Below are 57,671 nucleotides of genomic sequence, written 5' to 3'. Positions count from 1 at the left end.
ATGGCCGTTCGAAACAACGGGGGAGGATTTTACAACCACTGCCTTTTTTGGGAAGTAATGTCTCCTGACGGAGGAGGAAAGCCTTCCGGAGAACTCGCTGATGCGATCAATGCAGCATTTGGTTCTTTCGACGGATTCAAAGAGAAATTCTCGGCCGCTGCTGCTTCCCAGTTCGGATCAGGATGGGCTTGGCTTTGCGTACACAAAGGTGGTAAAGTGGATATTTGCGGAACCCCTAACCAGGACAACCCCCTGATGCCAGGTGTGGGTTGTGGCGGACATCCGATCCTGGGGATCGATGTTTGGGAGCACGCATATTACCTGAACTACCAGAACCGTCGTCCCGATTATATCGAACACTTCTTTAATGTGATCAACTGGGATAAAGTTGCTGAGTACTACGCAGCGAACAAATAATTTTTCTTTTAAAAGTATATAAAAAGCGGCCACCGGGCCGCTTTTTATATTTTGAGGGTTGACGGATTTGGCTTCCGGATAACGTCAGGAATAAATTCATCCCCTCCGGCGGATGCTGGCAGCCCGAATACCAGGATGAAGTGGTCTTAAATGTTCAGGGGGGCAAACGGAAACAGGCGGTTGCCAAAATACGCAGCAGGAAACTTAACAAAGCACACGGCCTTGTAGGTGAAGGCGTTTGTTAGTCTTTGATCGAGTAGAGCACACAGGATTCCAGTTCCGGATGATCCTTTAGCTTAGGATGTTTAAACGTCCTTTCCCTGGTCATCCCGATCTTTTCCATCACCCTTATGGAAGGTTGATTGATGGCCGGGGCGATCGCGAAGATCGTATCGAGGTGTAATGTCGAGAAGCCGTATTCAAGGCATCGCGTGGCACCTTCGGTGGCATATCCTTTTCCCCAGTGTTCGGGGGCCAGTCTCCAGCCAATATCTGTTAACGGGGTAAAGGGGGCTTCAAAATCCTGCAGGCTGAGTCCTGTAAATCCAATAAAGGTGGCATCGTCCTTTAGCTCGACCGGAAAAAAACAATAGCGGTACTCCTCGTACATTTCCTGCATTTTTGAAATGAAGGCGGAAGTCTCTTTTCGGGTGAGCACTTTAGGGAAATATTTCATGACCTCCTTATCGCTGGTCAGGCGATGCATGGAGTCCAGGTCCCTGGCTTCCCAGGTTCTGAATCCTAGTCTTTCGGAGGTAAAGAGATACCGAGCAGGCATGGATCAGGCTTCCTTAAGATCCAGAAGAAATTCGATGACCAAATCGTCCTGCACCTTGATCATTCCCATCACCTTTTCAGGGGCTTCCAGGTTAAAATCCGGCAGGCTGATTTCCAGTACGCCCTTGATCTTAAGGTCGTCTTCCGGGGTGATCTTTAAAAAGAGGTCGTAATTCCGGGTAACCCCGGCAATGGTAATGTTTACCCCGGCAATATAATTGTCTTTGATCCTGGGGTGAGGGACTACCTTCTGCAGGTTCAGTACCACCTCCGGGTATTTCGGGGTATTGAGTAACTGGTGAAAATCCTTATTAATTCCCCGGCCTCCGCAATCGAAGTTTTCATTTCTGAGCCGAAGAACCGCACTGTTGAATTCAATGGCGTTCCCATCAGTCACATAATTCACATCCAAAGGGTCTCGGAGTTCTGTAATGTCATACCTGCACTTAAAGGTATTGACATTCGTTTTACCGACAATACTAAGTGAGCTGCTGTCTTTGATCAATACCTCAGTGTCTGCAATGGTGGGAGCAGAAGCATTAAAGGATAAAAGACTACCCAAAACTACTATGGCTGCTACACGTCTCATGGTTAACAGTATTTGGAAAAATTAAGTAATAAAAGAGAAAAAGGCAAGCCTCATTTTGTTAAATGGGAGGCTTGCCTTGTTAAAAGTGATTGCTAATCAAATTATGGTTAGAAGCTGATAGCGGCCTCCAACATCAGTCCGTTGAATTTACCGTCGTTAAAGATACTTGTGGCATCGTAACCATCGTAAGTCTGGTTCACATACTCCAGTTTGGCTACAATATTCTTGGTTAGGAAGTATCCGGCTCCAAATTGAAATCTGTTAATATCCACATCATCTCCTGATGCAAGCTCAGCACTTACCGCATTATATCTCGCTCCTACGAAAAGGTCGTCATTGCCACCGAAACGGTAGATCACCTCTCCGGCATACTGGCTCGCATTTCTCTTGCTGGCCTCAGCATTGGCTTTTCCACTTGAGAATTCCAGGGTTCCAAAGAACTCCAGTCCTCCGTATTTCAGGAATGGGTTGATCATGAACGCGGTGAGCTCATTTCTGAAGCCGGGGTCAAATCGACCTGATCTGAAGTTACCACTGGTGGTTGCTTCTTCATCCTCCATCACCAGGTAATATCTGGATCCGGCACGGTCGGCACTGTAAAGGTAGGTTCTTGCAGCTTCTCCTGTACTGTATACAGAACCTGTTAAACGGAATCTCAGGTTGTCATAACTCGCAAAGTTGTCGTAACCAAGTTTCGCGATAAAAGAAGCTTTGGTATCAGTGTCTCCGCTTACATCAACAGATTGGTTGAGCTTTCCGTTGGTCAATCCTATCATCCCGATAAATCCGCTTCTTCTGTAGTACAGCTCAGCTCCGACTTCTGTGGTGAAGGCATCCATGATCAGGTTTCCAACGAATGGGTTCTGAAGGGTGTGGGCGTTGTCAGATCTTCTGAAGTGCGCATCCCCGTAGTTGTTCTCCATGTGCCCGATCTTAAGGGTTACATTGTCCATCAGTCCGCCCAGGAAACCTTCATTGATGAAGTCGAGTCGATCGATAAGGATGTACCCGCCTTTTACATAGGGTTCCGGGTGGTGTCTTGAAGACAGGTAGGTTCTCAGGTGCATTCTCACCCCGGTATACAGCTGAACGTCGAGGTCCAGGTTGGCTGTGGCCAGGTTAAAATTGTTCCCGATTTCCTTCAGAGCTACAGCTCCGGAGTTCTCGTGATCCAGGGCCTGGAATTGTATGGTGGAGGCACCGCCGACCCTGACCTTTACTCCGTCAAACTCCTGAACGGAATCTTTGGGATCTTCAAATATATGGAGTCCGCGTTGGTCCGGTGGACGGAAATTTTCAAGGTCGCGTTGTTGTGCAAACATGCTCATGCCTGTGAAGAGCACTGCAACTACCAGAATTTGTGATAAAAGTGTTCTCATGGTTGTTGTATTTAATAGGTGTGAACTTTATTTAAGGGTTTAATTTATTTTGTAAGAATAGTTTTGAATTTCAGGGTAACATCCTTACCGGTGGTAATGGTGCCCATGAGGGCAGTCGGTGGCTCGATATTATAGGTGGTCATATCCAGCGTCTTTTCCCCTTCAAGTTCCACAGTGGAACCGTTGTTTTTTAACGTAAAGATGAGATCTGTGGCCTTGGTTACCCCGGAGATGGTCAGCTCGCCTTTAGCCGTTGCCTTGTAGTTCCCGTTTCCGGCTGCCTCAAGAGTTGCCGGACTGGTAAGTTTGAAGGTTACGTTTTGATATTCGTCGGCATTCATGGCCTTGTACGTGTTTTTGTCCATTCCCGACTTTCCGCTCTTCAGGCCTTTTACCGGGATAGTGATCTCCATGGCTTTTAATACAGGAGTTTCTCCCTCTTCAAGAGTCATACTTCCCTGTTGTTGCTCTACGGTGATTTCCCAGTCGTGAATATTGGAGGTTCCAAAGATGGTTACTTCAGATTGATCGTTATTCAGGCTATAGGTTTGTGCAAAAACTGCAGGTGCTACAACCATCATCAGTACGAACATCATCCCGGAAAAAACTTTTCGTGTTGTGAACATTTTTTTCATAATTCAAATCAGTTATGGTTTAAATCTGTAACAAAGGTTACCAAATAAAGCTATGGAAAACATGACTTTTATCATGCCGGGATAGGTGTCAGGAGGGAAAATAGCGTTAAAACACACTATTTCAATAGGATTAACGTGTTTTTAAGTCCTGAAGAATCTTGTAATGATTCCTGTAATAATTTTGTGTTAATGCACGAACAGGGCGTTTTTGCATTCCCGGTTTCAGGACTGATACAGGATGTAAGGGGGGACTTCTCCGGAGGTCGGAGGAGTATTTAAAGTAAATAAAAGATTAAAGTAAGGAAGGTTGTCGGGCTTAGAAGCCTTCGGACAGACGTTCCATCTGCATCGTATCGAGAATTTTGATACGCTTTCCTTTGGTTTCGATCAGTCCTTTTTTGCTGTAATCTGAGAGCATACGAATAAGCGACTCGGTAGCAGTTCCAACCATTCCGGCGATCTCTTCCCTGGAGAGCTGTACCGCAAGGAAGCCCTCTTCGTCCACCCCGAAATCTTCAAGTAAGTGCAATAAATAATAAGCAAGCCGTTCCTTGACCGGTTTTTGAGCCATACTTACAATAGTGTTGTCAGCCTCGCGAAGGTCATTACATAATACCTTGATTACTTCCCCGGAAAAACGCTGATTGTTCTGGAAAGCATCCTGGATCTCGTTCTTTGGGATAAAGCAAACCTCCATATCCTGTATGGCTATGGCCGAAAGATTTACCGTGTCATTGGAAATTACGGTGCGTTGACCAAGGAGATCTCCACTTTTAACGAACTTAATGATCTGCTGTCTTCCATTGTCGCTCAGCTTGGTGAGTTTGCAGATTCCGGAGCGAATGCAATAGATTCCATCCAGGTGTTGTCCCTCTTCAAAGATAACTTCACCTTTCTTGATGATCACAGACTCCTTGCACTCCGATATCCGGATGAGTTCTGATTTGTTGAGGGCGTTAAGTGAGCTGAACTGTCGTACGATACAGTGTTCACATTTACTCATAATATACCTAAGGATGGTTTGTACTTATCTAAAGTACAAATATCATGACAAAAATCATATTAATTGCAACATAAGGTTGTCAAATTTGCTACGGTAATTGAGCAAATATGGATCATTCATGCTACCATTGTGGTATAGAATGCGATACTAATCGCATTGAATTCGACGGTAAACCGTTTTGTTGCAACGGTTGTAAAACCGTTTTTGAGATCCTTTCCGGTAGCGGACTCTCGGGATACTACGAGCTGGAAAAGACCCCCGGAATAAGTCCGGAGGTTAAAGCCGGAAAATACGATTTTCTGGAGAATGAAGAATTGCAGCACCGCCTTCTGGATTTTTATGATGGCGAAATGGCTATTGTAAACCTGTATATCCCTTCCATGCATTGCAGCTCCTGTATCTGGGTGCTGGAAAATTTACAGAAACTGGACTCCCGGATTCGTAGCTCCCAGGTCAATTTTCCTAAAAAAACAGCCAGGATCACCTTTCGGTCCGCATTGAGCTTAAAGGCCCTCGTAATGTTATTGACCTCCATTGGCTATGAGCCCCATATCAGTCTTGACGATTATGAAAAAAAGAAGCACAGTACCAACCGCAGCCTGATCTACAAGCTGGGAGTAGCAGGCTTTGCCTTTGGCAATGTCATGCTGTTGTCTTTTCCTGAATATTTTGAAATCGATGAATTCTGGCTGAACCAATACAAACCCTTCTTCCGGCTTATCATGTTTGCCATGTCGCTTCCTGTGGTGTTTTATGCAGCATCTGATTATTTTACCTCGGCATGGAAGGGGCTCAGAAGCGGAATCCTGAATATAGACGTGCCCATAGCCCTGGGAATCGCTGTACTTTTTTTACGAAGCAGCTGGGAGATCTTTAGCGGGACAGGACAGGGGTTCTTTGACAGTCTTACAGGGTTGTTGTTCTTCCTGCTGTTGGGTAGATACTTTCAGCAGCGCACCTATGACTTCCTGTCCTTTGAACGCGACTATAAAAGCTATTTCCCTATAGGCATCACCAGGATCAATACGAAAGGACAGGAAGAACCGGTGGATATATATAAGGTAAGGGAAGGCGATCGTCTTTTGATCAGGAATGAAGAGATCATTCCTGCTGATGCCATTCTCATCAGGGGACGGGCCCGGGTAGATTACAGTTTTGTGACAGGAGAATCGGATCCTGCAACCCGGGTTTCCGGGGATACCCTTTTTGCAGGGGGAAAACAAATCGGGGAGGCCATAGAGGTAGAGGCCATAAAAGACGTCTCCCAGAGCTACCTTACCCAATTGTGGAGCAATGAAATATTTCAGACGGATAAAAACACCCGCTTTCGGGATCTGACTAACAGCATCAGCAGGTACTTTACCATAGTGATCCTGTGTATTGCCCTGGTTGCGGGAGCAATCTGGTTCTATCTCGATGCCTCCAAGGCCGTTCCGGTGATCACCGCCATCCTTATCGTGGCCTGCCCCTGCGCCCTGGCCCTTTCGGCTCCTTTTACCCTGGGCAATATGCTCCGCATTTTTGGTCGCAGGAAGTTTTATCTGAAAGACGCCCAGGTGATAGAGCGTATGGCCGCAGTAGGCACGGTGGTTTTTGATAAAACCGGGACCATAACTTCCGGGAAGGGCAATGAGATCACCTACCACGGGGACACCCTGGCCAGGAATGAGGCCAGTCTGTTGCGATCTACCCTGAGAAACTCCAATCATCCATTGAGCAGGCAGCTGTACGAACTTCTGGATTCGTATGATATTCTCACCCTGGACCACTTTAATGAAAGCAGCGGTAAAGGCGTGGAAGGCGTTTCCGGATCGGCTAAGGTCAGGGCAGGTTCTCCCGAATTTGTGGGGGTATCCACAGATGGGGCCCCGCTCAAGACTACGGTTCATATTGGCATAAATGAAAAATACAAGGGAACCTATACCTTCTACAATAAATACCGGCATGGGATGGCCGGACTGTTTAAACGTCTTAAAAAACATTACGACCTGGCAATCCTGTCGGGGGATAATGACAGCGAAAGGGAAAACCTGGAGAAGCTCTTGCCGGCCGGAACCCGGATGTTTTTCGAACAAAAGCCGGATGATAAGCTGGAATACATCCGTTTTCACCAGCAGGAAGGTTCCGGGATTATGATGGTAGGGGATGGTCTAAACGATGCCGGGGCCCTGCAGCAAAGCGATGTAGGCGTGGCTATTGCCGAAAATGTGAATGTGTTTTCTCCGGCCTGCGATGCCATTCTGGATGCCGAAAAGCTGGATGCCCTGGACGGTTACCTCAGCGCGTCCCGGAAGGCTGTGAAAATCATAAAATACAGCTTTGTACTCTCCTTTTTATACAATGCGGTAGGATTATTTTTTGCTGTTACCGGGCAACTCTCTCCCGTGGTGGCAGCCATTCTTATGCCGTTGAGCTCGTTAACCGTGGTGGCGTTCACCACCCTGGCGACTTCCTGGGTGGGGAAAGCGTTAAAATAAGGGTTGCATGACAAATGTCATGTTTTTCAAGAGCCCTCTAGAATAAATTTGTTAAAGCATTCTTAAAAGGTATGAGTGTAATCTATATCCTGATCACGGTTAGCCTGATCGTGGCGGTCATTTTTTTTGTCGCCTTTGTGATGGCAGTTCGAAGCGGGCAGTTTGACGACGGCTATACGCCCAGTGTGCGTATGCTCTTTGAAGACGAGCTGGTGGAGGATGCTGATAAAAATGAAAATTCTGAACCAAGCAAATAACAACTGATAATTACTATGGAAGTACAGCAATTTTATTACGATAACAAGATCGTTAAAAAGTTTCTCTACGCGACCATGCTCTGGGGAGCGGTGGGGATGTTGGTAGGCCTGTTACTGGCCTTTATGTTTGTATTCCCCAATCTCACAGACGGGATCTCATGGCTTAGTTTTGGGCGGTTGCGCCCGCTGCATACCAATGCGGTGATCTTCGCCTTCGTGGGGAATGCCCTCTATGCCGGGGTGTATTATTCGCTGCAGCGCCTGTTAAAGGCGAGAATGTACAGCGACTTCCTGTCCAACTTTAATTTCTGGGGCTGGCAGCTCATTATTGTGGCCGCCGCCATTACCCTGCCCCTGGGGTACACCACCTCCAAGGAGTACGCCGAGTTGGAATGGCCTATTGATATTGCCATCGCATTGGTGTGGGTAGCCTTCGGGGTCAATATGATAGGAACCATCATTAAAAGAAGGCAGCGCCATTTGTACGTTGCGGTTTGGTTCTATATTGCCACATTTGTTACCGTTGCGGTACTTCACATTTTTAATTCCCTCGAACTTCCGGTGTCGGCATTAAAGAGTTACTCTGTTTACGCGGGCGTTCAGGATGCGCTGGTGCAATGGTGGTATGGTCATAATGCGGTGGCCTTCTTCCTGACCACGCCATTCCTGGGACTCATGTATTACTTTGTGCCTAAAGCCGCTAACAGACCGGTGTATTCCTACCGCCTTTCCATAGTGCACTTCTGGTCGCTGATCTTTATCTATATCTGGGCCGGACCCCACCACCTGCTGTATTCTGCCCTTCCCGACTGGGCGCAGAATCTTGGAGTAGTATTTTCCATCATGCTTATTGCCCCCTCCTGGGGAGGTATGATCAACGGACTGCTGACCCTCAGGGGAGCATGGGATAAGGTGCGTACCGATCCGGTGCTCAAGTTCATGGTGGTAGCCATTACCGGTTACGGGATGGCCACCTTTGAAGGGCCCATGTTGTCGCTGAAGACCTTTAATGCCATGGCTCACTTTACCGACTGGGTGATCGCTCACGTACACGTGGGGGCCCTGGCCTGGAACGGATTCCTGACCTTCGGTATGATGTACTACCTGGTGCCTCGTATGTTTAAAACAGAATTGTACTCTAAAGGCCTTGCCAATTTCCACTTCTGGATCGGGACCCTGGGGATCATTGTCTATGCCCTGCCAATGTATGTGGCCGGTTTTGCCCAGGCTTCCATGTGGAAACAGTTCAATCCTGACGGATCACTTATCTATGGGAACTTCCTGGAAACGGAGGAGCAGATCATTCCTATGTACTGGATGCGGGCCATCGGAGGTTCTATGTACCTGGTGGGGGTATTGATCGGTATTTACAATGCCATCATGACCATTCGCAAGGGTAGTGAGGTCGCCGACGAACTGGCGGAGGCTCCGGCCCTGACCAGGGTGAAAAAAGGACGTGTGGCAGGAGAAGCATTTCATACCTGGCTGGAAAGACGTCCGGTACAGCTTACTGTACTGGCCACCATTGCCATCCTGATCGGTGGGGTGATCCAGATTGTGCCCACCTTACTGGTGAAATCCAATATTCCGACCATTACCAGCGTAAAACCTTATACCCCACTCGAACTGGAGGGACGCGATATCTACATCCGGGAGGGATGTGTGAGTTGTCACTCCCAGATGGTCAGGCCTTTCCGGAGTGAGACCGAACGCTACGGAGAGTACTCCAAGGCCGGAGAATACGTGTACGATCACCCCTTCCTCTGGGGGAGTAAACGTACCGGGCCCGACCTGTTGAGGGTTGGAGGGAAATATTCAGATAACTGGCACCTGAACCATATGTACGACCCGCAAACCACTTCTGCAGGAAGTATCATGCCGGCCTATAAATGGTTGTTCAGGGCAAAACACGACCGCTCGCAAACCGAGGCTAAAATGGAAGCCATGGTGAGCCTGGGAGTACCTTATACCGATGAGGATATTGCCAATGCCCAGCAATCCATGGAAGCCCAGGCGGCCGGAATCGAGCAAAACCTGTACAGCGATCCGGAATTCAAAAAGAACTATGAAGAGGATCAGCGTGCTGCGCAAGCGCGTGGAGAAGAATTTATAGCCATGAAAGACCGGGAGATCACGGCCCTTATTGCTTACCTGCAACGCCTGGGAACCGATATCAAGGTGAAGGATACCAATGATGAACGCACTGCTAAAAACGAATAGGCCATGATGAAATTTATTAAAAACTACATGACTTCCATCGAAGGGATCGAGATCTATCCCATCATATCGCTTTCGATCTTCTTTGTGTTTTTCGTGCTGCTTTTTTGGTGGGTGCTAACTGCTAAAAAAGACTACATCAGGAAGGTGAGCCGTTTTCCATTAGACAACCAAGAAAATGAATAAACAATGAAAGATTTTTCATCATATTTAAGAGTTATCGCGATCGTTACCCTGGTATTCCTTGGTGCCGAGTGGATGATCGATTCGGATAAGCCTGCATTCATTGAGTACCCGGAAGTTTCGCTCTTCCTGGTGCTGTTTACCATTACCCTGGTAGGAATCGAGGTAATGCTGGCGGCCATGAACAACATCTCTGAGGCGATGATGACCGAAGAGCAGAAGGCGGCAGCAGAAGCCCGCCGGATCGAAGCCGAGAAGAATGCCTGGTACCGCAAGCTGTATAAAAACCTTACAAAGACCAAACCCATTGAGGAGGAAGGCGAGATCATCCTGGACCACAATTATGACGGGATTCAGGAGCTGGATAACAAACTACCGCCGTGGTGGCTGTATGGGTTCTATATATCCATCGTTTTTGCAGCCATATATCTCGTGCGTTTTCACGTGATGGGGGCGCCCTCACAGGCCGAAGAATACCAGCAGGAAATGCAGGATGCCCGGATCGCTATAGAAGAATATAAGAAGACAGCTAAAGACCTGATCGATGTTAATACGGTCGAATTGCTTACCGATGCCGGGGACCTGAGCAAGGGTCAAACCATTTTCCAAACCAACTGTGTGGCATGTCATATGGCAGATGGAGGAGGAGGTATCGGACCCAATCTCACCGACGATTATTGGATCCTGGGAGGCGGTATTAAAAATGTGTTCAGAACCATTTCTGAAGGAGGACGTTCCGGAAAAGGGATGATCGCCTGGAGCTCTGTGCTTAAGCCATCAGAAATGGCACAGGTGGCAAGTTATGTGCTCACATTGCAGGGTACCACCCCGGCCAATCCTAAGGCTCCCGAAGGAGAGGTCTGGGAAGATCCGGATGCTCCGGCATCTTCAGCCGGACAGGTTGCCGACTCATTGGGTATGGAAGTCCCCGAAGCCGAAGAGATCGATTCGGTAACGGTACAGACACAAGAGTAGATTAAGCATTTGAAAAAAGCGAACAGCTATGGCAGACCAGGGGAAAGAAGTTTTCAGAGATTCCATAGGTACGGTTACCGAAGAAGGAAAACGAAGCTGGATCTTTCCGAAAAAGCCCAGCGGCAAATTCTATGAGTACCGTAAATATGTGAGCTACTTTTTGCTGGCCTTCCTTTTCCTGTCGCCCTTCCTGAAGATCAACGGTAACCAATTCCTCATGTTCAATGTGATGGAGCGTCGCTTTAATATCTTCGGATTCCCTTTCTGGCCGCAGGATTTCCATCTCTTTGTGATCTCCATGATCATCGGGGTGGTGTTTGTGATCCTCTTTACCGTTGTGTTCGGAAGGATCTTCTGCGGATGGATCTGTCCCCAGACCATATTTATGGAAATGGTCTTCAGGCGCATCGAATACTGGATTGATGGCGATCGTGGGGCACAGATGCGACTGGCACGCCAGGCCTGGAATGCAGAGAAGATCCGGAAACGGGTTGTAAAATGGATCATCTTTTTTGTGATCTCCTTTCTAATCGCGAATGTTTTTCTGGCCTATCTCATTGGGAGTGATCAATTGATCGCCTATATCACCGAGGGACCGGAAGCGCATGTAGATACGCTCATTGCCTTACTCATCTTTACCGGGGTGTTCTACTTTGTGTTCGCCTGGTTTCGGGAACAGGTGTGCATTATTGCCTGTCCGTACGGAAGGCTGCAGGGTGTTCTTTTGGATAATAAGTCGATCGTGGTGGCCTATGACCACGTTCGGGGAGAGGCCGAGAACGGGAGAAAAAAATTCAGAAAAGGGGAAGATCGTGAAGCCCTTGGATTTGGAGATTGTATCGACTGCAAACAGTGTGTGCACGTTTGTCCTACCGGGATTGATATTCGAAACGGAACCCAGCTGGAATGTGTGAATTGTACCGCCTGTATCGATGCCTGCGACCATATCATGGAGTCGGTGAACCTGCCTAAAGGATTGATCCGGTATGCCAGTGAGGATAATATCGAAAAAAATGCCTCCTTTACATTCACCCCCCGGATGAAAGGGTATGCAGCCGTGCTGGGCATCCTGATGGCTGTGCTTACAGGGATGCTCTTCCTCAGGAACGATGTGGAAGCAAGCGTACTTCGGTTGCCCGGGCAGTTGTATGAGAATAAGGGAGACCATATTATAAGCAATGTGTATACCTATAAGATCATAAATAAAACGGTAAAGAATATCGAAGATGTGAATATTCGCCTTTTGTCGCCCGAGGGGATGGTGAAGCTGGTCTCGGGAGAGCACATCACGGTACCTGAACAGGGACTGGCAGAGGGAACCCTCTTCGTGGAGATCGATAAGGCTTTTCTGGATGACGACCGGATGAAGATCAAGCTCGGGGTGTATAGCGGGGAGGATCTGATCGAAACCACCACCACCTCATTCCTGGGGCCGCATAGCTATCGCTAGAGGATGGATGAAGGAATTATGAATTTTGAATGGTGAATTGTTAATGAGGGATGCGTTGTAACCCTTAAAATTCTGTAACCTTTTAACTGTATTGGCTTCAACAGGCCACGCAGTAAAATTAATAACACAAAAATAAAAGATTTATGAAAATTAACTGGGGAACAGGAATTGTAATAGCCTTTGTATTGTTCATAGGATTTATCATGTTTTTTGTGGTACAGACCTTAACTGATGAAAGCCTGGAGCACGAATTGGTTACCGAGGATTATTACAAGAAAGAACTGCAGTTTCAGAAGGAGCTGGATGTGGAGCAACGTACCCGGGACCTGGGGCTCGATCTTTTGGTGTCGCGTACAGATGATGGACTGGAAATAGTGTTCCCTGCCGGGCAAGACCCGAAAACCATAGAAGGAAAAGTGTTCCTGTACAGGCCATCTGATAAACAATTTGACTTTGAGGTTCCGATCTCATTGTCTGATCCACATTTGCTCATACCTAAGGCACGTTTATTGGATGGCCGTTGGAACATTGTAGCCGACTGGACCTATAAGGGGAAAAAATTTAAAGTTAAAAAATCGATCACGTACTAATGGTATTAAGCGGTCTCATACTGGGGTTTTTGGGAAGTCTGCACTGTGCCGGTATGTGCGGGCCCATTGCCTTTGTACTGCCACTTGACCGCAAGGATCCCTTGAAGAGATTTATCCAGCTCATGGGGTACCATTTGGGTCGTATCAGCAGCTATGCTCTGATTGGGTTATTCTTCGGACTCCTGGGCCGGGGCTTGTTCATCTCCGGAATGCAACAGCGCTTGTCTCTTGTGCTGGGAGTGCTCATGATCGTTGCAGCACTGGTACCTGTATTCAGTACTTTCAGGGGTGGAAAACTCCTTACACCATTTTACATGGCAGTGAGCAGGGTAAAAGGGGCACTGGGGGAACGTCTTAAAGACCGGTCTCCAAAAACCTTATACACGCTTGGGGTGCTCAACGGATTTTTACCCTGCGGATTGGTTTATATGGCCCTGTTCGGAGCAGTGGCCATGGGGGATGCCCTTTCCGGTAGTGCCTATATGGCATTGTTCGGAGCGGGAACCATACCCCTGATGAGCGTTGCGGCTTATTCCGGAAACTTTCTTTCTCTAAAAATGCGCACCCGTCTTAACAAGCTCATCCCTGTATTTGTGGTTTTGATTGGAGTGCTTTTTGTGCTTCGTGGCCTCGGACTGGGGATCCCTTATATCTCCCCCTCAGATATGAACCTGATGGTGAAAGCCAATCCCGATTGCGTGGTTCCTTAAAAAGAGCCGGGATTATAGAGTCAAAAGGGCATGGTTTTTTTAACGGTGCCTGTTCTGATGGGCTTTGGCGATCTGCGTGGGGATTGGTATTGTAGAATTAAATTAGAAGGGGCTCCTTCCCCTGATCAGGGGAAGGTACTCTTGCTGTAATTAAGAGGGGAAGGGGTTGAAATGGCGAGTATTGTTACAACCCACCCCGTCTCAGGGCTGCGTCCTGATCTACCCCCTCCCCGGACAGGGAGGGGAGCCAACTCGTATTTTACTATTTTAATGTAATCCGGTTGCTTTATAAGCATGACGGAAGGGGTCTGCCAAATTCTCTAAAGCTTTTTATTTATGGCTATATTTACCCTGTGAATAACCTCGAAAACACCCGCGACATCTTTAACAAGTACGCAAAGGATTACAGGGAAAAGTACCTGGATCAGGGGGCTTATGCCCATGTGCTTCTTGAATTTCTCAAGGGTATCCCCATTCATGGTGCTGTCCTGGACCTGGGTTGTGGCCCGGGAAATATCAGTCGTTTTTTACTGGATCATCGGCAAGACCTTAGGCTGACCGGGATGGATGTGGCCCCGGCAATGATCGAAGAGGCCAGAAAGCTCAATCCCGGGGCCACTTTCCAGGTGGGCAATGTTCTGGATACCCGGGGTTTCAGAGAGGGGAAATTTGATGGGATGGTCTCCGGGTTTATACTGCCATATATGGATACAGAGCAGGTTAGGTTGCACCTGGATCAGATTGCCGGAGGGTTGCACCCCGAAGGGATACTCTACCTGAGCTATCTGGAGGAGAATCAGCAAAAATCAGGAAAGGTGATTTCCCGGAATTCTAAAGGGGATGAGCTGTTCATGTACTACCACTGTTCTAAGGAGATCGACCGTCTCGCAGCACAGGCCGGATTCAAGGTCGACATGCGAGATAAAATAACTCCCCGTTCAGAAAACGGGGAGCCAACCAATAATGAGATCATCATGCTACTCAGATGGTCATAGAGAACAACTGAGTATTCGGGTTGTTGCGCTGTAAACGCAAGTCAAAGGCCATGCAAATATTGCGTACAAATGGTCTTCCTTTTTCGGTAACTGTGATGGAGTCTTCAGCAATGGTGATCAGCCCGTCGTCTTCCATTTCCGTCAGCTTTATCAACACCTGCGGCAACTGATCGAAACAAAGGTTTTCGTCCTTCCAGGAGGTTTTAAGCTGACACATCAGGTTGAGGATGTGCTGGCGGATCACCAGGTCTTCCCCCGTGAGGATATGTCCCCGGTAAACGGGGATCTCCCCCTGCTGTACCAGGGAGATATAGGTGTCAATATTTTTCTCGTTTTGGGCAAAAGCAGTCCAGCTGTCGCTAATGCTGGAGGCCCCGAGTCCCACCATAAGGGAGGTCTTCGAAGGGGTGTAACCCATAAAGTTCCGGTGCAGGTGTCCGGCGGTCATGGCCTTGTACAAGGCATCGTCGGACTGGGCGAAATGGTCCATCCCGATCTCCTGGTACCCCAATTCCTTTAAAAGTACCTTCCCGGTTTCATAGAGTTTTCTTTTTTCTTCCCCGGAAGGAATATCTTTTTCGTCAAATCCCCGCTGTCCGTTGCCCTTGATCCAGGGCACATGGGCATAGCTGTAAAAGGCAATGCGATCGGGCATAAGCGGTATGGTCTTGTTAATGGTATCAATGATATCCCCCAGCGTCTGGAAGGGCAGTCCATAGACCAGGTCATGGCTTATGGATTCATAGCCCAGTTCCCTTGCCATCTCGGTGACTTTCTTGACCTTGTCAAAGGGCTGAATGCGGTTGATGGCCTTTTGTACAATAGGGGAATAATCCTGTACCCCATAACTCACCCGTGTAAATCCTACGCTGCGCAGTACCTTCAGGTGTTCATAGGTGGTGTTGTTGGGGTGGCCTTCAAAACTGAACTCATGGTCTGCCGCCTTTTTAGCGTATTTCAGAATCCCCTCCATGAGTGTTTTTAGATTTTCGGGAGAAAAGAAGGTAGGGGTCCCACCGCCCAGGTGGATCTCCCGGATCACAGGGGCCTCCCCGAATAGGTCAACATACAATTTCCATTCGGCAAGGAGGGCATTGATATAGGGGCTTTCCACCTCATGACGGGTGGTGATGCGCTTGTGGCACCCGCAAAAGGTACACATGCTTTCACAATAGGGTAAATGGATATATAAACTGATCCCTTCGGAAGCGTTGGTAGCCCTGAAGGTTTCAGCAGCCAGGGTTTTCCAATTCTCCCCGCTGAATCCGCTGGCATCCCAGTAGGGTACCGTGGGGTAACTCGTATATCGGGGCCCGGGCACGTTGTATTTCTGAATAAGGTGGTTACTGCACATAGCTGCCAATTTGGGGTAAAGCTACGACAGCTAAAAGGCGTTTTCCTATGACATATGTCATGTACAAAAAAAGTTCCCGAGAGCTTCTTATTTAAAGGCCCGGGTTAAGATGCAATGACGTAAAAAGTGGTGAGGTAATAAGGTGATAAAGTGGCGCAGGAATGCTGACTTACGCCTAACCCATTGATATCTCTTCCGGGAATGTTTTTAAAATGCGACGCATACTATACAGGGTTATACGTTGGTTTGTATTCCTTTTGAAACCTGCTGTTTTTCTCCGTTGTACCGTTACCGTTAGTCACGGGTAGCGAATTTCCAGGGTGATGTAAAAAAAAGCAGGGAGGTAAGGGTATTCCTTTACTTAACCGTCTTCCATCTCCCTTCTCCTGTCTCACCACTCACTAAAACGCCTCAAACACATACCCCAGTAACCAGTACAGAAGCAGAAAAAAGAATATGGTGGCGCAACCACAGCGGCCACCACTCATTTTTTTGGCTCCTATCCATGCTAATATGGCCCTGAGGAGATTTTTCATAGGGAGAAAAAGCTGTTAATTGGATTCAGACCCGTTTTTTTCCTGTAACGATAGAAATGATAAAAAGAACAAGAAATATAAAGAACAGGATCTTGGCAATTCCGGCAGCGCTTTCAGAAATTCCTCCGAAGCCGAAAATGGCTGCTACCACAGCCAGGATAATAAAAATTACAGTCCAACGTAACATGATTCTTGGTTTTGGTTGAGAATTAATAAACTAATTACCAACAAGTTACGAAAATTTAATCAACGTACAGATAAAGGGACGTATTTAATTGCGGCAGTTGAATCGTGGTGTTTAACCTGTGAATCGTTGTAAAGTTTAGTTAATGTTTAACCACATATTTATTTAAATATTTATCTTGAAGCAACCGCATTAACTTCATCTTCAGCGTTCTGAAATTTCCTTCCCACAGGAGGAAATCATTTTTTATCGTTATATTTTGTGAGAAAAAACGCAGTTATAGTGCCGCGATGTTAGCTTATATTGCCATATATATCGTCCTGGTCCTTGCTATAGGCCTTAGCGCCCGTTTGGCCTACAAGCATATGCAGCCTGGAAGACCGCAATTTCAAAAGACGAGCTATGCCCCTTTGGAACGGAGGTTGCTCAGGGAATTTACGGCTATGTTTGACGCTCCCATGAGAACCCGCATGAGAAAGCAATTGCAATATTTCAGAAAGCGGGGAAAAAGCTGGAGGAGCTATGGGGAGGAAGAATACCACCTGGAGCTCTATGAGAATGAAGACCTTCCTATGGAAGACCGCTTTTGTTTTCCGCTCACTGCGGAAGCCCCGTTGGCCCGGATCGTTTTCGAAATTTCAGGGAAGGAATACAGGATGACCGTTCATGGGTACAATGGCCGCATCTGGGGCTGGAGTATCGCTCCGGATCCCGGAACTGACCTTCGCAGAAGAAAAATTCATATTTCCGCCAAATCCATAATTCATCACCCGGAACAGGTAAAACTCGACAGTACCCAGGAGTTGGAGGTCTTTTTCCGGGAAGACGACAGCCTGCTCAGTGCCCTGCTGGAGAGTCCTTCCATCAGGGAGGTGCGGGCACCGGGGAACCTCGACCGACTTCTGCAACGTCTCAATCGTACCAACACCCGGTTACCTGATGAATTCCTGGAGTTACTTCGCATTACCGACGGGATGACCTTTGTCGATGGAAAGATCAATGGCTGCCGCACCTTGCTCAGGATCATGAACCGGGACGCCGAATTCTGGCCTCTTGCCGAATTCCGCAATGAACTGCTTGGGGTGCGACCCGGGGACGCCCATGGCCGACTCTATTCCATGAACAAAGAGGAACGCAGGCTGAAAAGGATCAACGGCGGATTCAAGGAGACTATTATTTCCCGTCTGGACACTTTCGGAATGCCTTTGTAATAGGTTCGTTGACTTTTCTGATTTCATTGCGAGGTTATGTAATGGCCGAGGCAATCTCCCTATCACAGGAACGAGTTTGCGTTTGAGTTTGAGCATGAAAATAAACTTGATTACTCACGTCTTTGAGAGTTTGCCTGTCAATGGCAGGTAGGACTGAGAAACGGTCGTAGCAATCTCCCAATTACAGGAACGAGTTTGAGTTTGAGTTTGGGCATGAAAATAAACTTGAATACTCACGTCTTTGCGAGTTTGCCCGTCAATGGCAGGTAGGACTGAGAAACGGTCGTGGCTATCTTCTCAATGAGAGTAAAGAAGTAATAGGGTAATGGAGTAATGCAGGCATTATCTTCACTCCTTCACTCCTTCGCTCCTTTGCTCTTTTGCTCCTTCACTCCTTCACTTTTTCCATTCGAAATCCCCCTAATTCGTTTCAAAACCGACGGGAAGTTGGTACATTTATAAGACCGGATCCCACTGGTCCGGGGAAGCATTCTATATCATGCAAACCGATACGAAAACCATCAAAGGGGCCATCGCCCGACTGGAGGAGATCATTGCGCAGTTGAACCGGGAGGTCGACGCGCAGGAGTCATTACTTAACAGGGTACATCCCGGTTTCAGGGAAAGCGCGGTGAACCTGATCCACTACGTGACCTTTCGCCGATTTAACCTTACCCGGCTTCAGGGAATTCTGAGGAATATGGGCATTACTGGGTTCTCCCATGCCGAAGGGCAGGTTATGAGTACCCTTTTGCACAGCAGGCATCTGCTGCAGTGTTTGCTGGAAACAAAAGGGCCGTGTGACGCTGGAGCCGCTATTAGCGTGGAACGTTCGCGACAGTTGTTACGGGAACATACCATTTCCCTGATGGGGTGCGAAACCTCCGGAAGGCGGGTGGGCATCATGGTGACCCAACCCACCGAATCGGCCTGGCACCCGGAACTGGTCCGGGAGATGATCCGTGCGGGGATGGACTGTGCCCGGATCAACTGTGCCCATGACGACAAGGGGGTGTGGATGAAGATCATTAACAACGTGAGAACAGAAGCCGAACAGGCGGGAAAAAAGGTCACCATTACGATGGATCTGGCCGGTCCAAAGATCCGCACCGGGGCCCTGGAAGCCGGAATGCGGGTGCGCAAATTTTCTCCTAAAAAGGATGAGGGCGGACACGTTTTAAAACCCGCGACCGTAATGCTCAAACGTACCCTCTCTGAAGATGGGCCTTCGAATACCCTGCCGGTGAGTGTACGCCTCCTGGAAAGTCTGAAGGTAGGCGATAAGGTATTCTTCAGGGATGAACGGGACAAGAAACGGGAACTGGTAGTGGCTGAGGTAATGCCCGGCTTGGTAAAGACCTATCTCTATAAAACCTCCTACATACGAACCGGTACGGCCCTCCATAAGGCCGATGGCCTGGTGAGTGATGTGGGAGAACTGCCCAGGGCCGAGCGCCCCCTGCTGCTTAAAAAGGGACAATTCTTAAAGGTGACCGGCCCGGATACAGCGGGAAGGAGTTCGGTGAAATCCTGGGACGGGGCCACGACACAACCGGCACAGATCCCCTGCCAGATGCCGGAGGTCTTTACCTACCTCAAACCCGGGGAAAGGGTGTTGTTTGACGACGGGAAGATCGAGGGGGTGATCCGGGAGGCTGCGGAAGACGGATTCCTGGCAGAGATCACCCGTGCCCGGGAGAAGGGGTCCTGGCTGCGCTCGGAAAAGGGCATTAATTTCCCGGATTCCCGATTAAAGGTCAAGGGCCTCACAGCGAAGGACCGGGAAGACCTGAGGTTCATTGTCAGCCATGCCGACGTGGTAAATTTTTCCTTTGTGAATTCCGGGGAAGATGTGGAAGAGCTCCTGGATGCCCTGAATATGCTTGGGGTGAGTGATAACCTGGGGATCATTCTGAAGATCGAAACGGGGGCGGCCTATGACAATCTCTATGAGATCCTTACCACAGCCATGAGACGAAGAAATATCGGGGTGATGATCGCCCGGGGCGACCTCGCGGTGGAAACCGGATGGGAACATATGGGACTGGTACAGGAGGAGATCCTGGCCATGTGCGGGGCCGCTCACGTGCCGGTGATCTGGGCCACCCAGGTATTGGAGAACCTGGCCAAAAAAGGGCTGCCCTCCCGGTCGGAGATCACCGATGCCACCAATTCGCTCAAGGCCGAATGCGTGATGCTCAACAAAGGTCCGTATATCACCGATGCGATCAGATTACTGGATTCCATCCTTCGGGAATCCGAAAAGTTCCGTTTGAAAAAAGAACGGATGCTACCCAGGATCGAGTAACCGTCTTTGCGAGTTTACCCGCCAATGGCAGGCAGACAGGGAGCGAAGCGACGTGGCAATCTCCCTGTTACAGGAACGAGTTTGAGTTTGAGTTTGGGCATGAAAAAAAACTTGAATACTCACGTCTTTGCGAGTTTACCTGTCGAAGGCATGGAGGGCTCGACCGACTTGGAAATCTCCCTGTTACAGGAACGAGTTTGAGTTTGAGTTTGGGCATGAAAATAAACTTGAATACGCACGTCTTTGCGAGTTTACCTGCCCGCCGCCAGGTAGGTAGGACCGAGAAACGGTCGTGGCAATCTCCCCAATGGGAGTAATGAAGTAATAATGTAATGGAGTAATGCCAACATCATCTTAACTCCTTTGCTCCTCTGCTCCTTCGCCTCGTCCCCCTCTTCATATCCAAATCCGTTACGGGTTACCGCAATTTAATTGTAAGAAAATCACCCTTTTACAAAACGATTACTTCTTACAGAATATTTTTACTTTTCATCTAAATAGTTAAGAAGATCAGGTTTTAGGATGCTATATTCGAGAAGCCTGAAAATGGAGCTGTGGCGTTTTCAAAACAGCAAAAACGGAAAGGCTAGCCCACCATCTTACATTGAACTTTTTTTCTACCCCCACCACACTTCTTTTTGTTATGGGATTTCCCCCACGATTCGTTTATAGTCATACAGACCTTTAGCATCTGTACTGACTCCAAATGGTCTCCCCTGACCCGCGATTAGTTTTAGTCTGCAGCCCTTGGTTGCCTGACGCCTTTGGTCCCCCAAAGCTAGCGATCCCTACCCCGGACCGTGATTGATCAATAGCGTCGAACATGAATATCAAATTAATAACTATTACTAATCTTTAAATTTTATTAAGCTTTATGAAAAAAGTGATTTTTTGCGCTGTGGCGCTAATTTTTGGGACATCGGTGATGGCTCAGAGTAATGAAAGTACAGTAAGTCAATTAGGTGATAATAATGATAATACTGTTTATCAGGAAGGATACATGAACCAGTCAGGAGTAAAGGTAGAAGGTAAGAACCCAGACACTCCTGGTAATGGAAATACAACCAAGGTTACTCAAATTGGAAAGAGAAATAATGACAGGGATAATGATGATAGTGAAGATTTAATTGTGCTTGTAAGGGGAAATAATAATTCTAACACTGTTAAGCAGGATGGAAATGACAACCGAACTTTTTCTTACCAAAGAGGTAACGGGAATACTTCAGACATTTTGCAGGATGGCAACGATAACTTATCGCAGATACGGGCATTAGGTAATTGGAACGATAGTTATATCGACCAAATTGGGAATCATAATAATTCCAGTATAGTTCTAACCAATGGGTCGGATGGAAATGATGCAGATATCTATCAGTATGGAAATAGAAATAATGGTAGAGCTGAAGTAACAGGAGACTGGAATGAAGTGGATATTGACCAAGTAGGGCATTATAACAATTCAGACCTACCTAAATTCTCAGGAGATCCAAAGGCTGCATTGATTACTGGTGATGGAAATTACGTTAGATTGAATCAATTAGGAAATTATAATGAAGGTGTTACAACTGTTTCAGGAAACTGGAATGATGCAATTACCAGACAAGAAAGCAATTGGAATAAATCAACTACCATTCAGAATGGAGATGGGAACTTCTCCAGAACAAAGCAGTTTGATAGTGGACACCATCAAAGTACAACTACTCAAGAAACCAGTTGGAATGAAAGTAATGTAACTCAGAATGGTTATATGCAATACAGTACTGTACTTCAAACAGGTGGTAATGGTAATACATCAACTGTAACTCAGAGTGGTTCTTATAATACTAGTGATGTAGTACAAACCGGGGCTGGAAACACTTCCGTTGTTACCCAAAAATAGTATAAGGGATAGTCTAAATACTTTAATTATAAAAAAGGTGCGGGTTCAAATTATTACCCGCACCTAATTTTGGTTTTCATTATTAGAAACAATATAATATGAAACTTCAGTATTTCGTAGTTTTTTTAATAATTACATTCATTTCTAATGCATTATATGCGCAAGCTGATATTGTTTCACCGGAGGATATAAAGGGAAATGAAAGGAGTTTAATTGCAAGAGCAATTCTTCCAGTTAGGTCGGCTGATGAGTTAGCGCCAACTAAGCAAAATGCAGTATACATTCAACAAATAGGGCAATCCAATAAGGTATTTACCTATGCTCAAACATCGAAAGGATCCATTTCCGTTTTACAGGAAGGAAATAATAATAAAGCCGGTCTCTTCCTAAAAGCTGAGACTATAGAGTACAACCTTACCCAATCAGGGAATGATAATAAATACCTGCATTTTAATATCAGTAACCCCGACCTGATTAAAGTGAATGCCGTCCAACAAGGGAATGACACTGATATCATCATCCACGGTAAGAACAGCATCTCCGAAAAAATGAAGATCAATATGATCGGCAACGATCGCGCCCTGATCATCAGAAACTTTAACTGAACCATAATTTGAGGCCCCTCCATCCCATAATCATACTGCTTTGCTGTCTTCTCATCTCAGAAGGTACAGCCCAGGAATCCCTTTCCGATGTTCAGGCAAAGATCGACCTGGAATCCAGTGATCGTTTTCTTCGCATTACCGCCTTTGCCACCAATACCACCGAGATCTCCCAAAGTTTAAAATATACCTTGTCTGTTGTAAAGACCGATGCCAATGGCAACCGCAATAAGACAGATCAACAGGGCTTTTTTATCCTGGAACCCCAGGAAAAGAAGACCCTCGCCGGGACCACTCTGAACACCACAGAAGAAGACCGGACCATTATTTTTCTTCTCATCTACAAGGATGGGAGTGTGATCGCTAAGGACCGGATCGTGATCAATGGCTTCGAGGGCGAAGATGAACTGCAACCCATTATTGTGGAGCGGGAAAAACTTACCGGGGAAGCGCCCCAGCAGGCGCCCGCAGATGGGGTGGTGCTCAGGGGAGTTGTGGTGGAAGACACCAAAACCCGTCCCGGAAATGAATTCTATCAGATGTTCTATTCCCAATACCTGGCCAATAATATCAATGGAGAGCGCATCGTAAAGATCACGGAACAGATCGCTATGGGTCGAAGTACCAAGATACAGGTACTGGTAGACCAGGACCTCGTGATGGAATTCTTTGTGAATCCACGTCAGGAATACCTCAAACAAATGGCAGACCAGGCGGTGTATCGGGTACGCCGTTATTTTCAGAACCTCCAAACCAAAAAGAACCAACAAAACCGTTATTGAAATGAAAGCTTTGTTAACCACTATGTTTTGTTTTGCAATGACCGGGCTGTGTGCCCAGCAACTCACCTATAAGCCAAAAAATCCGGCCTTCGGAGGGGATACCTTTAATTACCAATGGCTCCTGAGTTCGGCTAACGCCCAGAACTCTTTTCAGAACCAGGGGTCCCAGCGGGAAGAACGCTCTGAACTGCAGGAATTCCAGGAGAGCCTGAACAGGCAGGTGCTGGGGCAGCTAACCCGAAGCGTGTTCAATTCCCAGCTTGGGGAAGATGGATTAAAGGAAGGTACTTTTAATGTGGGCAGCCTGGTACTGGAAATTTTTGAATCTGATGAAGGCTTTGTGATCAATATTCTGGATACCAATTCCGGGGAACAAACCCAGGTCATCGTCCCTAACTAAACCTATACAATATGAGAAATGCCCTGAAAAACCTGGCGGTCTTTACCGCCTTCCTGCTACTGTCTGCCTGCGGCACCTATTTCAGTCAGCCCTTCAGTCAGCAACAGGCCCGAACCGGGGAAACCACCCCCCATACCAACCGATTAACCCAACTGCCCCTGCCGGCCGAGCCGGTGGTGGTGGGAGTATACAATTTTAAAGACCAGACCGGGCAGTACAAGGCTGTGGAAAACGGGAGCACCTTTTCTACCGCCGTCTCCCAGGGGGGTACCACCATGCTCATCAAGGCCCTGGAAGATTCCCGCTGGTTTACCCCTATAGAACGGGAAAACCTCTCCAACCTGCTCAACGAGCGAAACATCATCCGCTCCACGCGAAGCGAATACAGCGGTCAGCCCAATAACAATCAGCCCAACCTGCCACCCCTGCTGTATGCTGGTGTATTACTGGAGGGCGGCGTGGTGTCTTACGACAGCAATATCGTGACCGGCGGACTCGGTGCCCGTTATTTTGGGGCCGGGGGATCTTCCCAGTACCGGGAAGACCGGCTCACCATCTACCTGCGTGCGGTATCCACCTCCAACGGGAAGATTCTGAAAACGGTGTATGTATCCAAGACCATTCTTTCGCAGGCCATTGATGCCAGCCTCTTCCGCTACGTGAACTTCCAGCGGCTGCTGGAGGTGGAAACCGGGATCACCAAGAACGAACCCGTACAGCTGGCCATGAAGGACGCCATTGAGAAAGCGGTGGAATCCCTTATCATCGAAGGGATAGAGGAAGGCCTTTGGGCCACGGCAGAAGGCAAGGATAAGGACGAGTACCTGGTGGAGCACTACAACAAGGAAAAGGTGGAAGACGAGTCGACCTTGCTGTACGATAGAAAGCAGTTTAACGATCCTTATAAGAACAGCTTTAGCTTTGGCGGTCACCTGTCTTTATTTAGCGGAGATTATTCTAAAAAGACCCTGTCCGGGGGAGGTGCTCTCGGCTATTACAGGGATCTCTCCAATTATTTTAGCCTGGGCATGCTTTTTAATTACAACAATTTCAGGGGAGGAGAGGACTGGAGTCGCAGTTTCGTTGATTATTCCATCAACCTGCAATCAGACCTTTTACCCTTTGACAATATAACTCCTTTTGTTTACGGTGGTCCCGGATTGATCTACGAGGTGGAGGATCTCGAAGGCAGCGAGCTCAGAAGCAGCCTGTATGGAAAATTGCAGGCAGGTGGCGGAATAAAATTCCGGCTAAGCAGGCATTTAGACCTGGCACTATTTGCTGAAGGGAACTTCGCCCTTACCGATGCTCTGGAAGATATAGAGAATGGCAAACGGGATGACTTTTACTACAACTTCGGACTTCGGCTGCATTATAAATTCGGACTTCGATAAACCTTATCCTAAATCAAGTACACAACTATGAGAACGATACTAAAAACCTTGGCCTTCTTTTTTCTGATCACTCTGCTTACGGGTTGTTCAGAAGATACTATAGATGAAACCGGAGAGGGTACCCTGACCGGAAAGGTAGTGACCGCCTCCGGGAATCAGCCCCTGGAAAATGTGAAAATTTCAACGACACCGATATCTACCACGGTATTTACCGACAGTGAAGGCGCCTTTGTGATCGATAACCTTGCCACAGGGGAGTATTCGGTGCAGGCAGAGCTGGATGCGTTCGTAACGGCCTTTGAAGGGGCCAATATTCAGGATGCCCGGACCGTTAATGTGGTATTTGAACTGGATTCTGTAGCATCCAAAAACCTGGCCCCAAAGCGCCCTATATTGATCAGCCCTGAAGATGGGGAAGATGATCTGAATACTACGGTTGAGTTTATTTGGAGTTCCTCTGATAATGACGGAGATGAGGTAAGTTACCGGCTGGAAATACGAAATGGTACGACCAACGAGATGATGACCTTTGAAGAGATCAAGGACACTGTGTATACGGTTAATGACTTACAGGCCGGCGCCAATTATATCTGGCAGGTTACCGCAAATGACGGCATAAATGATGAGGTGAGTAGTGCTTTGGCAGGATTCAGGACATTGAACCTGGCGGAGAACCGGGTGTTTTTCAATAGGGAGGTAAACGGGAATAGTGTGATTTTTAGCAGTCCGGGCACCGATGCAAACCCGGATTCGGTTGCTGTATTCCGGTTGACCCCATTGGATAAGAATTCCTTCCGTCCGAGAAAGAACAGCACGGCTGGAAAGGTGGCTTTTTTAAGAAGTGTGGGCGCAGAAACCCATTTGTTTACTATGAACAGCGACGGTAGCGGGGTCAGGCAGGTTACCCGCGATATCCCGGTGGCCGGGTTTAACCTGGAAGAGATCGATTTTACATGGTTTGATAACGGGGCGCGACTGTACTACCCGAATTTTGATAAGCTCTATGCCATCAACGCCGACGGAACCGGGGTGGAACTGGTCTATACCGAACCCTCGGGGAATTTTATTACCGAAGTGGCCGGGAATGCCGTGAACAAACAGCTCGTGATCAAAACCAATAACAGTGCCGGGTACAATGCCCGTATCGTCGTGATCGATCCGGACACGGATACCGAGGTAGCCGTAGTGGCTGAAGGCTTTTCAGGGGCCATGGGCGGACTCGATTTCTCCATCGGGGGAACCAGGGTGCTTTATACCCGTGATATCAGCGGTTCGGAAAATGCGCAATACCGCCAGTTAAACACCTATATTTTCCAGCACGATCTCGTTACAGGGCTAACTACGCAGCTGCAAATGGAAAGACCTGCCGGAACCCTTGACCTGGATCCGAGATATGCACCAAACGATGGCGCTATCATTTTTATGAATACTTCCAACGACGGTATCTCCCGGCGCGATCTCTACCGGGTGGTATTCGATGCAGAGCTCAACAGGGAACTTATCTTCGAAGATGCGTCCATGCCGGACTGGGAATGACCCCTTCCGGTTTTGCAGAGCAAAACCACCTTCCCCTGAGAGGGGAAGGATATTTATTTTATAATGACTGATTACTATGGGGATTCATAATCGAAAAGAAAGTGAAATCAGAAGAAAACAGCTGAGATCAAAGATGACAAATGCTGAATGGGTACTATGGCATCATTTAAGAAAAAAGCAGTTGCAAGGCAGACGCTTTCGAAGGCAACATAGCATCGGTCCTTATATTGTAGATTTTTATTGTCCTACAGAAAAATTAATTATTGAGGTTGATGGAGGCGTTCACCTGGCCCCGGAACAAATTAGAAAGGATGAACAACGTTCGAGATATTTTAAAGCAAATGGTTATTATGTATTGCGATTTTCCAACAATGAGATCTTTAAGATCATCCCGGAAGTCCTTTTAAAAATTGAAACTTCCTTTAACCAAAGAAAAACATGAGTAACATCCCCTTCCCCTCACCAGGGGAAGGTGGCCCCGCTGTCCAGCGGGGTCGGAAGGGGTTGTGTCAGCACTCAAATCTCATGCTTTAAGGGAAGGTGTCAGCACCCTCGTGCTGACGGATGGGGACCGCTTCATGTTAATAATGTTGTTTTACTGAGTTAACCGGTGGGGGTATGCTTCAGGATATAAAAAAGAAAAGCCGGGGTGTGTCCCCGGCTTTTCTTTTTTCTGAAGATGAATTAATTCTTAAGGATAAAAATTCAAGCCCAGGTTAACGGTTGGAAATGCAGTATCCAGGAGGATGTTCTGGTAATTAGCTACGATATCCATGTTCTCGGTGATATTGAATCCTGCCTGTGCCCGAAACATAAATCCTCCTTCCTGGTTATCACCCAGGGCGAAGGCATATCCGGGCTGTAGACCCAGGTATAAAAGTGTTCCGGCATACAGTTTGGCGGAGGCCAAAACGGGAATATACTGGTAATCGTCAACCTCAATATTTAACCCCCCAATGCTGATGTCCTCTCCAAATACGTGACCGTATCCGGCTGCACCTCCTATCATAAAGTTCTCATAAACATAAGTATGATAACTGATATCGGCATCAACGGAAAAGCTGTAAAGGTCGCTGTAGGCATCGCTCACAGGAAGTCCCCCGCGCACACCGATGCTTATTGTTTTATTCGAGTACTGAGCCATGGCTGTCATGGTGAGGCAAACCATAAGCGCCGTAAAGAGTAGTTTTTTCATAGTAAGATGTTTTAGGTTACAGTGCAATATTACAAAACATTAGGAAATAACCTACGTATTTTAAAGTAGGGTGGAGTCACTTGAATTGCGATTACCTTCAAGAGCGTGGCACTCTACCTGTTACCCAGGACTTCTGTAACAAGAAGAATAACCTGAAAATATCTGAGTAGGAACTGAAGGATGTATACGCAAGCGTTTAGAAAATTTAGGCCATAATAAAAAACCGGCGCACTCCATCAGAATGCGCCGGTTGATCGAAAGAATTTTGACTGAACCGCCTCTAAACCGGACGTCCCTTAAGACGCTTTTCTGCCTGCTGTTTACGCTTGGTAAGGCGCTTCATCAGGTTCATCAGTTTTTCATCCTTGTTCTTTTTATAGATCTCATTGATGCTGAGAATAAGATCCTTTGCCTTACGCGAGAAACGGATGCGCTCACTGTTCGTTTTAGGCTTTGGTTCATTTTGTTCGAAATCTATTGCTTCGGCGATCAAATCCATTATTAAGTGTTTTGTTGCTATATTATATATTCCAACGAGGAAACCAACTTAAATTGCATAGTTTATGAATATTTTAAGATCGAAAAACTCGATAATGAAAGGTTTTCCTGTAAAATAGGTATCTCTTAAAGCGCTATCAGACAGGCTTTAGCAGTACTTTGTTATATTTTTTACGGAAAACCCTCCTTTAACAAAGATTAACACTTGTTAATCCTGGTCCGGACCTACAGATTTCACCCTTTCGTAAATTATACTCCATTCAAAACCATCGGGAAGAAGGTCTCCCATTTTGGTTTTATTCATCATTTCTTCCCATCCGGCGTCCATTTCTGCCTGGGGCGTATACCGGAGATAGTTCATTACACCTTGCATGGTATTAAATCCATCCCATGTTAGCACTGAAAACCGGGCATTATTTCCCCTGGGGTAGATCACCGACATCATTCCCCAACTGGCCATTCCCATTTCTCCACTTTCGATATTAGCCTGATGAAAGGGTTGCCAGAGGGTTTTGTTCTCTTCAATAAAAGCGCCCCGGTTCGCAGGCATGGCATAATTAACCAGGGCGTACTTATAATCGCCCGGAATTACTGCTTCCAGTTGCATCCAGTAGTCAAACGGTATCGTGGTAAACGAATTGGTCTCTACACTGGAGGGTGATACACCCAGTACCTTGGTGAGGTTTTCCTCATTCCAGACGTCTTCCATGTTCATCTTGTCCAGGCTTTCGAAGGTGTTTACAAAAACGTAATTAGGGGCGTCTTCATTGGTGACTCCAACCTTGCGCCATAATGACCATCCCGTCATATGTCCCTTGTCTATGGCGTCTTTCGCCACTTTGGCCCAGTGCTCCGTTTCCCTTTTTACGAACTCATCTTCCTGGTCTGCCGGCACCTTGCGGTACTGTAAGTATGCCACTTGAGCAAAAGAGGTACTGATAAAGATGAGGGCAAAGAGGATACAGAGAAACCTTTTCATGATCTTGGTTTTAAGTTGTTAAGTGATAAAGTTACGGATAAAACTGATTAAAATTATCTTAACTAACTGAAAACCAATAAATTCAGGCAATTATTTTTTGTCCCGCTCCTGGTAGATGTGGAGAAAAAACATGGTAGCCATTTTACGGGCCCTGTTTTTAGCGATCCAGGCTTTTTCTCCTGTAAACAGCGCATCCAGAGTGGCGATCCACAGTTCGATCCATTGACCAAAATGTTCCATGGTGATGGTATGTCCGAAGGCTTTGTCAACCGCACAATGGGCCTGAACCGGGTTTCCGGTATAGCTTCGGTTGAGGAATAACTGGGATTCCCAGAAATCGGTAAGCAGCTCCAGGTGAGCGGGCCAATCACTTATGGTATCGTTAAAGAAGGGACTGAGGTCGGGATGGGTGCGCACTTTTGAGTAGAAGGTGTTGACCAGTAATCGGACATCTTCCCGGTTTTCGATCTCTTTTTTCTCTTTCCCGGACATTCAGGTGGTTTTCAGGATAGGCAATGTTAGTTTTTTCTGAAGGTGAGCAGATCGGTAGTATTGTCTCCACCACTGATATCAAATAATTCGATACGGGAAGAGGAGTAGGTATCGATATCCCAATCGTCCGTAAGTTCAGCCAGAAATCCGGGCGTACTGAAGGCGATATTAAAATCGATATCGTCTTCATTTGAACTGCTGTTGTCGTCGTCGCTGTCGTCGTCATCAGAAACCGACCAGGTGCCGTTATACTGCTCATTGCCGTTGTCTGCCACCAGGGTTCCGTTGCTGTTAAAGGAAAAAGAGTACCCTGCATAAATACCGGTTTCATCTTCTCCGGAATCATTGTAAAGTTCGATGATCCAGGTTCCTGAGGTTATATTAGCCCTGATCTCTTCCATGTTCCGCATGTTGGTGTTCTCTCCCTGGTCGTCATTATCATCACATGAAAAAAGCAGCAGGGTGCTACAGGCCAGTAGTAAAATAATTACGGGATATCCTTTGATGTAAAGTGTAAGACGTTTCATGAAGAATAGAAATGAATTGGTTTTGTCGATACACTATAACGTTCAGAATAACAGGATATTGCGTAGTATATATTTAATCTATTGAAATGCTCTTCCTTGAAAATCGATCGAAGGCAATTCTTTCCAGGGATTCCCGGTGGTCGGGATGGGCGATGCGGATCAGGGCCTTTGCGCGTTCCATCAGGTTCTTCCCGAACAGGTGGGCCACCCCGTATTCGGTAACCACATAGTGTACATGGGCCCGGGTTGTGGTAACTCCGGCGCCGGGTTTTAGCATAGCAACGATCTTGGACTCGCCTTTGCGGGTGGTTGATGGCATGGCAATAATAGGCTTTCCTCTCTCGGATAGCGCTGCTCCCCGGATAAAATCCATTTGGCCGCCAACCCCGGAATACTGCATGCCTCCAATGGTATCTGCGCACACCTGACCGGTAAGATCGATCTCTATGGCCGAATTGATTGCGGTTACTCTTGGATTGCGCCTTATGATAGCCGTATCGTTGGTGTAGGCTGCTTCTTTAAAGTGTACCAGCGGATTGTCGTCTGTGAAGTCATAAAGTTTCTGAGATCCCATGGCAAAACAGGTTACTATTTTTCCTGTCTTTATGGCCTTCTCTTCTCCGGTGATCACCCCGCTTTCGATCAGCGGCAGGATTCCGTCTGTAAACATTTCGGTATGAATCCCCAGACGCCTGTGGTTGCCCAGGTTGCTTAAAACGGCATTGGGAATACTGCCTATTCCCATCTGCAGGGTGGCTCCGTCTTCTATAAGTGCTGCCACATGTTTTCCGATCCTGATATCTGTATCTGTAAGGGGCGGGACCTCTTTTATAAAGATAGGATGGACGGTTTCTGTGGCGATATGGATCTGACTGATGTGGATGATTCCGTCGCCATGGGTTCTGGGTACCATAGGATTGATCTGGGCGATCACGGTTTTTGCTGTCTGTACCGCAGGCAGGGTAACATCTACAGAGGTACCCAGGGAACAGTACCCGTGTTTGTCTGGTGGACTCACCTGGATAAGGGCCACGTCAAGCGGCAGGATATTTCTTCGGAACAGCAAGTGGATCTCGCTCAGGAAGATGGGGGTGTAATCTGCATTTTCGTAATTAATGGCCTGGCGCACGTTGCCGCCCACAAAAAGGCTGTTCACCCGGAACGTTTTATTGTACGGGGATCGGGTGTATCTGGCATCTCCCTCGGTATGGATCTGCACCAGTTCGATATTTTCCAGCTCATTGTAACGGTTGCAGAGCGCATCGATGAGAGCGGTTGGGGTCATAGCGGCTCCCTGGATAAATATCCGGTCTCCGGATCGTACAGCTTGTAAAGCTTCCGACGATGATACGATTTTCATAGTCTCACGGTTTTAACCGTAAAATTAGGAGATGCATATTCCAAGAACGATGACAATTCTCAGCTTTTAAAAAATGTAGGATAATATGGTAGTGACAATGTAACTTTTCGGACATTTATGTAACTTATACTAAGTATTTTAACCATTTAACTAAATCAAATGAAATCAATTACTATCCTTTTCATGGCGGTATTGAGCCTAAGTACGGCCTTGCATGCCCAAACCGCAGATGAGATCCTCGAGAATTATTTTGAAAATATCGGGGGGAAAGAAAAACTTAAAAGTCTGCAGGGGCTTAAGATGATGGCAAAGGTAAACCAGGGTGGAATGGAGATCCCGGTGGAGGTATATTCGCTTGCAGACGGAAGACAAATGAACCTGATAAGTTTCCAGGGGAAGGAGATCAAACAGGGCGTTTTTGATGGGGAAACCTTGTGGAGTCATAATTTCATGACCATGCAGCCCGAAAAAAGCGACGCGGAATCCACCTCTAATTTCAAATTGAATGCCAATGATTTTCCGGATCCTTTTATCGATTATAAAGAGAAGGGATATACAGTTGAACTTCTAGGTGAAGAAACCGTAGAGGGGGCATCCACCTATAAGATAAAATTGGTGAAAGAGCCGCTTACCATAGACGGGAAACAGGAAGAAGATGTTAGTTTCTACTATTTTGACAAGGATAACTTTGTGCCTATTGCCGTGGAGAGTGTCATTAAACAAGGTCCTGCCAAAGGCCAGACCTCCATGGTGACCATGAGCGACTATCAGGAAGTAGAAGGATTGTACTTTCCGTTTTCCATGACCCAGGGCGTTAAAGGACAACCGGGCCAGCCTTTGGTTTTCGATTCGATCGAGCTGAATCCGGAAGTGGAAGCCGAAGCCTTTGAATTCCCGGAGACCACAGAAGGAGGTAAAGACGAATAAGTACGGAATGTTTAGTATGATGAAAAATATATTCGGGATAATAACCCTGCTTGTTCTTTGTCCGCTTGGCATCTACGGTCAGGCAGATGCTGAGGTACGCGGAAAGGAACTTTTCGGGGATCTTACCGCCAGGCATATAGGGCCTGCGCTTATGAGCGGCCGGATCAATGATCTGGAACTTCACCCCACCAATGCCAAGGTGGTTTATCTAGGAGCTGCCGGTGGAGGGGTGTGGAAATCAAATGACGGGGGAGCTACCTTTAATCCGATCTTCGATGAATATTGCCAGTCCATAGGAACGGTTACCCTGGATCCTTCAGATCCTGATAATACGATCTATGTGGGTACCGGGGAAACCTGGACCCGAAACAGTGTTTCCGTGGGATGCGGACTTTATCGTTCTGTTGATGGGGGTGCCAACTGGGAGCTTCTTGGATTCGGGGATTCAGAGCGAATCGCCAGCGTGATCGTGCATCCGGAAAATCCGGATGAGATCTATGTCGGCGTACTGGGTGCACTCTGGGGCGACAGTGAAGAGCGAGGTGTGTTTAAGTCTTCCGACAGGGGAAAGACCTGGAAGAAAATGTTATATATCGACCCCAGGACCGGTTGTGCCGACCTGGCCATAGATCCATCCGACCCTTCCGTCATGTATGCAAGTATGTGGGAATTCAGGCGTACCGGGTGGTCTTTCGAGTCCGGAGGGGCCAATAGTGCCCTCTATAAGTCTACAGATGGAGGAGAAACCTGGAAAAAGATCCATAAGGGATTTCCTTCCGGAAGTCTCGGGCGATTGGGAATTGCGGTTGCACCCTCCAATCCGAAGGTGCTCTATACGGTTATTGAAGCCCAGGAGAACGATCGCAAGGGTTTATACCGCAGTGATGATGCCGGGGAAAGCTGGAAGCAACTCAACAATGATTTCGGCATAACGGTCCGACCTTTTTATTTCTCCCGTATTGTAGTGGATCCCAGAAATGAGGACGTCGTGGTAAAAGCGGGACTTACCGGATCGATCTCACGTGATGGAGGTAAAACCTTTAAGAACCTGGGGAATATGCACAGCGATATTCACGATATCGCCTTTCATATTAAGGACCCTGAAATGATGTTCGCCGGAACAGACGGGGGGGTGTACCGTTCCTGGGATGGCGGGAATACCATGGAGATCGTGGAGAATCTGCCGCTTTCTCAATTTTATCACGTGAGTACCGATAATGCCGAGCCGTATAACGTCTATGGCGGACTACAGGATAACGGTTCCTGGTATGGCCCGTCGCGTTCTCCGGGAGGAATAACCGCCCGCGACTGGAACCCGGTGGGTGGTGGAGATGGCTTTCGCATGTTCCGACATCCGTCAGAGAACATCATTTATGCCGAAATGCAGGGCGCTGAAAATATCTGGCGCTACGATGCCGATCGCAACCTGGTAAAGACCATTCAACCCCTGCCTGTCGAAGAGGGAATGAAGCTGCGCTTTAACTGGAATGCTCCCATTGCGCTTAGTCCGCATGTAGACGACCGGATCTATGTCGGGAGTCAGTTCCTGCACCGTTCGGATAATATGGGCGACACCTGGGAGATCATCTCGCCGGACCTTACCACCAACGATCCTGCTAAGCAAAACCAGGCGGAGTCCGGCGGACTCTCGGTTGATAATTCGGGGGCAGAGAACCACACCACGATCTTTACCATAGCCGAATCGCCTTTGGACGAAAATGTGATCTGGGTAGGTACAGACGATGGAAATGTGCAGGTCACCAGAGATGGAGGTAAATCCTGGAGCAATACTGTAATGAATATCGAAGGATTGCCTGCCAATACCTGGTGCTACCATATTGAGGCCGGGAATTTTGATGCAGGAACCGCATATGCTGTATTTGACGGGCATACGATGAATGATCAGAATCCGTATGTTTTCAAGACCAACGATTTTGGGAAGAGCTGGAAGAGTATCACCACTCCCGATATTAAGGGGTTTGCCAGGAATATCCAGGAGGATTACGAAAATCCCGACCTGCTATTTCTGGGCACGGAATTCGGTCTCTACATTACTACGGATGGGGGAAGCACCTGGAATAAGTTTACCAACAATATGCCGGCAGTCGCCGTCCATTTCATCGACCTGCACCCTGCAACCAATGACCTGGTAATGGGTACTCATGGTCGGGGTGTGATCATCATAGATGATATTTCTCCCCTGCGTGAATTGTCTGAAGAAGTGGTGGCGAAAGACGTACATTTCTTTTCCATACCCCCAACTGTCATTGACGAAACCACCGGATTTTCGGATAGTTTCGGGTCTGAAACCCAGTTCGTAGGCAGGAACGATTCTCGTGATGTACAGATTCGTTACTATCTAAAAAAACGACACGTTTTTGGAAAGATGGCAATGGAAATTCAGGATATGGACGGAAATAAGATTGCAGAGCTGGGAGCAGGGAAGTCAAAGGGAATTAATATCGTTACCTGGAATTACAGCAGGAAACAACCCAAGATGGCCAAAGGGAAGACCTTTAGCTTCGGCGGGTTTACCACCCCTAAGGTTCCACCCGGAACCTACAAGGTGGTAATGACCAAAGGAAATGAAGTTTATGAACAGCCATTTGAACTGCTTTTTGACAATGATCTACCGCTGTCCAGAGAAGACTATGCTGTGAAAAATGAGGTTACGATGGAGCTTTACCAGATGTCCCAGGAATTGGCATATATGGTTTATGAACTGGACGAACTTATTGCTGTAGCCGAAAAGAACGGGAACAAGAAGGAGACCGAACGATTGAACAGCCTCAAGGAAGATCTGGTGATCACCACGGGGGATAATTATGTGGGAGCGGCCGAACCCCAGCTCAGGGAACGTATATCGGCCTTGTACAGCAAGGTGGCCAGCAGTTATGATAAGCCATCTGACAATGATATGGAGAACCTCGGGATGTTGAAAAGGCAAATGGAGGAAGCGGAACAACGCCTGACCAAACTAAAGAAGAAGAGCAAAGGCCTGGAAGGTGTTGAACTACAATCCTATTCTGAATTTATTGGTAGTTAGTATTATATTTCCTTGAAAATGCATCAAAGACCCTGGTAACCCCAGGGTCTTTTTTTATGGCATGGTGAGGTTGTGAATTAAGCGTACCGGCGGAGGGTAATGCCTGAGTAAACAGGGTCTGAAAACAGCTCCTGATCACTTCACGGGCTCTCCGGTTAATCCCTGTGCCTTCATAAAAAATTCTTTTCAGAGTAAAATGCAACAGGGAGATCAAGGAGGTTAGAGGAACACCAGTGTGATCTGCAGGAGGAATTTGGCGAGAAGCAAGACGATATAGATCATGGATTTTAGTTTTCGTATTGAAAGATCTCTTCGATGCTATGCCCAAAGAGTGAAGCGATCTTAAACGCCAGGGGTAAACTGGGATCGAACTTCCCTTTTTCAATGGCGTTTACCGTTTGGCGGGAAACGCCCAGAGCATCGGCAAGATCCCCCTGGGTGAAGTCCCTTTCTGCGCGAAGTACTTTTAACCGGTTTTTCATAGGTAGCGCTTTTGATTCACGAAGATGCCGATCATATAAGTAACGGAAATTAGCACCACCAGGAAGGATATCTCTGCATCCCAGGGGATAACGTTGGTGGTGTCGAGCAGGGAATAAGCGAGCCCGCCAACCACACCTACTCCGAGGCTTATCGCCATGGCGTCGATCTGTATCTTGCGCTGCAGTTCATCCATCCCTTTGATCAGGGTGCGATTGGCGAGGATCATCATGATTCCCATGCTCACGTTAAGCAGGATGGCAAGAACCGATAAGGTCTTATTCTCGTTCCATACGAATTTGGGTCCGAAGGCGGCCAGGGCCATGGAGACTACCCAGGCACCGGTCCAGACCGCAAGGCGGACGGTGTTTTTATGGGTCTGTGCCTTAAAGTCATTTTTAGTTGCACTCATAAGTAAAAGGTCTTTGATTAAATGTTAAGTAAACTTTACACAAAGATAGTAGAATATTTTAAATGTAAAGTCTAGTTTACAAAAAATCGTGTTTTGTTTACTTTTAGAGGGAAGCGGGGAGGCAGGGAGGCAGGGAAGCGGGGAGGCAGGGAGACAGGTAGTCGGTAGTCGGTAGTCGGGAGTCGGGAGTTTACTCATTATCGTATACCCAGCGCTTTACACCTTCACGACTTTACGACTTTACACCTTCACGACTTTACATCTTTACCCATTCACCTATTCACCTAGTCGCCTATTCACCTATCCACCTATTCGCCTATTCACCTATTCGCCTATTCACCTATTCGCCAATGCCTCCAAACTTCGATTTCCAATCATAGGTAGCTTCCGTTAGTTCCTTAAAAGTTTAAAAAAGTATTTTTTACAGGAGAAAATTAAATTTACAACTGGCTTAATGTGCTGAAAAACAAATATTTAATAGATTTACACGTTAACTTTATAGAATACAAACCTCATAAACACTTTTTTAGTTGTTGATATCCAAACGAATGCAATCATTCCGTTATACGAGTAGCGTCCTTTCCGTTATTGTTTTGCTTATGCTCACCTGTTGCAGCACAGAGCTGACTCCGCCTGTTTCCGATAATGAACCGGAAACGGTGGTAAACGATACTGTTCCTCCTTCAGCAGAAGAGGAGGACCCGCCCCAGGGCGGTGATGAGGGTTCGGGAGACGATCCGGATCCCGGAACCGGGGAGGGGAATGACAATGGAGATTCAAAGGAAATCCAAATGTTTTTTCCTTCCAATGAGGAACCGGAAGCGCCCTGGAATACCCTGGAAGCTGATTCTCTTGGATGGGATACATCCGTAACGGAGGCATTGTATTCCTTTCTTGATGTGCATGACACCCGGGCCTTTCTGCTGCTTTACAGAGGTCATATTGTTCTGGAGCGATATTCGGGACAGGAATACGAAACAAATACGGCATTTGAGCAGCAATCGTTCTGGTATTGGGCCTCTGCTGGGAAAACACTTACCTCCTTTTTAACAGGGTTGGCCCAGGAGAAGGGATTGCTGGATATTTCGGACCGCACCTCGGATTATCTCGGGGATTCCTGGAGTAGCCTGTCCCCCGATAAGCAGGACCTCATACAGATCAGACATCACCTCAATATGACCACCGGGCTGGATGAAAAGATCACCGACAATACACCAAACGACAGGGTTGATGATGACTGTACCGAACCTGAATGCCTGCAATACAAGGCAGATGCAGGTACCCGGTGGTCCTATCACAATGCACCTTACAATCTGCTGGATGAGATCCTGATGAACGCAACCGGGAACAGGTACGAGGATTTTTCGAATACACAACTGGAGTATCCACTGGGGATGCGTGGGGAATGGCGTGTTGAAGAGGAATACAACACCATCTATTGGAGTACTGCGAGAGATGCGGCCCGTTTTGGATTGCTGATGCTGAATGAAGGGGTTTGGAAGGATTCCCGGATCATGAATGATGAAGTATATTTTAATGCCATGATTGGTTCGTCCCAGGATATTAATCCCGCCTACGGTTATTTATGGTGGCTGAACAGGGAGGGGTTAAAGATTCCCGGATCCGGTGGCGCATCTGCAGATTTTTTTACGCCCAATGCTCCCCCCGGCATGTATACCGCAGCGGGATTAAATGGGCAGTTTATCGATGTAGTTCCGGAGCTGGAGCTGGTAGTGGTGCGTTTCGGGGAGCTGAATAATGTGAATGAGAGAGCGCTGCATCATGAGATGTGGGGCTATCTGAAAGACCTGATCCAATATTAAGGGTGTGCTCAGGTTTCAGCAAGGCATACTTTTTTAACTAGAAGTTCCGGACATAAGCCAGAACAAAGTAATGATGTGCTTCACTGTTCGCTGTTTCCGGGCTGTTCATTCGAAAGCTCACCCAGTAATCGTTTTGTTCAAACAGGTGTTTAAAGTCAAAGGCTGTCCTTTGCCCGGATCTCTCCCCATGGGCAAAGCAGGAGAGCACATAAAACCACCTGAACCAGGCGTGAGCTTACTAAGGAATGTTGAACTCCGGGGAAATTCACTTGGATGAGATTAATAAAGCCAAAGAGCAGGATCGATCCCGCCCTCTGGCTTTGATATTCATTTTTAATATTCAGTCAGGGAGAGGGCAAACATGGTTTTCATGACCTTCTCAGACTGTGCACTGATCTCGTTGAGCAGTTTCTGATGCTCTTTCCACTCGGCGTTGAGTGCGGTTAGGCGTTCCTTACTTCCCTTGGTAACCACAGGGATCTGACTGTCGGTTTGATTGATCACGGTGAGGTAATGAGCGGTAAACCCATTGACATAGTTTTCCACATCGTCATAGGCCTTAGACAGTCGTTGTACCATAAGCTGGTCAAAAGCCTCCATCTTTTTAAGGAGGGCTTCCGCCTGCGCTGTCTCCTCCGGAAACTTCTTCTTGTCGACCTTCTCCAGGAACCCCTTTAGTTGCTGCAGTTGCTCGTAATTGTGATTGGTGATCTTTGTCATTTCCGTATAGGTAGCTTCAGCCACGCTCATGAATTCATGATATTCCCTGTATTCTTCGGGGGTGGTGGGGTATAACGGATTCGTTTTGATCTCTGCTGTGGTTTCAGTCGATTCCTCCCCGGCCCTGAGTTTGATGGTGTAGGTTCCGGGAATGGCTTTATGTCCGGCGAAACTTCCTTCGATATATACCTTCGGAGCTCCCGGCAGGGAGGTATGGCGCATATTCCAGACAAAGCGGTTGAGTCCTTTCTCTTTAGAAAGTGCCGGATTCGGGGCGGGTGCCCCTTCATAGGCAACGTGGTCTTTATCGGGAAGTGAAGAAAAAGATCGCACGAGCTCCCCGTTTTCATTCCTGATCTCCATGAATACTTCGGTATCTTTAGCCAACTCCGGAAGCTGATAATAGATCTCCATTCCACTTGCGGGATTTACACCTTCGAAGGGATCGGTTCCTGCAGGCTCATTACTGTCCATACTGCTGTACCAGTTGGCCCAGACAGCACTCTCAGGTTGGTAGAGTTTTAATCCGTTGTCTCCTTTTTGATACTGTCGAAGCAGGTTGAGGTCGTCAAAGATCCAGAAGGAACGCCCCTGGGTGGCCACGATCAGGTCGTCATGCCTGAGCAGCAGGTCGGTCACCGGAACCACCGGAAGATTACTCTTTAACGGCTCCCATGAATTCCCCCCGTTCAAAGACACATAGAGTCCCAGTTCGGTACCTGCAACCAGCAGATCTTTTCGTACCGGGTCTTCCCTTACCACCCGGGTATATGCCCCTGTCGGGATGCCTTCCGAGATAAGGGTCCAGGTTTTTCCGTAATTCGTGCTTTTCCAAAGGGAAGGGGTATGGTCGTTGAATTTATAGCGCGTAGTGGCGATATACACCGTTGCCGGATCATGGGGTGACACTTCAATGGCATTCACAAGGGTTTCCGGTAATTTCTTAGGGGTAACATTCTGCCAGGTGCTTCCGTTATCCCTGGTGATGTACACCATTCCATCGTCGCTTCCGGTATAGAAGACTCCTTTTTCATGGGGAGATTCAATAATATAGCTTATCGTACCATAGTTTTCTGCACCCACGGCCTCATTGGTATAAGGGCCTCCCCCATTTCCTTGTTTTGTATCGTCATTGGTGGTGAGATCCGGAGAGATAACTTCCCAGCTTTTCCCCTCATCCCTGCTCCTCATGACATACTGTGCACAATGGTACCAGGTATCCGCCTCGTGTTGTGATTTTATAATAGGAGCATTCCAGTTGTAGAGGTATTTCATTTCTCTCGCCGGAAGTCCCAGGTAGAGGTTGGGTTCTATCATTACATTGGTGATGGCCATCGCTCGGGTGTCCAAAAGATCTATGGTTCCCAGATAGCTGCCTCCCATCACTTTTTCAGGATGGTCCGGATCGAATGCTAAAAAGGCACTCTCTCCTCCGGCCGAAGGCGACCAGTCTTCCCTGCCAATGCTGCCGTCTCCAAGGCCGATGCTTGCTATTTTTACTGAGGTATTGTCCTGCTGTCCGCCATAGATGTTGTACGGAAACCCATTGTCTACTGCCACCCGGTAAAACTGGGCCGTGGGAATATTTTGTTGTGACGACCAGGTTTCACCTCCGTTCAGGGTAATGGTGGCACCGCCATCGTCGGTAACGATCATGTTATCCGGATTGTCGGGGTTGATCCACAGATCGTGATAGTCGCCATGGTGGGTGGTGATCTCTTCCCAGGTTTTCCCTCCGTCGATGGATTTGTAAAAGGAGGCACTGAGTACGTAAACCGTATGCTCATCTACCGGGTCCGGAAACACTTCGATGTAATACCATGCACGCTGTATGAGTCGGTGGTCTTCACTAACCCTAGTCCAGTCTTTCCCTCCGTTTTGGGAAACAAAAAGGCCTCCCTTTTCTGCCTTGGAATCGCTTTCGATCAGCGCATATACCAGGTTGGAATTGGCACGGGACACCGCAATGGCCATTTTCCCTTTTTCTTCCGGCAGGCCGTTTTCTATCTTAAACCAGGTGGCTCCTCCATCGGTAGATTTATAAAGTCCGCTGCCTTCTCCGCCGCTCACCACCTTCCATGGTTTGCGGATATGCTCCCACATGGCGGCATAGAGCACCCTGGGGTTTTGATGGTCTACAGAGAGTTCGCTGCAGCCGGTAAGTTCATTGACAAAGAGGACCTGTTGCCAGGTTTCGCCCCCGTCCGTAGATTTATAGATGCCTCTTTCCTTGTTGGGGCCATGCAATGCGCCCTGGGCGGCAACCCAAACGATATCCGGATCTTTCGGGTGGATAACGATTCTCGATATATGGCGGGTTTCTTTAAGACCCATATGACGCCAGGTTTTACCGCCATCGGTGCTCTTGTATACCCCGTCCCCGTATGAAGTCATCACCCCTCGGGGAGCGTGTTCGCCCATCCCCACATATACGGTTTTCGGGTCGCTTTCTGATACGGAAACCGCACCTACTGATCCTGTTTTAAAGTAACCATCGGATATGTTTTCCCATTGCTGTCCGGCATCGGTTGTTTTCCATACCCCGCCTCCGGTAGTGCCCATGTAATAGGTCAGAGGATCACCCTTTACCCCGGAGGAGCCGTTGGCACGACCACCCCTGAAGGGCCCGATATTACGGAATTTTGCAGGTTCAAGATAGTTATCGAGGTCCTGGGCCTGTGTAATCCCGCATGTAAGGGAAGCCAGGAAAAGCGTAAATAGTTTTTTCATGAGTTCAGGTTAGCTTCAGCTAATTTAAAAGAAATCCACATTAAATACAGAAATTAAAAAAATGGGTTATTGATTTCCTGATGCGGGTGGCAATTCTCCCGGGATGGAAAGGTCTGTTCCCTCCTCCATCGAGGCCGTGTATTGGTGGTAGAGCTGGATGAGCCGGAACCGGAACTGCTCCTTGTTTCCGTTAGGATAGATGTCATTCCAGGAGCCGTTAACCACGGCATAATAGAGAAACCGGTCGGTCCATTCCTTTTCCAGTCCCAGCTCCCGGTTTAAAAAATCGTCGTAATTTCTATGTAAATACTCCTTCAGGTTATTTTCATTTTCCACGGCTACCCGACGTTTTAATCGCTTTGTTCTGCCGGTGATCTTGTTCAGCATCGGAATGATAGGAACGCTTCCTCCCAGGATTCCGAGTAATTGAACCGCTTTGAAGTCGCCCGCTTCCTTAAGTTTCCGTTCATTCGTACTTAATTTTTCAGGGCGCTTATTGATCAGTCCCAGGGCCACCGGGTCCAGGGCCCGGTTGTATTCCAGGGTAACCTCCCCCAGTTCAATGCCGTTTTCCTTCATAACCAGATGGAGATCCTCTCCGTCTAACAGGCTTTCATCAACAGTAAAGATGACGTTCTGAAACCCCAGGTAGCTCAATACGATCGTATCCGAAACGGCAGCAGAAATGGCAAAGTATCCTTCACCATCACTTATGGTTTGAAGGGATTTGCTCAGGTTGAGAATGTGGGCTGCCTCCAGGGGCGCCTCCCCGTTGGTGATGGTACCCTGAAGCATTTGCTCCTGGGCATTTCCAGGCTGGAAAAAAAAGATCAATAGAAGAGGCAGGTAACGGAACAAAGCGTTTTAATTTGATTTCCAAAATACAAGTCCGCTATTCTCCTGCAAAATAAAGGATGGATTTTTAACATAACTTTGATAGACAGGGAATTCGCCGGATGCATCAAAAATTTTCAGCGAAGCAGGTTTAACCCTAAAATAAGTGTATAGGTATTGAATATTAGTTAATTACCGGTATAATTTTTAAATTGAGAATACCTAAGCTAAAAAAACGGATCCTCATACCCGGGGATATGGCCTATGACACCCTTTGCAGCAGAATTTATCGGTACGCTCCTCCTCATCCTTTTAGGGAATGGGGTGGTGGCTAATGTACTTCTCCGGGAAACAAAGGGGAATAACGGTGGATGGATGGTCATAACGACCGGATGGGGCCTTGCAGTTTTTGTGGGAGTGGTGGTTGCCGGGCCGCATAGCGGAGCTCATATTAACCCTGCGGTAACCCTCTCTCTTGCCCTTGCAGGTCATTTTAGCTGGAGTCTTGTGCCGTCGTATCTGCTGGCCCAGGTATTAGGGGCCGCTGCAGGAAGCCTGCTGGTCTGGGTGTTTTATAAAGACCATTACAGGAAAACGGAGGGGCCTTTGGTCAAACTGGCAACCTTTGCTACCATTCCTTCCATCAGGAATTGGAAGAGCAACCTTTTTAGCGAGGTGGCGGGTACATTCGTTCTTATGATCACCATCTTCTTTTTTACCGAACCCGGATTGAAGGAAGAGGTAACTGTACCCATTGGATTGGGTTCGATTGGAGCCATTCCCGTTGCATTTCTGGTTTGGGCTATCGGACTTTCCCTGGGGGGAACCACCGGTTATGCCATTAACCCGGCAAGAGATCTGGGGCCCCGGTTAATGCATGCCGTATTGCCCATTAATCAGAAGGCTTCGAGTGACTGGGAGTATGCCTGGATACCTGTTATCGGACCTTTGGTCGGAGGGTCCTTTGCTGCCGGAATTTATTTCCTCCTAACCGATTTAGCCTTAAGAGGTGTGTGAGAAATTAATGTGCTAAATTTATAAGGAAATCCACATAACTAATCTGCCCCGAAATTTTATCGCTAACGCCCCTCCTTCATGCTTAAGAAGTATCACAGATGAACACCGGAAGGGAAGAAACACAACAAAATAAGAAGAGGCCACCCTGGTTTAGGAAATGGCTGAGAATTCTGGCATGGGCATCGGCCCTGCTGGCACTGACATTGATTCTTATCACCGCTTTCTTCGAAGATAAGGTCATGAGTCGTGTCGGAAAGGAAATGAATACTATTTTCCTGCACCCTGTTGAATACAGTGACTCCGGGATGAGTTTTTTCAGAAGTTTTCCCGCAATTACCTTTTCTTTTGAAAATATGAAGATAAAGGGGAGCGATCCCAATGTGGCAGATCCCGCGGTGGAAATACCTTCCCTGCATATTAGTTTTGATTGGGTCAAACTCCTGGTTACCGGAAAGATAGAGGTAGACAGGATCAGGATGAATACCCCCGTAATTCGAATTCATGTGGATAAAGAAGGGAATCCCAATTATAACTTTTTGAAAAAGGGCAATAACGGATTGGAGAAACTCCTCAATAAACTTACGGAAGAAGGCAAGGTGCTTAACCTGAAAGGGATCTCGATGCATGCAGCGGAGATGTATTTAAAAGATTATGCCCGGAACCTGGATCTGTATATTGCAGGCTGGAACCTGAAGGCAAGCGGTGCCTTCGAGGCAGGGGATATTCGCCTGGAGACCGATTCGCGAATGAAGGAGGTGGACATGACTTTAAAGGGGTATAAATATCTCAACAATAAAGTTCTCGAGTCGCAGCATATTACCATTATCCGGCCCAATGCGTTATCGGTGTTTTTTGAGCGAAATGATATGAACATCAATAAGCTGAATTTCGACTTCCAAGGGCAATTGGATTTCCTGGAACGCGGCCTACGGGTCGATCTGTTGCTGGAATCGGCTCCCGGAGAGCTCTCCGATATTATCTCAGCCCTTCCCGAGCGCTTTGTGAAATGGCACAGGGTAAAAGAGTTAAACCTTTCGGGAGATGCGGTAACCACCATTCAATTAAAAGGACTTTCGGAAGCAGCAACGGGAATAAGGCCGGATCTTAAGGTTAATCTGTCCTGGAAGGATGGCACCTTACTTCCCAAAGGTGTGAAGACGTCGATGCGGGATATCTATGTTGACCTGGAGGCAATAGTACCGGGATTGGATCTCAATCACATGCGGGTTGATCTGGATACCATAAATTTTACGAACGGGGATAAATTTCTAAAAGGGCATTTCAATTTAGAAAGAAATGAACACAAGCTGATCATGGATGGAAATTTATCAGCCAGGTTAGACCTGGAAAACCTCACCCACTCACTTGGACTGGATAGCATAGCCTTTAAGGGAGACCTAACCTCTGATCTTCAGATCCACGGGACCTATGACACTGTAAACCGGGTATATCCTGCGATGAATGGCTTTTTAAAAGTGCGGGACGGGAATCTGAACACCGCCTATTACCCGGCCCCGCTTGAAAATATTCAGCTCGATATGGACCTCTCTCATGACGGGGTGCATCCTGAAAAGGGGACTATGAAGATCAACGAAGCCAGGTTTGATTTCGAAGGGGAACGGTTCTCGGCAGATGCGCTGGTGGAAGATTTCACCGATCCGCTTTTCACCGTGCGCTGTAAGGGAGTCCTGCGCCCGGGAAAATTGAACCGGGTTTTCGGCCGGGAGGATATTGACGTGGATGGTGTGGTTAAGATGGATGTCATGCTAAAAACACGGATGAGCTTAGTCAGGAATTATGAATTTAACAAGATGGTGAGCAGTGGCGGGTTTGATATGGAAAATATGACCCTGAAAAGCCCGTACCTTAAAGCTCCAGTGAAGCTTGAGGCTGGAGCATTCAGATTCAGTAAAGGCTCCATAAAATTTGAAAAATTCCTGGGTAGCTATGCCAGGAGCAACTTCTCCATCAATGGAGAGTTACGCTCTTTTTTAAAGCATCTCTTTTATGATGATGAAAAAGTACAGGGGCGATTCACGGTGGAGGCTGATCGTGTATTTCTTGATGATTTTTTGTTAAAATCCGGGGAGTTAACTGCCCGGGCATCCCAGGGGCAAAATGAAGTGATCCCGGCTGATAAGCCTGATGGGTTGCAGGAAGGAGTTTTACAAATACCAGGTTTTATTGACATCACCTGCGATTATAAATTTGGGGAATTGGTGTTGGAAAATCTTAAAATCCAGGATTTTGAAGGGTTGGCGGCCATTGTGCAAGGGGGCATGTTTATAAAGGAAGGCCGTTTGAATATGATAGGAACTTCCCTGCAACTGGATGGCGTGTATAAAAGCTTTGGCCCTGAAAAATCCTATTTTGAATATGATATTGAAGTTTCTGAATTTGATATTGAGCGGGCTTACCAGGAGGTTGAAATGTTCAGGAACCTGGCGCCCGGGGCAAAGAATGCCTCCGGGGTGGTCGGGCTGGATTACCAGCTTTCCGGGGTGTTGAATGAAGATATGAAGGTGTTGCTGCCTTCCCTTGAAGGGGGTGGTTTAATGACGCTCAGGGATGTAAGAGTAAAGAATAACGATATTTTGGCAGAAGTTTCTAAAAGTACGGGGAATAAAGAATTACTGGATGCCGAGTTGAAAGAGATCGGGATACGTACCCATATTGATAATGGAATCATAGATGTGGAGGAATTTAATTTCAGAGTTAAACCCTTTCGCCTGCGTATGCAAGGGCAAACCACCCTGGACAGGCAAATCAATATGAAAATGCGCCTGGGTCTTCCTCCTGGGGGAATTTTAGGGATTCCTATAAAGATTACCGGGACTCCGCCTAATTTACAGATACGTCTCGGTAAGAAGACTAAAGACCTGGATGAAGCCTTCTATGATGAGGATGGATTGACTGAATTGCAGATGGCAAAATTCAGTGCGTTTAGCGACTCCCTGACGGCCGATATGAGCATTGGAGAACTCCAGAAGATGAAGGAGCGAATTTTAAATGCTCCTTCGGGAGAGTTCAGGCCTTCGGGAGCGACTTCCGACGGAGTAAAGATCAAAGAAAATCAATAGTTCCTGAGCATTGCAAAAGGACCTGTACAGGGTTTTACCCCATTTAAGACGTGAATATCCCGGTTACCTCAATGCGGCTTTTTAAGGCGAATTGATTGAGAATTCCACAAAAAAAGAAACGGTGATTCACCGTTTCTCCTTATCGTTTACGATACTGTTTTAACAGATTATGCGTCTACCACCTGTTCTTTGTGTTTGCCTTCCCGTACCTCTTCAATGATCTTATCAATGAAAGCCGGAAGGTCATCAGGTTTTCTTGAGGTAACCAGTCCGTTGTCAACCACTACCGGACGGTCTACCCATTTAGCGCCTGCGTTTATCACATCATCCTTTATACTGTAGTAAGAAGTTACAGTTCTGTTCTCAATAACTCCCGCACTAATCAGTAACCAGGGGGCATGACAAATAGCTGCCACCGGTTTGTGATCGTCAAAGAATGATCTGATAAAGATCAGTGCGTCTTCATGGGTTCGCATCAGGTCGGGGTTAGCTACTCCACCTGGAAGTACCAGGGCGTGATAATCACTGGACCTAACCTGGTTGACCAGGACACTTACCGGGATGCTTTCGCCCCAGTTATTGCCCTTCCAACTTCGGATTTCACCTGTTTTTACCGAAACGATATCTACCCGTGCTCCTTCTTCTTTCAGAGCCTTTAAGGGTTCGAATAATTCGGAATGATCAAAACCATCTGTTGCCAGAATGGCGATTCTTTTATTTTGAAGTTTCATAATCTTAAGTTTTATTAATTTATGTATTCAGTTAACACTAAATAACCTACAGTAATTATAGGCTTAAGTCAAGGAATTTAACGGTTTTAATAGAACCTTAAGGGTTATTAACACTTCTATTCCCACGTAGTGTCCGGTTTGATGAGAATGGATCATACAGCTTTGCAATTCCAGTTTTTTTCGGGTGCAGCGAACTTGACAGATTCAGCGTGTTTTCTTTGTATTCCGGGACTTTCTGGTGGCATTTTACTGGATGTGATCTGCAGGTGTAAAAGGGGATATCCGCAAGAGATCATGCACACCTATTTCGAGCTGGACGTAAATCATATGGCTCTATTCGAGCCTGGAAAAGGATATCATTATACCGACACAGGATATGTGCTGCTAGGTTATTGTATCCAGGAGTTAACCGGTAAGCCGCTGGCTCAGAATTTCCGGCAACGGATAATAGAGCCTCTTAAACTTTCCAACACCTATCTGGAGTTTTACGAAAAGCCCGAAGAAAAAAGGGAACAGGCACATGCCTTTATGGGAAGTCTGGATGTAACCGCTTTTATCAACACCTCATTTGACTGGGCCGGAGGCGGATTGGTTTCCACCACCAAAGATCTCACTACCTTTATAAAGGCTCTTTTTGAACTAAAACTTTTCAGGGATCCTGAATTGCTGCAGGCGATGATGGCCAAAGAGGGGTATGGACTGGGAATGGGGACGTACGCTTTTGGGGATAAATTGTGGTATGGGCATACAGGATTCTGGGGCAGTGCCCTTTTTTATCAGCCTGAAGACCAACTTACCATCTGTATAACCTTCAACCAGGTTGCCCCTCCATTTGATACCACACAAGTGATCCGGAAATTAGCGGAGGAAATGCGTTAGCGAAACATACAGGTCGATAGAAAATCTGGCACCCCACTGTTTAATGGCATAGTTCTTTGATACTGTATGTGTAAAGATGGTGTATGGTATTTTTTGGCGATATTTAGGGGAAATAACATCCAATGAAAAAAGTTTTACTCACAGGAATTTTCGTTTTCCTGATTGCCATACCTGTCACAGCCCAGTCAGGGGAAGCACCTCATCATTTAGAAAGAACGCAGACTTTAGATGCCATGGTCGAAACCCTGTATGCGGTTATTTCAGGCGAAAAAGGAGAGGTGCGCGACTGGGAACTCTTTCGCAGCCTGTTTCACCCGGAAGCCAGGTTGATCCCATCCGGTAGCGGTCGGGAAGGGAAGGTACAGGCAAGATTTATGAGTGCAGACGATTATATCGCCTCTTCCGGAAAATGGCTGGAAGAGAACGGATTCTACGAAAAGGAAATTCACCGGGAAACACAGCAATTCGGCCCGGTGGCTCATCTGTTCAGCACCTATGAGAGTTATCGTTCGGCCTCAGATCTAAAACCTTTCATGCGAGGTATTAACAGCATACAGCTCATGAACGATGGCGAGCGCTGGTGGATCCTGAATATTTTCTGGACTCCGGAAACACCCGATCTGCCCATACCCGATAAATACCTTCCGAAGTCATGAGAATGGATAGCCTTTCCAGACTCCGGCGTAGCACGGCTAAAATAGGTCTGGCAACTATGTTTTTTATATGCTGCAGTAGTATGCATGCCCAGGTAGAATTGGACACGGAAAATACTGTCCGGGAAATTTTCGCTGTGGAAGCAGCGTTTCAGCAGATGACAGAAAATGAGGGGATAGCCGGGGCATTCCGCTTCTTCGCTGCAGACGATGCCGTGCTGAACAGGGAAAACATCCTGATTAAAGGCAAGGATGCCATTTATAACTACTACGATAAGGAGCGCTTTGAACACGTAAGAGTAACCTGGACGCCGGAAAATGTGGAGGTTTCCAAATCAGAAGACCTGGCCTTCAGCTATGGCCGGTATCAGTGGATCATGACTGATGATCAAGGCAGGGAGCAACAACTTACCGGAATTTATATGACGGTCTGGAGGCGGCAGGAGAATGGTGAGTGGCGCTATATCTGGGATTGATCATCGGTCGAATAACCTGAAACTTTTGTAGTACTGCCAACGCATATGCCATTCCTTTCCCGGGAAACCGGCCAGGCATCGGATACTCCTGTTGTTGTTTCTCTTTGTGGTAAGGAATTTTCAGGGTTCCTGGTCCTGAACTCCCCGAGGTTCTTCTTATCTTTATGAGAGTTTTCTGCTGTCCCGAATAAGCCCTCCGGCTTTATAAACCTGCCCACGTCTTACCCTTGCACAATGATCAGTTTTAATGATCCCTACCTAGATTCTTATAGGCTTTGCTAATTAGGTTATTGTGAATAACAATAAGCATCAGGCAAATTTTCGATAGAAATGCTCTTAATTTATAGAACAGATAATAAATAAATTGATAAAATGGATAATAAAGCGCAATCTAATGACCACGCCAAGATTTACAATGTAAACAAGAGCGCGGCAAAATGCCCTTTTATGGGCGGAGAGTTAAAGAGTGTCGCAGGAGGTGGTACAACCAATCGCGACTGGTGGCCCAACCAATTAAATATTAATATTTTACGTCAGCATTCAAGTCTTGCCGATCCGATGGATGAGGACTTTAATTATGCCAAGGCCTTTGAAAGTCTCGATCTGGAAGCAGTGAAAAAGGACCTGGCGGAGCTGATGACCGATTCCCAGGATTGGTGGCCTGCAGATTACGGACACTATGGGCCCTTTTTCATCAGGATGGCCTGGCATAGTGCAGGTACCTACAGGATCGCCGACGGACGCGGTGGAGGTGGGTCCGGAACCCAGCGTTTTGCCCCGCTCAACAGCTGGCCGGATAATGCCAACCTGGATAAGGCCAGATTATTGTTGTGGCCAATTAAGCAAAAATACGGGAAGAAGATCTCGTGGGCAGACCTGATGATCCTTGCCGGAAATGTGGCCCTGGAAACTATGGGGCTGGAGACTACCGGATTTGCAGGGGGTAGAGAAGATGTCTGGCAACCCGAAGAAGATATTTACTGGGGTTCAGAAGGAGAATGGTTAGGCGACAAACGATATACGGGCGACCGGGAACTGGAAAATCCGCTTGCTGCGGTGCAAATGGGGCTGATCTATGTGAATCCCGAAGGGCCTAACGGAGAACCAGATCCGTTAAAAGCTGCAAAGGACATTCGCGAAACCTTCGGACGTATGGCCATGAACGATTATGAAACCGTAGCGCTGATCGCAGGAGGTCATACTTTTGGAAAGACCCACGGTGCTGCCAACCCGGATGAATATGTGGAGTCTGAACCCGCGGGAGCAGGAATTGAACAAATGAGTATGGGATGGAAGAACAACTTCGGATCCGGGAATGCAGAAAATACGATTACCAGTGGATTGGAAGGAGCATGGACTCAAACCCCCACCAAATGGAGCAATAACTTCTTTAAAAACCTCTTCGAGTTTGAGTGGGAACTTACCAAAAGTCCTGCCGGTGCATATCAGTGGACACCTAAGGATGGTGCCGGTGCGGGGACCGTACCTGATGCTCATGATCCGGAGAAGAAACACGCTCCGTTCATGTTGACCACCGACCTGGCCCTGAGAATGGATCCGATTTATGAGCCCATCTCAAGGAATTTTTATGAGAACCCCGATGAATTAGCGGATGCTTTTGCCAAAGCCTGGTTTAAGCTAACGCACAGGGATATGGGACCTCTGAGCCGATACCTCGGACCGGAAGTGCCTAAGGAGGAGTTTCTGTGGCAGGATCCGCTGCCGGCTGTAGATCATAAGCTGATTGACGATAATGATATTGCAGACCTCAAGGGGAAAATTCTCGATACCGGGTTATCGGTGTCAGAACTGGTAGGAACCGCATGGGCTTCGGCCGCTACCTTCAGAGGTTCTGATAAGCGCGGTGGTGCTAACGGAGGGCGTATTCGCCTGGCTCCCCAGAAAGACTGGGAAGTAAACAATCCGAAGCAGCTTCAGAAAGTGCTCACCGCCCTGGAAGGGGTTCAAAAGGCGTTTAACGATGCCGGAAAGGATGGGAAGAAGGTGTCTATGGCCGACCTGATCGTTCTGGGAGGATGTGCCGGAATTGAAAGCGCTGCCCGAAGCGCCGGTCATGATGTAAAGGTGCCGTTTACGCCCGGAAGAACAGATGCCACGGAGGAGCAAACCGACGTGGAAGGTTTTGCACCCCTGGAGCCCCTGGCAGATGGATTCCGGAATTATATCAAGGAACATTATATGGTCTCTGCAGAAGAGATGCTGATCGATCGTGCCCAACTTTTAACCCTTACCGCTCCGGAACTTACGGTGCTTATGGGTGGATTAAAGGCTATCAATATCAATCACGACCAATCTTCAACCGGGGTATTTACCAATCGGCCGGGTACCCTGACCAATGATTTCTTTGTTAATGTACTGGACCTGGGAACCACCTGGAAGGCGATCTCCGACGATCAGGAAACCTTCGAAGGCCGCGATCGTAAAACAGGAGAGTTGAAGTGGAAGGGAAGCCGTGTAGACCTGATCTTCGGATCTAATACGGAACTTCGTGCCCTGGCTGAGGTATATGCCTGCTCGGATGCACAGGAGAAATTCCTTAAAGATTTCGTGAAAGCCTGGGATAAGGTGATGAACCTTGACCGGTTTGAACTTAAATAGAAACAGTACCGGAGAACAGTTTACAGTTTGAATTTAGTTTTATTTGCAGATAGCCACCCTTGAGGGTGGCTATTTGTTTAATAATGGATTTAATCTTTTGTCTTGGGAAGGATCACAAGCACATTGACCACCGCCCGCTCTCCTGTAGTGTCACTTGGGGTGTTGATCACTCCCATGCCTTTTACCCAGAGGCTGGTCGATCCACCACCGTCCAGATTTATGGCATCCTTACATCCTGCCTCCAATAAGAATTCCTGCAATTCCGGCAGGGTCATGCCCGAGGCTGTATCCCTTCTCCCATCTACTGCAACCAGGATCAAAGCCTCTTCGGTAGTACATAGACAACTTCGTGGATGTCTTTTATTTACAAAAGCCGGACGTTCGGGAAGAACAGATCTGTTTCCGCCTTCCAGAAGCATCGGACCCGAAACCAGGGCTTCTTTTTCCATAAGAGATATTTCATAGGCTTCTTCCTGTTGAAAAGGCTGCAGCCTGAGATTATCATCCCTGTCGATGATGATGATTCCGTTAAAAAGGGATGGGCCGTCAGAACGGGCGTTCCTGCTTAGCACGGTATTGTCATTTTCATAATAGGTAACCATTTCATAGGTCTTGGTATTGAAAAAACTGCCGTTAATGGCTACAAGTGCATCCGACCTTTCAGCGAATTGGCTATTGGTCAGGGCTGTGCCCTCAGCGATCAGGATATCGGGTACGATTTCTGAAAACAGGCGCAACGGAATCGAAACCATAGCGATCTGCTGTGCAGGATCGGTACGTATCACGGAGTCGATTATGAAACCATCGGGAACCTGGGCTTCAGATCCCGTATTCCAAAGGATCGCAAAAGTGGTAAGGAACAGATATAAGTATTTCAAATCAAAGCAGGATTTAAGGTTAAAAGGGCTGTGGATCTTCGAAAGGGAAACCAGGTTTTTTACAGGGAGCATGCTGTGGCCAATATAGTGTCATAATATCAATAGTGCCAATAGAGGATAAAAAAAGGAACACCGTGGAATGGGATATCTGAATGGACGGAGATTAGATCCGGAGCACTGCCGGGGGTATTATACCTGCCCCTGGGATATTTCTTGGTTTGATCCATGAGTTAACGATATACTGTAAATATACAGTAATTTCTTTCCTTGACAGCTGGGCCTTAAATGGCTTCTTTAAACGCTTCCTCCGAGCCAAAGATATCTTCGTTTTCAGAAAAATCCAGGACTTCGGCGTCCTGAAGGGATCTTTCAATCTCATCCAGTCCTTTTTCCAGCCGTAAAGGCGTACTGAAATACCTGCTACTGGCAAGTACAAGTCCGTTGCGGGATAACCGGAAAAAATGTTTCCCTGCCGGCGTTGATTTTTTGGTCAGGGTAAACTGATCGAACTGCACCCGGATCGCCTCAATGATCTGTTCACAATCTGTCTTATGTTTACAGGCAAGGCTGCTGAAGATCGGGGTACCCCGTTTCGAAGTGAAATCAAATTTAAAATGTCCGTTTTTCCGTTTGCTGATCACAAACATTGCCATAAGATGTCAATTTTTAGGGTTCTTTTCCGTTGGGGAAAACGGTTAGGATTGGTGTTAAATCTACTATAAATCAAAAGCAGGTCAAGGTTGTATATAAGTTATTTTTTTTTATGGGTGGTTCATTCTTTGCATTTGCAGGGTATCCCGGGGCAGCGTCTTTGGGGTAATTGGTTTCCGGAAGGGTTAAAAAAAAGCCGGCATTCGAGCCGGCTTTTTGAATAGGTTGGTCTAACCATTTGGTCTGTTAGTTCTTCAGAATCACAGGCGCATTGGCAGCTTTTAGCACAGCTTCAATAGCAGGCAGTGTTTCTGTGGAAAGGGTTTCCACCTCTGCCTTTAAGGCTGTAAGTTCTTCTTCTGCATAATTCAGATGCTGTTGGTGGAGTTCGGTCGGGCCGTAGGTAGTGCGCAACCCGTCTCTGGCAACACCCATATGGGTACCTATACCCGGAGCGGTTCGTTCGCCCACCTCATTCTTGGAAGCACTTCCTTCTGCCCGTCTTTCGATGGCATAGATCATATTATCAGCTTCTGCGAATTGGGAAGCAAGGGCTCCCGGTTCGAGATCGGAGTTAGCAGCAGAGGCTCTGTAGGCCTTCAGCAGATTTTTTGCGTCATTAAATTCGTTTTGCAGGGCGATGGATGCTCCCTGGACTTCATGATATTGCTTTCGGAAAGCGTTATAAGTGTCATAATCCACCCCTTGAAGCACCCCTTGATAAATGGGTTTTACTTCAAAGGATACCGGACCGTCCAGTAAGGTTACTTTTCCTGCATTTTCCAGGTACAGGCTGGCTGAGTAGGTTCCCGGGGTTACCATGGCCCCCCTTTGCCATCTTCCGGATTCCCGGTTGCTGTCGGGGTCTATCGGCAATGCATTGGCATGGGTGAGATCCCAGGCCAGGCGGTGACTCCCTTTGGAAGCCGATTTCTTGATATGTTTTATGATATTGCCTTGGGCATCCTTAATGGTAACCCATACCATCGGATCTGTTTCTGTCCTTTCCTGGTCCAGGGCATCCCATCCGGGAAAGGGAACGTCCTTATTCTCCTTATCCAGGTCCTTCTCCGCTTTCTTGCGTTCCGATTTGGAAGAGGTGTAGTCTCCGGAGAGATGGTAGGTAAATACGGCCCCGAAATCAGGGTTGGGCGCGAAGTAGTAATCGGCTCCCGTATTCCCTACGTTACTGCGTGGCACATACCATTTGGCGGTACGGGGGGCAAAAAGTTTCCCTTCTGCCTTGAGGTTGTCCGGGGTCATGTCTCGTAACGGACTGTAATTGTCAAGTACAAAGAACCCTCTTCCAAAAGAAGCAGCTACAAGATCGTTTTCCCTTTTCTGGATCACCAGGTCGCGGAACGCCATATTCGGGGTTCCTCCCAGTTTCTGCCAGTGCCCTCCCCCGTCAAGGGACGTGTATATCCCAAATTCGGTTGCGGTAAAGAACAGGTCTTTTTTAACGTGATCCTGCACCATTCTCCATACCAGGGTGCGTTCGGGAAGGTTAGCGACCATTGAGGTCCATGTTTTTCCCTTGTCGGTACTTTTAAACAGGTACGGGCTAAAATCTCCCTCCTTATGATTGTCAAGCGCCACATATACGGTGTTTTCATCAAACAGGTCCGCTTTGATATCGTTTACGAAACTGCGCCCGGGGATGCCCAGACGGGTCACGGGAATACTTCTCCAGTTCTGTCCTCCGTCTTCTGTTACCTGTATAAATCCGTCGTCTGTTCCGGCATAGATGAGGCCTTCCTTAACTGGGGATTCACTCAGGGAAGTAATGGTATTGTATTCCGACATGGCATTTACTTCCCATGGATTTTCAAAGGATTGCTGCCGACCCATAATGGGCAGGGCGAAACGCTCTTCGTTCCGGGTGAGGTCTTCAGAAATCGGTGTCCAGCTGTCTCCGCGGTTTTCAGACTTCCATACCCTGTAGGAAGCGAAATAAATTCGCGCAGGATCGTGCGGACTTACCAGGATAGGAGCATCCCAGTTAAAACGCTCATGGGGTTCCCCCGGGCGCGGTTGGGGCTGGATAGCCACTTGTTCCCCGGTGGTAAGGTCTACCCTGTGCAGACCACCCTGCTGGGTTTCTGCATAAATGATATTGTTGTAAACAGGGTCGGTTGCAGACTGGTGTCCGTCTGCAAACAGGGTCTTATACCAATGTTTGTTGGCGATTCCTTCCCGTTCATCTGTAGCTACCGGTCCTCCTGCAGACCCATTATCCTGGGTTCCCCCGAAGATGTGATAGAAGGGTTCTGCATTATTTACTGCAACTTTATAAAACTGAGTCAGCGGAAGGTTTTTAATATATCTCCAGTGTTCTGCCAGGTCAAAACTTTCATAGATCCCGGCATCGGTGCCAAGCATGATATAATCAGGTTCATCTTTTTTGAAGACAATGGCATGATTGTCGGAGTGTTTATCGGCTTCTTTGAGTTGGGTAAACGTTTTTCCTCCATCCTCAGAGGTCTGCACTCTTACATCCATCAGGTACAACCGGTCAAATTTATGCGGACTGGCATACAGCTCTTGGTAATAATGTGGCCCGGTTCCTCCCGAAACGGTATTTGACATCTTTTTCCAGGATGCCCCACGGTCTTCAGAGCGGTAGACAGCTCCTTTTTTCAGGTCGAGCTCTACAGCGGCATAAAGTACATCAGGTTGCTGTGGAGACTGGGCTATCCCGATCTTCCCTAAATTTGATTTTGGCAACCCATTGGTCAGGGCGGTCCAGGTGTTTCCTCCATCCGTAGACTTATGGATTCCCGAACCCGGGCCACCGCCCATGTAGGCGGCAACGGTGCGGTGCCGGTCCCAGGTTGCGGCATAAAGCAGCTGAGGGTCGCGCGGGTCCAGAATGAGATCCGTGGCTCCGGTCCATTCGTTATCACCCAGCACCTGAGTCCATGTTTCGCCTCCGTCCGAGGTTTTGTACACCCCGCGTTCACCACCCTTGCTCCAGAGCGGGCCCTGTACTGCCACCCATACTACATCGGAATTGTCGGGGTGTACGATGATTTCTGAAATGTGCTCAGAGTTTTTTAATCCCATATTCTTCCAGGTCTTCCCGCCATCTGCAGAGCGGTAGATACCATCGCCGAAACCTACATGGCGTCCGCCCACATTTTCTCCGGTGCCCACCCAAACGATCTCAGGATTGGAAGGGTCAAGGGTGATACATCCGGTCGAATACGAAGATTGACTGTCAAATAATGGGGTCCAGGTGGTACCGGCATTCTCAGTCTTCCATACGCCTCCCGAGCCTACGGCTACATACCATATGTTGTCGTTTTCCGGGTGAAATACGATGTCTGCAATTCTTCCTGAGAGAAACGCAGGTCCGATATTCCGCATTTTAAAAGCCCCCAGCGGCAGGCTCTTTTCATTTTCCTGTTCGTTGTCTGAACGCTTCTTTCGCTGGGCGTTCATGTCGGGCCCAAGCAATAAAAAACACAGGCTGAGTCCGGCAATTAAAAGTTTTTTCATAATCGATGGTAGTATTTTTACCCTATAAATGTAAGATTATTCTAGCTAATTATAAGGTGATTAACTGGCAAAGACTTATGCGATACTTATGATGACATACCCCTTTCCCAGTAAAATACCGGGAGGGCAGTATTTATCTTTGCGAGGTCCGGGAGTTCACTTGAGTGGGAGGGTAATAAAAAGGGATGCCGCTTAGGCATCCCCGTAAGTTTCAATTGTTATCGATAAACCAGGAGCATACCGCTCCTGTTCCTGTTCGCTAAAAGGAGGTATTTCCTGTTCAGGAAGTTACTACCGTTTTTAACTGTTTGCCCAGAAGACCG

At 47.5% G+C, this 57,671-nt stretch carries 51 protein-coding genes (2 of these 51 cut by a window edge); 28 read left to right on the top strand and 23 right to left on the bottom strand.

The window, feature by feature from the left end:
• Positions 1-417: the 3' portion of a superoxide dismutase gene (locus K7R11_RS01025; protein WP_224487961.1), read on the top strand. The gene continues 192 nt to the left of window position 1, outside the view; 417 of the gene's 609 nt are visible here — the last part of the coding sequence; its start codon lies beyond the left edge, outside the window; it ends in the stop codon at positions 415-417.
• Positions 418-658: 241 nt separating this feature from the next.
• Here the strand turns inward: K7R11_RS01025 and K7R11_RS01020 are convergent, their stop codons facing one another.
• From K7R11_RS01020 to K7R11_RS01000, 5 genes are all read right to left on the bottom strand, one after another.
• A complete protein-coding gene (locus tag K7R11_RS01020) occupies positions 659-1,195 on the bottom strand; it encodes a GNAT family N-acetyltransferase (RefSeq protein WP_224487960.1) in 537 nt (178 codons plus the stop codon).
• Between the two features lie 3 nt (positions 1,196-1,198).
• The gene (locus tag K7R11_RS01015) at positions 1,199-1,783 is read right to left on the bottom strand and encodes a YceI family protein (RefSeq protein WP_224487959.1); all 585 of its coding nucleotides are present in this window, start codon (positions 1,781-1,783) and stop codon (positions 1,199-1,201) included.
• Positions 1,784-1,890: 107 nt separating this feature from the next.
• A complete protein-coding gene (locus K7R11_RS01010) occupies positions 1,891-3,162 on the bottom strand; it encodes a hypothetical protein (RefSeq protein ID WP_224487958.1) in 1,272 nt (423 codons plus the stop codon).
• A 44-nt stretch (positions 3,163-3,206) separates the two neighbouring features.
• Positions 3,207-3,797 carry a YceI family protein gene (locus K7R11_RS01005; protein WP_224487957.1) on the bottom strand — a complete coding sequence of 197 codons (591 nt, stop codon included), beginning with the start codon at positions 3,795-3,797 and terminating at the stop codon, positions 3,207-3,209.
• Between the two features lie 316 nt (positions 3,798-4,113).
• Positions 4,114-4,800 carry a Crp/Fnr family transcriptional regulator gene (locus tag K7R11_RS01000; protein ID WP_224487956.1) on the bottom strand — a complete coding sequence of 229 codons (687 nt, stop codon included), beginning with the start codon at positions 4,798-4,800 and terminating at the stop codon, positions 4,114-4,116.
• A 107-nt stretch (positions 4,801-4,907) separates the two neighbouring features.
• Here K7R11_RS01000 and K7R11_RS00995 point away from each other — a divergent pair, with 107 nt between their 5' ends.
• The 9 genes from K7R11_RS00995 (at position 4,908) to K7R11_RS00955 (ending at position 14,654) form a co-directional block, all read left to right on the top strand.
• Positions 4,908-7,277 carry a heavy metal translocating P-type ATPase gene (locus K7R11_RS00995; protein ID WP_224487955.1) on the top strand — a complete coding sequence of 790 codons (2,370 nt, stop codon included), beginning with the start codon at positions 4,908-4,910 and terminating at the stop codon, positions 7,275-7,277.
• Between the two features lie 71 nt (positions 7,278-7,348).
• On the top strand, positions 7,349-7,534 hold the full coding sequence (gene ccoS, locus K7R11_RS00990) for a cbb3-type cytochrome oxidase assembly protein CcoS (RefSeq protein WP_224487954.1): 186 nt from the start codon (positions 7,349-7,351) through the stop codon (positions 7,532-7,534).
• A gap of 15 nt (positions 7,535-7,549) precedes the next feature.
• Positions 7,550-9,754, top strand: a complete 2,205-nt coding sequence (gene ccoN / locus K7R11_RS00985; RefSeq protein ID WP_224487953.1) for a cytochrome-c oxidase, cbb3-type subunit I — start codon at positions 7,550-7,552, stop codon at positions 9,752-9,754.
• Between the two features lie 3 nt (positions 9,755-9,757).
• Positions 9,758-9,937 carry a CcoQ/FixQ family Cbb3-type cytochrome c oxidase assembly chaperone gene (locus tag K7R11_RS00980; RefSeq protein ID WP_224487951.1) on the top strand — a complete coding sequence of 60 codons (180 nt, stop codon included), beginning with the start codon at positions 9,758-9,760 and terminating at the stop codon, positions 9,935-9,937.
• A 3-nt stretch (positions 9,938-9,940) separates the two neighbouring features.
• Positions 9,941-10,909, top strand: coding sequence for a cbb3-type cytochrome c oxidase N-terminal domain-containing protein (locus K7R11_RS00975; protein WP_224487949.1), 969 nt, complete (start codon positions 9,941-9,943; stop codon positions 10,907-10,909).
• A 28-nt stretch (positions 10,910-10,937) separates the two neighbouring features.
• Positions 10,938-12,359, top strand: coding sequence for a cytochrome c oxidase accessory protein CcoG (gene ccoG / locus K7R11_RS00970; protein ID WP_224487947.1), 1,422 nt, complete (start codon positions 10,938-10,940; stop codon positions 12,357-12,359).
• Between the two features lie 143 nt (positions 12,360-12,502).
• Positions 12,503-12,949 carry a FixH family protein gene (locus tag K7R11_RS00965; RefSeq protein ID WP_224487946.1) on the top strand — a complete coding sequence of 149 codons (447 nt, stop codon included), beginning with the start codon at positions 12,503-12,505 and terminating at the stop codon, positions 12,947-12,949.
• The gene (locus K7R11_RS00960) at positions 12,949-13,659 is read left to right on the top strand and encodes a sulfite exporter TauE/SafE family protein (RefSeq protein WP_224487945.1); all 711 of its coding nucleotides are present in this window, start codon (positions 12,949-12,951) and stop codon (positions 13,657-13,659) included. The genes K7R11_RS00965 and K7R11_RS00960 overlap by 1 nt, the downstream gene beginning before the upstream one ends.
• 353 nt (positions 13,660-14,012) lie before the next feature.
• On the top strand, positions 14,013-14,654 hold the full coding sequence (locus tag K7R11_RS00955; protein WP_224487944.1) for a class I SAM-dependent methyltransferase: 642 nt from the start codon (positions 14,013-14,015) through the stop codon (positions 14,652-14,654).
• Here K7R11_RS00955 and hemN read toward each other — a convergent pair.
• From hemN to K7R11_RS00945, 3 genes are all read right to left on the bottom strand, one after another.
• Positions 14,641-16,008 (bottom strand): oxygen-independent coproporphyrinogen III oxidase, encoded by a 1,368-nt coding sequence (hemN, locus tag K7R11_RS00950; RefSeq protein WP_224487943.1) that lies wholly within the window; start codon positions 16,006-16,008, stop codon positions 14,641-14,643. The two genes, K7R11_RS00955 and hemN, sit on opposite strands and share 14 nt — an antisense overlap.
• 401 nt (positions 16,009-16,409) lie before the next feature.
• Positions 16,410-16,544: a hypothetical protein gene (locus tag K7R11_RS15000; RefSeq protein WP_262899763.1), complete on the bottom strand. Its 135-nt coding sequence runs from the start codon at positions 16,542-16,544 to the stop codon at positions 16,410-16,412.
• Between the two features lie 25 nt (positions 16,545-16,569).
• On the bottom strand, positions 16,570-16,731 hold the full coding sequence (locus K7R11_RS00945) for a DUF1328 domain-containing protein (RefSeq protein WP_224487942.1): 162 nt from the start codon (positions 16,729-16,731) through the stop codon (positions 16,570-16,572).
• Positions 16,732-17,018: 287 nt separating this feature from the next.
• Here K7R11_RS00945 and K7R11_RS00940 point away from each other — a divergent pair, with 287 nt between their 5' ends.
• From K7R11_RS00940 to K7R11_RS00900, 9 genes are all read left to right on the top strand, one after another.
• The gene (locus K7R11_RS00940) at positions 17,019-17,939 is read left to right on the top strand and encodes a hypothetical protein (RefSeq protein ID WP_224487941.1); all 921 of its coding nucleotides are present in this window, start codon (positions 17,019-17,021) and stop codon (positions 17,937-17,939) included.
• A 499-nt stretch (positions 17,940-18,438) separates the two neighbouring features.
• Entirely contained in the window at positions 18,439-20,247 is a 1,809-nt protein-coding gene (locus tag K7R11_RS00935) for a pyruvate kinase (RefSeq protein WP_224487940.1), read from the top strand.
• An 874-nt stretch (positions 20,248-21,121) separates the two neighbouring features.
• Complete coding sequence (locus K7R11_RS00930; RefSeq protein WP_224487938.1) at positions 21,122-22,126, top strand: hypothetical protein; 1,005 nt, start codon at positions 21,122-21,124, stop codon at positions 22,124-22,126.
• A gap of 98 nt (positions 22,127-22,224) precedes the next feature.
• On the top strand, positions 22,225-22,731 hold the full coding sequence (locus tag K7R11_RS00925; protein WP_224487936.1) for a hypothetical protein: 507 nt from the start codon (positions 22,225-22,227) through the stop codon (positions 22,729-22,731).
• Positions 22,732-22,739: 8 nt separating this feature from the next.
• Positions 22,740-23,510, top strand: coding sequence for a curli production assembly/transport protein CsgE (locus K7R11_RS00920; protein WP_224487934.1), 771 nt, complete (start codon positions 22,740-22,742; stop codon positions 23,508-23,510).
• A gap of 1 nt (position 23,511) precedes the next feature.
• Positions 23,512-23,910, top strand: coding sequence for a curli production assembly/transport component CsgF (locus K7R11_RS00915; RefSeq protein WP_224487932.1), 399 nt, complete (start codon positions 23,512-23,514; stop codon positions 23,908-23,910).
• A gap of 11 nt (positions 23,911-23,921) precedes the next feature.
• A complete protein-coding gene (locus tag K7R11_RS00910; protein ID WP_224487930.1) occupies positions 23,922-25,304 on the top strand; it encodes a CsgG/HfaB family protein in 1,383 nt (460 codons plus the stop codon).
• A gap of 27 nt (positions 25,305-25,331) precedes the next feature.
• Positions 25,332-26,840, top strand: coding sequence for a carboxypeptidase regulatory-like domain-containing protein (locus tag K7R11_RS00905; protein ID WP_224487929.1), 1,509 nt, complete (start codon positions 25,332-25,334; stop codon positions 26,838-26,840).
• A 76-nt stretch (positions 26,841-26,916) separates the two neighbouring features.
• Positions 26,917-27,282, top strand: a complete 366-nt coding sequence (locus tag K7R11_RS00900) for an endonuclease domain-containing protein (protein WP_224487928.1) — start codon at positions 26,917-26,919, stop codon at positions 27,280-27,282.
• Between the two features lie 249 nt (positions 27,283-27,531).
• Here K7R11_RS00900 and K7R11_RS00895 read toward each other — a convergent pair whose 3' ends face one another.
• The 6 genes from K7R11_RS00895 to K7R11_RS00870 form a co-directional block, all read right to left on the bottom strand.
• Positions 27,532-28,035, bottom strand: a complete 504-nt coding sequence (locus tag K7R11_RS00895) for a hypothetical protein (RefSeq protein ID WP_224487927.1) — start codon at positions 28,033-28,035, stop codon at positions 27,532-27,534.
• 280 nt (positions 28,036-28,315) lie between these two features.
• On the bottom strand, positions 28,316-28,534 hold the full coding sequence (locus K7R11_RS00890; protein ID WP_224487926.1) for a hypothetical protein: 219 nt from the start codon (positions 28,532-28,534) through the stop codon (positions 28,316-28,318).
• A 207-nt stretch (positions 28,535-28,741) separates the two neighbouring features.
• Entirely contained in the window at positions 28,742-29,512 is a 771-nt protein-coding gene (locus K7R11_RS00885) for a hypothetical protein (RefSeq protein WP_224487925.1), read from the bottom strand.
• A gap of 90 nt (positions 29,513-29,602) precedes the next feature.
• Positions 29,603-30,004 carry a group III truncated hemoglobin gene (locus K7R11_RS00880; RefSeq protein WP_224487924.1) on the bottom strand — a complete coding sequence of 134 codons (402 nt, stop codon included), beginning with the start codon at positions 30,002-30,004 and terminating at the stop codon, positions 29,603-29,605.
• Positions 30,005-30,030: 26 nt separating this feature from the next.
• Complete coding sequence (locus tag K7R11_RS00875) at positions 30,031-30,531, bottom strand: hypothetical protein (protein WP_224487923.1); 501 nt, start codon at positions 30,529-30,531, stop codon at positions 30,031-30,033.
• A 73-nt stretch (positions 30,532-30,604) separates the two neighbouring features.
• A complete protein-coding gene (locus K7R11_RS00870; RefSeq protein ID WP_224487922.1) occupies positions 30,605-31,891 on the bottom strand; it encodes an acetyl-CoA hydrolase/transferase family protein in 1,287 nt (428 codons plus the stop codon).
• A 159-nt stretch (positions 31,892-32,050) separates the two neighbouring features.
• Here K7R11_RS00870 and K7R11_RS00865 point away from each other — a divergent pair, with 159 nt between their 5' ends.
• Complete coding sequence (locus K7R11_RS00865) at positions 32,051-32,818, top strand: outer membrane lipoprotein-sorting protein (RefSeq protein ID WP_224487921.1); 768 nt, start codon at positions 32,051-32,053, stop codon at positions 32,816-32,818.
• A gap of 16 nt (positions 32,819-32,834) precedes the next feature.
• On the top strand, positions 32,835-35,864 hold the full coding sequence (locus K7R11_RS00860; protein WP_224487920.1) for a VPS10 domain-containing protein: 3,030 nt from the start codon (positions 32,835-32,837) through the stop codon (positions 35,862-35,864).
• Between the two features lie 287 nt (positions 35,865-36,151).
• On the opposite strand, the gene K7R11_RS00855 is transcribed toward K7R11_RS00860, so the two are convergent.
• On the bottom strand, positions 36,152-36,346 hold the full coding sequence (locus K7R11_RS00855; RefSeq protein ID WP_224487917.1) for a helix-turn-helix transcriptional regulator: 195 nt from the start codon (positions 36,344-36,346) through the stop codon (positions 36,152-36,154).
• On the bottom strand, positions 36,343-36,756 hold the full coding sequence (locus K7R11_RS00850; protein WP_224487915.1) for a hypothetical protein: 414 nt from the start codon (positions 36,754-36,756) through the stop codon (positions 36,343-36,345). Before K7R11_RS00850 ends, K7R11_RS00855 begins: the two co-directional genes overlap by 4 nt.
• Before the next feature lie 599 nt (positions 36,757-37,355).
• Between K7R11_RS00850 and K7R11_RS00845 the strand changes: the two genes are divergently transcribed.
• A complete protein-coding gene (locus K7R11_RS00845; protein WP_224487913.1) occupies positions 37,356-38,579 on the top strand; it encodes a serine hydrolase domain-containing protein in 1,224 nt (407 codons plus the stop codon).
• Positions 38,580-38,912: 333 nt separating this feature from the next.
• Here K7R11_RS00845 and K7R11_RS00840 read toward each other — a convergent pair whose 3' ends face one another.
• Together K7R11_RS00840 and K7R11_RS00835 are read right to left on the bottom strand one after the other, a co-directional pair.
• Entirely contained in the window at positions 38,913-42,029 is a 3,117-nt protein-coding gene (locus tag K7R11_RS00840; protein WP_224487911.1) for a VPS10 domain-containing protein, read from the bottom strand.
• 66 nt (positions 42,030-42,095) lie between these two features.
• Positions 42,096-42,863 (bottom strand): carboxypeptidase-like regulatory domain-containing protein, encoded by a 768-nt coding sequence (locus K7R11_RS00835; RefSeq protein WP_224487910.1) that lies wholly within the window; start codon positions 42,861-42,863, stop codon positions 42,096-42,098.
• A gap of 264 nt (positions 42,864-43,127) precedes the next feature.
• Between K7R11_RS00835 and K7R11_RS00830 the strand changes: the two genes are divergently transcribed.
• Both K7R11_RS00830 and K7R11_RS00825 read left to right on the top strand, forming a co-directional pair.
• Positions 43,128-43,880 (top strand): MIP/aquaporin family protein, encoded by a 753-nt coding sequence (locus K7R11_RS00830; RefSeq protein ID WP_224487909.1) that lies wholly within the window; start codon positions 43,128-43,130, stop codon positions 43,878-43,880.
• A gap of 98 nt (positions 43,881-43,978) precedes the next feature.
• Complete coding sequence (locus K7R11_RS00825) at positions 43,979-46,960, top strand: AsmA family protein (protein WP_224487908.1); 2,982 nt, start codon at positions 43,979-43,981, stop codon at positions 46,958-46,960.
• 167 nt (positions 46,961-47,127) lie between these two features.
• Here the strand turns inward: K7R11_RS00825 and K7R11_RS00820 are convergent, their stop codons facing one another.
• On the bottom strand, positions 47,128-47,691 hold the full coding sequence (locus K7R11_RS00820) for a type 1 glutamine amidotransferase domain-containing protein (RefSeq protein WP_224487906.1): 564 nt from the start codon (positions 47,689-47,691) through the stop codon (positions 47,128-47,130).
• A gap of 294 nt (positions 47,692-47,985) precedes the next feature.
• Here K7R11_RS00820 and K7R11_RS00815 point away from each other — a divergent pair, with 294 nt between their 5' ends.
• The 4 genes from K7R11_RS00815 to katG all read left to right on the top strand — a co-directional run bounded on the left by K7R11_RS00815 (position 47,986) and on the right by katG (position 52,318).
• Positions 47,986-48,570 carry a serine hydrolase domain-containing protein gene (locus tag K7R11_RS00815; RefSeq protein ID WP_224487904.1) on the top strand — a complete coding sequence of 195 codons (585 nt, stop codon included), beginning with the start codon at positions 47,986-47,988 and terminating at the stop codon, positions 48,568-48,570.
• A 122-nt stretch (positions 48,571-48,692) separates the two neighbouring features.
• Positions 48,693-49,226, top strand: coding sequence for a hypothetical protein (locus tag K7R11_RS00810; protein WP_224487902.1), 534 nt, complete (start codon positions 48,693-48,695; stop codon positions 49,224-49,226).
• The gene (locus K7R11_RS00805) at positions 49,223-49,699 is read left to right on the top strand and encodes a YybH family protein (RefSeq protein WP_224487900.1); all 477 of its coding nucleotides are present in this window, start codon (positions 49,223-49,225) and stop codon (positions 49,697-49,699) included. Before K7R11_RS00810 ends, K7R11_RS00805 begins: the two co-directional genes overlap by 4 nt.
• A 372-nt stretch (positions 49,700-50,071) precedes the next feature.
• Positions 50,072-52,318: a catalase/peroxidase HPI gene (katG, locus tag K7R11_RS00800; protein WP_224487898.1), complete on the top strand. Its 2,247-nt coding sequence runs from the start codon at positions 50,072-50,074 to the stop codon at positions 52,316-52,318.
• 89 nt (positions 52,319-52,407) lie between these two features.
• Here katG and K7R11_RS00795 read toward each other — a convergent pair whose 3' ends face one another.
• From K7R11_RS00795 to K7R11_RS00780, 4 genes are all read right to left on the bottom strand, one after another.
• Positions 52,408-53,196 (bottom strand): phosphodiester glycosidase family protein, encoded by a 789-nt coding sequence (locus K7R11_RS00795; protein ID WP_224487896.1) that lies wholly within the window; start codon positions 53,194-53,196, stop codon positions 52,408-52,410.
• Positions 53,197-53,477: 281 nt separating this feature from the next.
• Positions 53,478-53,849, bottom strand: a complete 372-nt coding sequence (locus K7R11_RS00790; protein ID WP_224487894.1) for a YegP family protein — start codon at positions 53,847-53,849, stop codon at positions 53,478-53,480.
• A 244-nt stretch (positions 53,850-54,093) separates the two neighbouring features.
• Complete coding sequence (locus K7R11_RS00785; RefSeq protein WP_224487891.1) at positions 54,094-57,348, bottom strand: WD40/YVTN/BNR-like repeat-containing protein; 3,255 nt, start codon at positions 57,346-57,348, stop codon at positions 54,094-54,096.
• Positions 57,349-57,628: 280 nt separating this feature from the next.
• Positions 57,629-57,671, bottom strand: partial view of a hypothetical protein gene (locus K7R11_RS00780; protein WP_224487889.1) — the end only. Its footprint extends 308 nt past the window's final position; only the last 43 of its 351 coding nucleotides appear in the window; the start codon falls outside the window, past its right edge — the gene reads right to left on this strand; the stop codon is at positions 57,629-57,631.

The sequence above is a fragment of the Robertkochia flava genome (assembly GCF_020166515.1).
Taxonomy (GTDB): domain Bacteria; phylum Bacteroidota; class Bacteroidia; order Flavobacteriales; family Flavobacteriaceae; genus Robertkochia; species Robertkochia flava.
Note: the sequence above shows the minus strand (reverse complement) of the source record. Positions and strands in the feature narration are given on the sequence as shown.

Coding starts and splice junctions, on each gene's coding strand:
- K7R11_RS01020 (WP_224487960.1), bottom strand. CDS start 1,195: ATGCCTGCTCGGTATCTCTTTACCTCCGAAAGACTAGGATTCAGAACC.
- K7R11_RS01015 (WP_224487959.1), bottom strand. CDS start 1,783: ATGAGACGTGTAGCAGCCATAGTAGTTTTGGGTAGTCTTTTATCCTTT.
- K7R11_RS01010 (WP_224487958.1), bottom strand. CDS start 3,162: ATGAGAACACTTTTATCACAAATTCTGGTAGTTGCAGTGCTCTTCACA.
- K7R11_RS01005 (WP_224487957.1), bottom strand. CDS start 3,797: ATGAAAAAAATGTTCACAACACGAAAAGTTTTTTCCGGGATGATGTTC.
- K7R11_RS01000 (WP_224487956.1), bottom strand. CDS start 4,800: ATGAGTAAATGTGAACACTGTATCGTACGACAGTTCAGCTCACTTAAC.
- K7R11_RS00995 (WP_224487955.1), top strand. CDS start 4,908: ATGGATCATTCATGCTACCATTGTGGTATAGAATGCGATACTAATCGC.
- ccoS (WP_224487954.1), top strand. CDS start 7,349: ATGAGTGTAATCTATATCCTGATCACGGTTAGCCTGATCGTGGCGGTC.
- ccoN (WP_224487953.1), top strand. CDS start 7,550: ATGGAAGTACAGCAATTTTATTACGATAACAAGATCGTTAAAAAGTTT.
- K7R11_RS00980 (WP_224487951.1), top strand. CDS start 9,758: ATGATGAAATTTATTAAAAACTACATGACTTCCATCGAAGGGATCGAG.
- K7R11_RS00975 (WP_224487949.1), top strand. CDS start 9,941: ATGAAAGATTTTTCATCATATTTAAGAGTTATCGCGATCGTTACCCTG.
- ccoG (WP_224487947.1), top strand. CDS start 10,938: ATGGCAGACCAGGGGAAAGAAGTTTTCAGAGATTCCATAGGTACGGTT.
- K7R11_RS00965 (WP_224487946.1), top strand. CDS start 12,503: ATGAAAATTAACTGGGGAACAGGAATTGTAATAGCCTTTGTATTGTTC.
- K7R11_RS00960 (WP_224487945.1), top strand. CDS start 12,949: ATGGTATTAAGCGGTCTCATACTGGGGTTTTTGGGAAGTCTGCACTGT.
- hemN (WP_224487943.1), bottom strand. CDS start 16,008: ATGTGCAGTAACCACCTTATTCAGAAATACAACGTGCCCGGGCCCCGA.
- K7R11_RS15000 (WP_262899763.1), bottom strand. CDS start 16,544: ATGAAAAATCTCCTCAGGGCCATATTAGCATGGATAGGAGCCAAAAAA.
- K7R11_RS00945 (WP_224487942.1), bottom strand. CDS start 16,731: ATGTTACGTTGGACTGTAATTTTTATTATCCTGGCTGTGGTAGCAGCC.
- K7R11_RS00940 (WP_224487941.1), top strand. CDS start 17,019: ATGTTAGCTTATATTGCCATATATATCGTCCTGGTCCTTGCTATAGGC.
- K7R11_RS00935 (WP_224487940.1), top strand. CDS start 18,439: ATGCAAACCGATACGAAAACCATCAAAGGGGCCATCGCCCGACTGGAG.
- K7R11_RS00930 (WP_224487938.1), top strand. CDS start 21,122: ATGAAAAAAGTGATTTTTTGCGCTGTGGCGCTAATTTTTGGGACATCG.
- K7R11_RS00925 (WP_224487936.1), top strand. CDS start 22,225: ATGAAACTTCAGTATTTCGTAGTTTTTTTAATAATTACATTCATTTCT.
- K7R11_RS00915 (WP_224487932.1), top strand. CDS start 23,512: ATGAAAGCTTTGTTAACCACTATGTTTTGTTTTGCAATGACCGGGCTG.
- K7R11_RS00910 (WP_224487930.1), top strand. CDS start 23,922: ATGAGAAATGCCCTGAAAAACCTGGCGGTCTTTACCGCCTTCCTGCTA.
- K7R11_RS00905 (WP_224487929.1), top strand. CDS start 25,332: ATGAGAACGATACTAAAAACCTTGGCCTTCTTTTTTCTGATCACTCTG.
- K7R11_RS00900 (WP_224487928.1), top strand. CDS start 26,917: ATGGGGATTCATAATCGAAAAGAAAGTGAAATCAGAAGAAAACAGCTG.
- K7R11_RS00895 (WP_224487927.1), bottom strand. CDS start 28,035: ATGAAAAAACTACTCTTTACGGCGCTTATGGTTTGCCTCACCATGACA.
- K7R11_RS00890 (WP_224487926.1), bottom strand. CDS start 28,534: ATGGATTTGATCGCCGAAGCAATAGATTTCGAACAAAATGAACCAAAG.
- K7R11_RS00885 (WP_224487925.1), bottom strand. CDS start 29,512: ATGAAAAGGTTTCTCTGTATCCTCTTTGCCCTCATCTTTATCAGTACC.
- K7R11_RS00880 (WP_224487924.1), bottom strand. CDS start 30,004: ATGTCCGGGAAAGAGAAAAAAGAGATCGAAAACCGGGAAGATGTCCGA.
- K7R11_RS00875 (WP_224487923.1), bottom strand. CDS start 30,531: ATGAAACGTCTTACACTTTACATCAAAGGATATCCCGTAATTATTTTA.
- K7R11_RS00870 (WP_224487922.1), bottom strand. CDS start 31,891: ATGAAAATCGTATCATCGTCGGAAGCTTTACAAGCTGTACGATCCGGA.
- K7R11_RS00865 (WP_224487921.1), top strand. CDS start 32,051: ATGAAATCAATTACTATCCTTTTCATGGCGGTATTGAGCCTAAGTACG.
- K7R11_RS00860 (WP_224487920.1), top strand. CDS start 32,835: ATGATGAAAAATATATTCGGGATAATAACCCTGCTTGTTCTTTGTCCG.
- K7R11_RS00855 (WP_224487917.1), bottom strand. CDS start 36,346: ATGAAAAACCGGTTAAAAGTACTTCGCGCAGAAAGGGACTTCACCCAG.
- K7R11_RS00850 (WP_224487915.1), bottom strand. CDS start 36,756: ATGAGTGCAACTAAAAATGACTTTAAGGCACAGACCCATAAAAACACC.
- K7R11_RS00845 (WP_224487913.1), top strand. CDS start 37,356: ATGCTCACCTGTTGCAGCACAGAGCTGACTCCGCCTGTTTCCGATAAT.
- K7R11_RS00840 (WP_224487911.1), bottom strand. CDS start 42,029: ATGAAAAAACTATTTACGCTTTTCCTGGCTTCCCTTACATGCGGGATT.
- K7R11_RS00830 (WP_224487909.1), top strand. CDS start 43,128: ATGACACCCTTTGCAGCAGAATTTATCGGTACGCTCCTCCTCATCCTT.
- K7R11_RS00825 (WP_224487908.1), top strand. CDS start 43,979: ATGAACACCGGAAGGGAAGAAACACAACAAAATAAGAAGAGGCCACCC.
- K7R11_RS00820 (WP_224487906.1), bottom strand. CDS start 47,691: ATGAAACTTCAAAATAAAAGAATCGCCATTCTGGCAACAGATGGTTTT.
- K7R11_RS00815 (WP_224487904.1), top strand. CDS start 47,986: ATGCACACCTATTTCGAGCTGGACGTAAATCATATGGCTCTATTCGAG.
- K7R11_RS00810 (WP_224487902.1), top strand. CDS start 48,693: ATGAAAAAAGTTTTACTCACAGGAATTTTCGTTTTCCTGATTGCCATA.
- K7R11_RS00805 (WP_224487900.1), top strand. CDS start 49,223: ATGAGAATGGATAGCCTTTCCAGACTCCGGCGTAGCACGGCTAAAATA.
- katG (WP_224487898.1), top strand. CDS start 50,072: ATGGATAATAAAGCGCAATCTAATGACCACGCCAAGATTTACAATGTA.
- K7R11_RS00790 (WP_224487894.1), bottom strand. CDS start 53,849: ATGGCAATGTTTGTGATCAGCAAACGGAAAAACGGACATTTTAAATTT.
- K7R11_RS00785 (WP_224487891.1), bottom strand. CDS start 57,348: ATGAAAAAACTTTTAATTGCCGGACTCAGCCTGTGTTTTTTATTGCTT.